Origin of the sequence: Paucibacter sp. KBW04, assembly GCF_003852425.1 — a bacterium.
GTDB lineage: Bacteria > Pseudomonadota > Gammaproteobacteria > Burkholderiales > Burkholderiaceae_C > Paucibacter_A.
This window is the reverse complement of the sequence record NZ_QAJN01000004.1, coordinates 226,929-271,281: the sequence shown is the minus strand read 5'-3', so window position 1 is coordinate 271,281 and position 44,353 is coordinate 226,929. Positions and strand designations below refer to the sequence as shown.

Below are 44,353 nucleotides of genomic sequence, written 5' to 3'. Positions count from 1 at the left end.
CCACTTCGCAGCCGACGCCTCTTCTGCCGCGCAGACTCCTAGCGCCTGATTGCGCTTCGAGACCCCCAGGAAAACGCCCGTGCTTGCACGGGCGTTTCGCTTGTGGCGGCTGGCTACACTGGCCCCAAGCCTATCGGGTCGCAGCGGCGTGAAAGTGGACGCGACCGGAAACCGCGGCTCACAGCGCCCGCTTTGTGGTGAGCCGCCTTCGCTTGGACCTTGCATGGAAAGCTATCTGCTCGACTGGGCCAATCTGCTTCTGCGTTGGCTGCATGTGATCGTGGGCATTGCCTGGATTGGCGCTTCCTTCTACTTTGTCTGGCTGGACAACCATTTGCTCAAGCCCAGCGACCAGGCCCTGCAGGCCAAGGGTGTGGACGGTGAGTTGTGGGCCGTGCATGGCGGCGGCTTTTACAACCCGCAAAAGTACATGGTGGCGCCCAGCCATCTGCCCCAGCATCTGCACTGGTTTTACTGGGAGAGCTACTGGACCTGGATGAGCGGATTCGCGCTCTTCGTCGTGCTCTATCTCTTCAATGCCAGCAGCTTTCTGATCGACAAACGGGTGTTGGACTGGACGCCTGCCGCGGCGATTGCTGCGGCCCTGGGTTTCCTGGCCGCGGGCTGGTTGGTCTATGACCAGATTTGCCGTCGCTTTGGCCGTGACCGCCAGACCGGTGCCATCGGCAATGACGGCCTGGTGCTGGGCTTGATCGCCGTCTTTGTGGCCCTGGCGACCTGGGCCGCTTGCCAGCTGTTTGCCGGGCGTGCGGCCTTCTTGATCATCGGCGCCATGCTGGCCACCATGATGAGCGCCAATGTCTTCTTCTGGATCATCCCGGGCCAGAAGGAGGTGATTGCCGATATGCGGGCCGGCCGCACACCCAGCCCGCTGCACGGCCAACGCGGCAAGCAGCGCAGCGTGCACAACACCTACTTCGGCCTGCCTGTGTTGGTGGCCATGCTCAGCAACCATTACGGCATGCTCTACAGCGCGCGCTGGAACTGGGCCGTTCTGATCACCTTGATGCTGGCTGGCGTGTTGATCCGCAGCTACTTCGTCAAGCGCCACAAAGGCGTCAATGCCTGGGGCCTGGTGCTGGCGGCCTTGATTCTGCTCGGTGCCTTGATCGTGGCCCTGGCGCCCACGGTCTCGGCGGACCGGCAGGGCGCGGGCAAGGAAGTTCCGGCCACTCCAAACATTGCTCAGGTGCAAGCCATCGTCGCCCAGCGCTGCCAGATGTGCCACAACGAGGCGCTCTCACAGAAGAACATCCAGCTCCACACGCCGGCCTTGATCGAGCAGAACGCGCAAGCCCTGTACCAGCAGGCGGTGGTCTTGAAGCTGATGCCGCTTAACAATGCCACGCAGATCACCGAGCAGGAGCGGGCGGTGCTGGGGCGGTGGTTTGAGGCAAAAAACGCTAAGCCATGAGCTGGCTCATTGTTTGAGCTACATCATCAAAAGCGTTGAAGCGCGCGGGAGAGTTAGGGATGGTGAGAGCCTGAGACCGCGGCGTTAAATGGCGCTGCCACGGAAGAATTTTTGACCTTGGCGCTGGCATCGTCATGCCTGGCGGGGTCGCCGGGCTGGGTCGAGTCTGACGGAGACGACGAGAACGGCAGACCCAGCTCTGTGCTCAGTTCAGGTCCTTTTTGCTTGCTTGTTCTCAAAGGATTCGCCATGAAGTTTCTCCCACGCGTGATTTCGAGATTGCTTCAGACACTGGCTGCGGGCGCTGCGCTCAGCTTCACGCTGGCGGCACCTGCCCAGGCGCAGGCCGCTTGGTCTTCGCTGTCGCTGAGTTTCTTGCAGCCCACCGGCACCGTGGGTGCCAATGACTCCATCGATGTCTATTTGCGTTTGGTTAATACGGACGCCACGCAGAGTTTTGTGGTGGACAACAGCCTGCCCTTGGGGGGCATGAATGCTGCTGACTTGCCGCTTGAGGGCTTCGCCGGCAATGATGCCAACGGTCAACCGATCTACATGCCGTTTGCCAACTACAGTAGTTTTTATCTCTCGGTCGGCTTCGGTTGCAGCGGCAACTTCACCGCTGTGGGTGGGTGTCTTGCGGGCCCGCCTTACACATTCAGCTTTGCTGACAATCCCTTCGGGCAACCTTATTCTCTTGCCGCAGGTGCCCATCAGGACTATCTCTTCGGCACGTTCAAACCTACGGCGGGGCCCGTCGCAGCCGGTGACTACTTCTTCTACCGCAGTGTGTTGTGGCTGAATGTGTATGGAGAAAGCGCCGATGGCACGAGCCTGAGCAGCGTGGTCTTTCCGGCCACGACCTGTAATGGCGATAGCCCGGCCGCCTGCCAAGGCCAAAGCTACTTCATGCGCACCGTCACCGCCGTGCCCGAGCCCGCCAGCTACGCCCTGTTCTTGGCTGGCCTGGGCCTGTTTGGTCTTTTGCAGCGGCGCCGTCGGGCCTGATGGGCCAAGCGACTAGCATCGTGGCGATGCTTCCATAATCGCCCGATGAATGCCGCCACGCCCCAATCGCCCCTCGCTTCACTCCCGCCGCCTCGCGACTTGCTGCAGCAGCTCTACGCCGCCGCCGTGGGGCGGGCGCTGCCCAGCCAAGTGATGCCGGCCCTGCTGCCCGAGTTGTTGGCGCTGGCACCCAAGCCGGGTGAGGGCCGCACCCTGGTGTTGGGTGCCGGCAAGGCGGGTGGGGCGATGGCGCAGAGCCTGGAGCAGCTATGGCCGCAAGACCTGACCCTGTCTGGCCTGGTCATCACCCGCTACGGCCATTGCCCGCCGGACTACCGCCCTAAGCGCATCGAGCTGGTGGAGGCGGCTCACCCCGTCCCGGATGCCGCAGGCCAGGCGGCCAGTGCTCGTTTATTGGCGCTGACCGAAGGCTTGGGTCCGCAGGATCTGGTGATTTGCTTGATCAGCGGCGGCGGTTCGGCCCTGCTCAGCTTGCCGGCCCCGGGCCTGAGTTTGGCCGATAAGCAGCAAATCAATCGCGCCCTGCTGCAATGTGGGGCCTCTATCAGCGAGATGAATTGCGTGCGCAAGCATCTCTCGGCCATCAAGGGCGGGCGCCTGGCGGCGGCTTGCGCGCCGGCGCGGGTACATACCTTGCTGATCAGCGATGTGCCGGGCGACGATCCCTCCATCATCGCTTCTGGCCCCACCGTGGCCGATGCCACGAGCTGCGCCGATGCCCTGGCCATCTGCCAGCGCTACCGCATTCAGTTGCCCAGCGCGGCCTTGCAAGGCCTGCGTTCCGGGGCGTTTGAGACGCCAAAGCCCGGTGATGCGTGCTTTGAAAATCAGCAACTCACCCTGCTGGCCACGCCGCAGATGAGCTTGCAGGCCGCGGCCGAGGCCGCGCGCGCCATGGGTTTGCCGGCCCACATCCTCAGCGATGAGATCGAGGGCGAGTCGCGCGATATCGGTCGCATGCATGGTGCCCTGGCCCGCGCGGTGGCTAGGCGCGGCGAGCCTTTTGCCAAGCCCTGCGTGATCCTCTCCGGCGGCGAGACGACCGTGACCGTGGCGCCGGGCAGAAAGCCCGGGCAGGGCGGGCGGGCCACCGAGTTCCTGCTGGGCTGCGCCCTGGCCCTGGCCACCGAGCAAGGGGGCGAGCCCGGCGTCCATGTGCTGGCGGCCGATACCGACGGCATCGACGGCGTGGGTGAGAACGCCGGCGCCCTGCTAACTCCCAGCAGCCTGGCCCGCGCCCGCGCCCTGGGCCTGAGCGCGCAGACGGCGCTGGACGCGCACGATGCGCTGAGCTTTTTCGCGCCTCTGGGGGATCTGGTCAGCCCCGGGCCTACTTTCACGAATGTGAACGACTTCCGCGCGCTGCTGATTCTTTGAGTTTGGTTTGTCGCAAAAAGGGCGTGAAAAGAGCGGGGCGCGGGCGCTGAGGTCGCGCCGCCATTTGACTTCGCTCAAAGACAGTCCCGGGCAAAAGCCTGAAAGTCGCCGCTATGCACCGACTTCCGGACCGCCCTGCCGTGGAAACTACCGCCCTGAACGTCAGCCCCAGCGCTAGCCCCAGCCCACTTCCCGTCCCGCCCGAACCCAAGCTCGCCAGCCGGGCCTTGCTTCGTTCCGGTGAGAGTCTGAGCAGCAGGCGCAGCACGCCTATCGCTGAGCTCAGGGTCAGCGCCGAGCAATGGGCGGCCGTGATGGGCAGCCCCGCACTAAGCCTGAATGAGTTGCAGGCCTTGGAGGCCCTGGGCCGCTGCCGTCGGGTAGCGCCGGGCGAGTTGGTGTTCCAGAAAACGCAGGCGGCCGAGCAATTGGTCGCCGTCTTGGACGGTGTGGTGGGCCTGGGCAGCATGGCTGCGGACCAGCAATTCCATCTGGAGCGCAGCGTGCATGGCCCGGCCTGGCTGGATCTCAGCAGCGCGTGGGTGGGCGCCGGCCACGGACAAGACGCGCAAGCCATGGGCCCGGCCGTCTTGCTGGAGATCCCGCTGAGCGGCCTGCGGCCTTTGTTGCAGCGCTTTCCCGATATGAGCGAGCGCCTGCTGATGGCGCTGGCCCAGACGGTGCAAAAACTCACCGGGGCCACCCATGATTTGATGGCCAAGGACGCGCAAAAGCGCTTGATCACCTGGTTGCTCTCACGGGCCGCCGCGCCCGATGGCGATGTGGCCCTGCGCGAACGCAAGCGCGAGCTGGCGGCCCAGCTGGCCATCACGCCCGAGACCCTGTCCCGGCTTTTGCGCCAGCTGATGAGCGCCGGCCTGATCGAGGTGCGTGGCTACTCCATCAAACTGCTCAATTCGGCGGCACTGCGCGCCCTGGTCCAGGCCTGAGTCGCGAAGCTGCTGCGGCGGGCCGTGATTTGTTGGCGGAGTGCAGGGTGATTCCTTGTTATTTGTGTGCGGCGTTCGCGCACTCTCAAGCGTAGACTGCAGCAGCGCCCAGGCCCTTCGGGCCCGCGCATGCCCCACCGTTTACCGGTCCCAAGGTCTGAGCTGAGGAGTTCTGCTGTGAGTCTTGCCGCCGAGAAATTTTTCCAGAAAAGCACCGCCATCCCCACCATGCCCGAGGTGGCGAATCGCCTGATACGCAGCTTCGATGACGATAACGTCAGCCTGGCCGCGATTGCCGATCTGATCGGCAAGGACTCCGGCCTCTCGGCCAAGGTCTTGCGCCTGGCCAACTCGGCTCGCTACAGCCCCTCGCACCAGATTGCCAGCCTGCAGGACGCCGCCGCCGCCCTGGGCCTGGAGACCTTGCGCAATCTTTCGCTGGCGGCCTGCTTGTCGGGCGCCTTCCCCAATGTCAAGGGCCTGGACCGGGCGGCTTTTTGGCGCCACAGCATCGCCACCGCGGCCTATGCCCGCATCCTGGCCAAGATGGTGCATCTGGACGCCGACACCGCCTACCTCTGTGGCCTGATGCTGCGCACCGGCCAGATCCTGATGGCCTTGAGCGAACCCGATCTGGTGGGCGAGGTGGAGACTCTGGCGGTGGAGCCGGGCAGCCGTTACTCACTGGAGCAGCATCGCTTTGATTGCAGCCATGCGGATGTGACGGCCTCCCTGGCCTCGCACTGGCATTTCCCCAAGCTGATGGTGCAGGCCTTTACCGATGCCAATGCGCCGATGGAGAGCCGACCTTTCTCCCTGATGGCCGCGGTGCTTCACATGGCCGAGGTGCTGGCTGACGCGGCTCAGCAGCACGACCAGCCGGTGGCGGCCTTGAATGCTGCCGTGCCCGAGCTCGTGGAGCATCTGCATCTGGACCTGGCCTTTTTGGAAGCCAAGCTGGTGGCCGCGGGCGATGTGTCCAGTGATGTGGAGCAGCTGCTGCACTGAGGTTTTCAGGCGACAACGCTAGCCCGGCGGGGCTCTCCACTTACCGCACAATCAGCCCCATAGGCTGGGGCTTCGCCCCGCTCTGCGAAGCCAGGGGAGGGCTTGTTGATGCGGCGAACTATTGATTGGCGCAAGACGGTGCTGGCAGCGAGCCTGCCGCTGAGCTTGAGTCTGATGCTGGCAGCAGGCCCCAGCTGGGCGCAAGCCCCGCTCAAGGCGAGCACGCCTGCTGCCAAGGCCCAGCTGGCCGACAAAGCCGCCAGCAAAAACGCCAAAGCCAAGGACAGCCCCTATCCCGCCCCAGTGGCCGGTGCCGGTTATCGCTTTGGCCCAATGCCGGCCTGGGTGAAGCCAGTGCCCGCGCCCTCAGGCGTTGCCGCTGCGGCGGCCTCGGCCAAGGCTGGCACCGCGACGCTGGGGAATATTCCCGGCCTGCCGCAGGCGGCCCCGGCTCCGGCTCTGACCAGCGGACCCGAGGCAACGAGCCCCAGCGGCGCAAGAGCCAGGCGCGATCGTCTGGTGGACGTGCAGATCCATTTGCAGGCCAAGGACAGCCAGAGCTTTTTTCGCCTGCACACCCAGGCCCTGGACAGCTCCACCCTGCGCGAGGTCTCGGAGCCTCAGATCAGCTTCAATCCGGCTTACCAGACCCTGGTGATCCACAGCGCCAGCGTGCTGCGCGAGGGTCAGCGCCTGGACCGGCTCAAGAACGCCCGCATCGAAATCATGCGGCGCGAGCAGCAGCTGGAACAGCAGATGATCGATGGCGTGCGCACCGCCCTGGTCGTGCTGAACGATGTGCGGGTGGGCGATGTGGTGGAGATGGCCTACACGGTGGAGGGCGAGAACCCGATTTACGAGCATCGCTTTTCGACGCTCTTGCAGCTGGCGGCCGACACCCCCATCGATCAGCTGCATCTGCGCGTGGAAGCGCCCCAGGGCCGCAAGTTCTACACCCGCGGCATTGGCGCGCAGCTGCAGCCCGAGCGCCTGGAGGAGGGCGGCCAGCAGGTCTTGCGCGTGCTGCGCGAGCAGGTGGCCCCGGTGCTGGCCGAGGCCGGCACGCCGCCCTGGTTCAAGGTCTACCCGGCCTTGCAGATCACCGAGTACGCCAGCTGGGCCGAGTTGGACCAATGGGCCCAAGGCCTTTTCATGCCCGAGCCCAGCGGCACGCCGGCCACGGCCAAGCTGGCCGAGCAGGTGGCGGCCCTGCGCGCCCTGGGCTTGCCGCCTGAGCAGACGGTGGCGGCCGCCCTGCGCTTTGTGCAGGACGAGGTGCGCTACTTCTCGGCCAGCCTGGGTGAGAGCTCGCATCGCCCCAAGCCCGCCTCGCGCACCCTGAGCGAGCGCCTGGGCGACTGCAAGGACAAGGTCATGCTGCTCAATGCCTTGCTCGGCGGCCTGGGTTTCGAGGCTCGCCCCACCCTGGTCTCGATGGCGCGCAACCGTGGCCTGGCCAATTACCTGCCGGCGCACGATCAGTTCGACCACGTCATCAGCCGGGTGCAAGTGGGCGAGCAGCTGTACTTTTTGGACCCCACCATCGCCAACCAAGGCCTGAGCCTGCAAAAACGCGGCTACTACCCCTATGGCCTGGGCCTGGTGGTGGGCGGAGCCAAGCCGGGCGGCGAGCTCGCCTTGCAAACGGTGATGCCGCCCAGCTTTGCCGAGGACAGCCTGAGTTATCGCCAGGACTGGGATCTGCACGATTTGCAGCAGGCGCCCCAGCTCAAGACGGCCCTGATCGCCCGTGGCCTGGCCGCCGAGCGCTGGCGGGCCGGCTTTGCCAATGCCGGGGTGGATCGCATCGCCCAGGCCATGGCCGGGGCCTATCTGCGCCAGCTGCCCGGCTTGCAGACGGTGGGCCAGCCCGAGTTGCTGGATGACCGTCAGAGCAATCAGTTAGAGCTGCGCATGAGCTTCCAAAACCCCGGCATGGGCGCGTACACGCGCGGCGGCCTGGAGCTGGAACTGCCCGCCGCCGAGATGGCCGATCTATTGCAGCTGCCGCCCGAGGCCAAGCGCCGCATGCCCTTTATGCTGGAGCAGACCTCGGCGGTGGACCGCCAGCTGGTCTTGCTGGCGCCGCGCGCCTTTGTCGGCCAGCCGCCGCCGGTGCAGCAGGTGGGGGACAAGCATTTCAAGCTCTCCACCCGGCTGGAGCTGCAAGACAACAAGATCACCATCGCCAGCAAGTTCGAGCGCCTCAGCGACGAGGTGCTGCCGGCCGATCTGGAGGCTTTTCGTGAGCGCGTGGCCAAGGCGCGGCAGATCACCGGCAATCGCCTGCGCCTGAACCTGCTCGACACCAAGGCCTTGCAAGGCCAGTTTGCCGACAGCGACCGTTGGTTGGCCAAGTTCAGAAAAGGCCAGCCCGATGCCTTGTTTCAGATCCTGCAGCAAAACGAGATCAACCGTGTCGCGGCCACCTCGGTGCTGCCCAAGCTGGACCCCAAGAGCCGCTGGGCCGCCCAGCTGCTGGTGGAGCGCGGCCAGGCCAACAACCTCTTGGGCCATTTCACCGCGGGCTTGAATGATGCTCAGGCCGCCATTGATTCCCCAGCCGCCGGCCCGAATGAATTGGGCGGCGCCTGGGAGGCGCGCGGCGTGGCCCTGGTCGGCCTGGGCCGACCGGCCGAGGCCTTGCAAGCCTTTCAGACCCGCGCCACCTTGCCCGACGCCAGCAGCGCGGGCAATTGGCTGGCCAGCACCCACTATCTGCTGGGCGACTACGCCCAGGCCGAGCAGGCCCTGCGCCAAAGCCTGGGCAATAGCAATGGGGCCGAGCGCGAGTTCAGCCTGCTATGGCTTTACTTCGCTGCCGAACAACAGGGCGGCGGCAAGGGTCGCGCCGCCATCGCGCCTGAGCTGGCTTCGGTGGACGCGGGCAAATGGCCTGGTGCCGTGCTGCACTACCTGAATGGCGGCCTGGACCGGGATGCCTTGTTGCGCCTGGCCCGCGAGCGGCCCGACCAGGAACGCCTGCGTCTGGCCGAGGCCTATTTCTATATCGGCCAGCAACTGGCCGCCCAGGGCAAGCGTGCCGAGGCCAAACCTTGGTTCGAGCGCACGCTGGACACCCAGGCCTTGCCCTACCGCGAGTTCACCCTGGCGCAGTGGGAGCTCAAGCGCGCAGCACGGCCCTGATCACCGCGGGATCCCCCTAGTCCGTTGTGCGAGTAGCGGTGCGTTTTGCCTGTTCATCAGGGGAAACCGGGTTCTTGGCTTGGCGAGCGCTGGCAATACTTCTTGCCGGACCAGTGCCTTGCGGCGCTTTCTCTCATGACTCTTGACCCTGGAGAACTTCGCATGAACAAGCGTTTGAAAACCTTGGCCGCCTTGCTGCTGAGTGCAGCGGCGGGCCTATCGCAAGCGGCGCAGTACGACTTTGCGGGCAGCCTGTCTTTTGACAATAGCGTGGCCAAGATCCAGTTCAGCGTCAGCAGCGCGGTGGGTGATTTCAAGTTCTGGACCGACTCCTTCAACAACGGCAGCAACTTCGACCCGGTGATCCAGCTCTGGTCCATGAGCAGCCCCACCAGCGGCGTGCTGCTGGGTGAAAACGATGACTTCTTTGGCCCCGCCATGGCGGGCCAGAGCAGCGCCGACGCCACGCTGCGCCTGGCCAATCTGACGGCAGGCAACTATCTGCTGACCATCGTGGCCAATCCCAATTACGCCAACACCAGCTCCTACGCCGATGGCTTTGCCCTGGACGGCGCCACGCCCGGTGCCTTGCAAGGCCTGCCGGGCTACACGGCCCATATCAGCGCCGATGGCAATGGCCTCAATGTGACCGCCGTGCCTGAGCCCAGCAGCTGGGCCCTGATGCTGATGGGCGCGGCCGGCCTGGCCCTGAGCCAGCGCAAGCGCAAGGCCTGAGGCGGCTGGCCTCGGGCCCCTTGGCCCCAGGTCTTTTCCCTGAATTTATTTCGCTGTGTTCAGGCCTTGGGGTCTGGATGCGGAGCTTCGCCGCCTGGGCATTTGGCTTTGGTGGTTTTCTGCGAGGAATGAGCGATGAAACAAGACAAAAAGGCAATCAAGAGCCAAGGCAGCCTGCTGGCCACCAGCATCGCGCTGGCGCTGTCCACTTTGGCACTGTCCGCCGTGGCGCAGACCAGCCCCAAGCTGGGTCTGGGTCTGCGTGAGTTGGCGGCTCAGCAGCAGGGCCTGGATGCTGGCGCCAAGGGCCGCACGGCGGTGCTGTCCGCCAAGCAGGCCTTGCGCGCAGGCGGCGACGCCTTGATGTTCGATGCCCAGGAGCGGGTCCGAGTCAAGGTCACCTTGGACGGGCAGCAGCCTCTGCCGGCGGTGCTGGCCGCCACCGAAAGCCTGGGCTCGCGCGTGCTCGCCTCCAGCGATAAATACCGCAAGGGTGTGCTGACGGCCTATGTGCCCATCAGCGCGCTCAACAGCCTGGCCGAGACCTCGGGCGTGCGCTCGGTGGTGCTGGCCTTGGGCCTGGAAACCAATGTGGGCGCGACCACCTCGCAGGGGGCGCCAGCCATGCGCACCGATCAGGTCAATGCCCAGGGCGTCACCGGCGCTGGCATCACCGTGGGCGTGATGTCCGACAGTTTCAACACCAGCACCAATGCCATCAAGGCTGCCAACGATGTGGCCAGCGGCGACCTGCCCGGCACCGGCAACCCGCTGGGCAATAACCAGAACGTGGTGGTGGTGGTGGACCAGCCCGGCGGCAGCGACGAAGGCCGGGCCATGGCCCAGATCGTTCATGATCTGGCCCCCGCCGCCAAGCTCTGCTTTGCCACGGCCTATAGCACCGAGGTGGATTTCGCCAACAATATCCGCGCCCTGGCCGACAAGTCCGGCGCCTGCAAGGCCGATGTGATCGTCGATGACATCATCTATCTGGCCGAGCCCTTCTTCTCCGACGGCATCATTGCCCAGGCGGCCGACGAGGTGGTGGCGGCCGGCGTGCCCTACTTTTCCTCGGCCGGCAATCGCAGTGCCAGCCAGGGCTATCTCGCTGACTTCCGCTCGGTCAGCAAGGCGGCGGCCACGGCGGCCGGCCAGAGCGTCGATCTGAGCTTGATTGCCGACGCCGACAGCAGCGGCGGCTTGCACAACTTCAACAGCGGCGCGGGCACGCCGGATGTGAGTCAAACCATTCAGTTCAGCGGAACGGGCCGGGTGGTGTTCCAGTGGAATGACCCCTTTGATGCGGGCAAGGTCACGACCGACTACGACATCTATCTTTTCAATGCCGCGGGCACGGCCATCGTCTATTCGTCCAAGGATGACAATCTGGCCACCGACCAGCCGCTGGAATACATCTCTGCGGCAGGCGGCACCTACCAGTTGGTGGTGGTGCGCAAGGGCAATGCGCCGCTCACGCCGGTGGCGAGCAAGCTGCGTTATGTGCTCTTCGGCAGCGTAGTGAATGCCGAGTACATCGACTACAACACCCCAGTCACCTATGGCCACAACTCGGCGGCCGGTGCCATCGGCACGGCGGCCATCCCCTGGTTCCAGACCTACCAGCCGGAGTCCTTCAGCTCGCCCGGGGTGGTGCGCATGTATTTCGATCGTGCCGGCAACCGCCTGGCCGAGCCAGAGGTGCGCCTGAAGCCCGATGTGGCCGCCATCGACGGGGTCAACACCACCTTCTTCAGCTCGGATTCGGCCGAGGACGCCGACAGCTTCCCCAATTTCTTCGGCACCAGCGCGGCAGCGCCTCATGCCGCCGCCGTGGCAGCGCTGCTGCTGCAAAAAGCCGGTGGCCCGGGCTCGCTCACGCCGGCCCAGGTGCGCAGCGTGCTGCAGAGCACGGCCCTGCCGCACAGCTTGCAGCCCAATCTGGTGGAGGCCGTGGCCACGGCCGGGGCGGCCAAGGTCACGGTGATGGCGGAAGGCAATGGTGACACGCCCAGCTCCTTCAACCCCAATGCCTTCAAGCTGTCCATGGTGGCCCCGGCCGGCTACACCTTGCAAAACGTGACGCTGGACCTCAGCACGGCCAATGCCGCCCGGGTGCGCCTGGGCGTGCCCGCGCCGGGCATGTTGTTTGACCCGCGTGCGGCCACCACCGGTTACCCCCTGACCCTGGGCGCGCTGAAAAACATCACGGCCGGCCAGATCAGCTTCACCCGCGCCGGTGTCTTGGCCAACACGCAGTTCGACAAGCTGACGCTTAACTTCACGGCCGGTGCCTTCGGCAATAAGAGCAGTGTCGGCTTTGGTGTGGACCGGGACGAGCGCGCCACCGGCGGCGGTGGCAATGCCGCCGATCTGTTGGCCGGTGCCACGGTCAGCGGTGTGGTCGTCGTGCCAGGCGGCAGCACCATTCCCTTCAGCACCACCTTCAAGCCTCGCCTGTTTGCCAAGGGTTTCTCGCCCCTGGATGGCTTCGGCTTGATCGATGCGCTGAGTGCCGTCAACGCGGTGAACCCACCGGCGCCCAAGGTCGCAAAGTAAGGCTTTGAAGTGAACGCCAGCGTGCTGCCGCCTCGCGGCGCAGCACGCTTTTTTCTTTTTAGCCCTGGACTTGGCTGACCGCCTGCAGCACCCGCTCGGCCGTGGCGGGTGCCAGCAGCAGCGGGTCGCAGCCCGCCGGGCCGCAAGCCGCCACCGCATCCTTCAAGGCCAGGAGCACGGCAAAGCCCAAGAGCAGGGGCGGCTCGCCCACGGCCTTGGAGCGGTGGATGCTGTCGGCCGCATTGGGCTGCTGGTAGAGGGCGCTGCGGAAGTCCGGCGGCATGTCATTGGCCGTGGGGATTTTGTAGGTGCTGGGGGCGTGGGTCGTGAGCAGGCCGCTGCTGGGATGCCAAACGAGTTCTTCGGTCGTCAGCCAACCGGCGCCCTGCACGAATGCACCTTCGTCCTGGCCGATGTCCAGCGCCGGGTTGAGCGACTGGCCGGCATCGTGCAGCAGATCGGCCCGCAAGATGCGGTTCTCGCCGGTCAGCGTGTCGATGATGACCTCGGCCACGGCCGCGCCGTAGGCAAAGTAGTAAAAGGGCTTGCCCTGCAGTTTTTCGCGATCCCAATGCAGGCCGGGTGTGGCGTAGAAACCTTCGCTCCAGAGCTGCACCCGCTGCAGATAGGCCTGGGCGACCAGCGTTTGAAAACTCACGCTCTTGCCGCCCCCCTGAACCTGGGCTTGGGCGAAGCGCACTTGGTCTTGCGCACAGCCCAACAGCTTGGCCGCGATGGGCAGCAGGCGCTGCTTGATGCGCCGTGCAGCATCCTGGGCGGCCTTGCCGTTCAGATCGCTGCCGGTGGAGGCGGCGGTGGCCGAGGTGTTGGCGATCTTCTGCGTGTCGGTGGCGCTGCAGCGCACGGCGGCCGCTTCCAGGCCCAGCTCATGGGCGACGACCTGGGCCACCTTGGTGTTGAGCCCTTGGCCCATCTCGGTGCCGCCATGGTTGACCAGGACCGAACCATCGGTGTAGACGTGCACCAAGGCGCCGGCCTGGTTGAGGTGGACCACATTGAAAGAGATGCCGAACTTCACCGGCGTCAGCGCTAGGCCTTTTTTCAGAATAGGGCTGCTGGCGTTGAAGGCTGCGATGGCCTGGCGGCGGGCCGCGTAGTCGCTGCTCTGGGCCACTTGCTCTGTCAGCGCGGCGATCTGGTTATCTTCAACCGTCTGGCCATAGGGCGTGATATTGCGGCCTTCCGTCTCGCGATAGAAATTGCGCTGCCGCACCAGCAAAGGGTCCAGCCGCAAGCGGCGCGCCACCGAGTCCAGAATCATCTCGATGGCCAAAGCCCCTTGCGGCCCACCAAAGCCGCGGAAGGCGGTGTTGCTCTGGGTGTTGGTGCGGGCGCAAAAGCCGTGCATGGCCACATGGGGCAGCCAGTACGCATTGTCGAAATGGCAGAGCGCGCGCGCCATCACCGGGGCGGAGAGATCGGCCGAGTGACCGCAGTTGGCGATCAGCTCGATCTCGGCCGCCAGGATCTGGCCTTCATCGTCAAAGCCCACCTGCCAAAGGTAGTCAAAGCCGTGGCGGCGGCCGGTGATGAGGAAGTCGTCATCGCGGTCCAGGCGCAGCTTGACCGGCCGGGCGAGTTTGTGCGCGGCGATGGCGGCGACGCAGGCGAACAGGGCCGATTGCGACTCCTTGCCGCCAAAGCCGCCGCCCATGCGCCGGCACTGCACCTGCACCGCATGCGCCTGCCAAGCCAAGGCGTGGGCCACCAGCTGCTGCATCTCGCTGGGGTGCTGGGTGGAGCAGTGCAAGAGCAGGGCGTTCTGCTCCTGGGGCAGGGCGTAGCTGATCTGGCCTTCCAGATAAAACTGCTCCTGGCCGCCCACGCGCCACTCGCCTTGCAAGCGATGCGGCGCGGCCTGCAGAGCGGCGCTGGCATCGCCACGGCTCAGATGCATGGGCGGGATCACATACTGGCCTGCGGCATGGGCTTCCAGTGCGGTGAGCACCGCCGGCAAGGCTTCGAATCGAATCGCCTGCTTGGCCAGCGCCGCCGCGCGCCGCGCCAGTTCGCGCGTGCTGGCGATGATGGCGAACACCGGCTGGCCGAGATAACTCAGTGTGTCAGCGGCAAGAATGGGGTCGTCAGGCAGCAGCGGGCCGCAGTTGTTCTCGCCCGGGATGTCGGCCGCCGTCAGCACGGCCACGACGCCGGGCTGGCGGCGCAGCAGATCCAGATCGATGGACAGCAGGCGGCCATGGGCGACCGGTGAGAGGCCCAGGGCCGCGTGCAGCGTGCCTTGCAGTTCGGGCAAATCGTCGCAGTAGCGAGCCTCGCCCGAGACATGCAGGGCAGCGGATTCATGCGGACGGCTGACGCCAACGATAGGGGCGCTCATGCCTGGCTCCCGTTCGTGCTGATGGCTTGCCAGACCCGGCTTTGCGCCGCCAGCAAGGGCTGGTCTGGCCGTGTCTCCAGCCAGAACTTGTGGAGGAGGTTTTGCGCCACCTTGAGCCGGTAGTCGCTGCTGGCCCGCATATCGCTCAGGGGCTTGAAGTCCTGACTCAAGGCCTGAGCGGCACGCGCCGCTGCCTCGGCCGACCAGGCCTGGCCCAGCAAAGCGGCTTCAGCCGTGGCCGCGCGCTTGACGGTGGCAGCCATGCCGCCAAACACCAGGCGGGCCTGACGCACGGTGTGGTCGTCATCCAGCTGCAGGGCGAAGACGGCGCAGAGGGCGGAGATATCGCTATCAAAGCGTTTGCTGATTTTGTAGGCGCGCAGGGGCTGTGTGGCCTCAGGCAGGGGCAGATGCATCGCCTCGACAAACTCGCCGGGCAGCAGCGCATTCTTCATATAGTCCAGATAGAAGTCCTGCAAGGGCAGGCGGCGTTGCACAGTGCCCAAGCGCAGCACGATGTCGGCGCCCAGGGCGATCAGCGCCGGTGCGCCGTCGCCGATGGGCGAGCCATTGGCGATATTGCCGCCCAGGGTGCCGGCCTGGCGCACCGGCGGCGAGGCAAAGCGCAGCCACAGCTCGCGCAGCTCAGGCGCGGCCTCGGTCAAGGCGGCCCAGGCGTCTTCCAGCCTCGCGCCCGCGCCTATCCACAGGCCGGGGCGGCCATCGGGCCAGGCCTGGCTGCGGATCTCGCGCAGCTCGGCGACGGCGCCGAGGTAAATGATGTCGCCCAGATCGCGGAACTGCTTGTTATGCCAGAGGCCGATATCGGTGCTGCCCGCCAGCAGCCGGGCCTGGGGCAGGGCCTGGCGCAGCTCGGCCAAGGCCTCCAGCGTGCGCGGGGCGTGGAAGTGATCGATGCGCCCTGGGTAGGCCGGGTTGGCCGCTGCATAGTGCAGGGGCGGGTCTTGCTGCAGGGCTTGGAGTGCGGCGGCAATGGGGGCGGTGGCGATGCGTTGCTGGGGCCGCTCAAACATGGCCTGGCCGGCATCCAGAATCGGCCGGTAGCCGGTGCAGCGGCAGAGATTGCCGGCCAGATCATCGGCCAGTTCTTGGCGCGTGGGCCGGGTGCCGGCTTCGCAGTGGCGCTCGTAGCAGGCTTGCAAGCTCATCACAAAGCCGGGGGTGCAAAAACCGCATTGGCTGCCGTGGCAGTCCAGCAGGGCTCGCTGAACCGGGTTGAGCGCCGCGCTGCTGCCCAGATCCTCCACCGTCAACAAGGCCTGGCCGTCCAGCGTGGGCAAAAACTGGGTGCAGGCATTGACATTGCGCAGCTGCAGCTGGCCGCCCACCAGTTCGCCCAGCAAGACGGTGCAGGCCCCGCAATCGCCCTCGGCGCAACCCTCCTTCGTGCCCGTGCAGTGCGCGTGCTCGCGGAGCCATTGCAAGACCGTGGTCGTGGGGGCCAGGTCTTGCACGGCCTGGATCTGGCCCCGCTGAAAGAAACGGATGGCGCGTGGCGGGATGTGCGTTTGGGGGCTTGTGCTCATGGGGAAAGGCCAGGGCTGCGGGGCTCAAAGATATAGGATGCCAGGGTATGTCATCTGCTGCCTCCCAATCCCCCCGTGTTTCCCCACTACAAAAGCTGGCATTGCGCGGCGATTTATTGGACTTTGTTGGCGAGCCCGCTTGGGGTGAGCTGGAAACTTCGACCCTGCGCTTTCAGCCCGACACCTGGCTCTTGATCGAGAACGGCCGCGTGCAGGGTACGCAAGTTCAGGCGCCCGATGTGGCCGAGGGCTGGGAGCTGCAGGACTTCAGTGGGCGGCTGATCCTGCCGGGCTTTATCGACACCCATGTGCATTGCCCGCAGCTGGATGTGATCGCCTCTTACGGCGCCGAGTTGCTGGACTGGCTCAATACCTACACCTTCCCGGCCGAGTGCCGCTATGCTGACCCGGCCGTGGCCGAGCGGGGCGCTCAGCGTTTTCTCGACGCCTTGTTGGCGCATGGCACGACGGCGGCGGTGGTCTTCCCCACCGTGCACAAGGTCTCGGCCGAGGCCTTGTTCGAGGCCGGCGCCCAGCGCGGCATGCGCCTGATCACCGGCAAGGTCTTGATGGACCGCAATGCGCCTGCGGCCTTGCTGGACGATGTGGCCAGTGCCGAGCGCGACTGCCTGGACCTGATCTCCCGCTGGCATGGCCGCGAGCGCTTGGCCTATGCGGTGACGCCGCGCTTCGCCCCCACCAGCACGCCCGAACAATTGGCCATGGCCGGCGCTCTGTGCCGCGCCGACGCCTCGCTCTTTATGCAAACCCATGTGGCCGAGAACCGCGAAGAGGTGCGTTGGGTGGCGGAGCTTTTTCCCACGGCGCGCAGCTATCTGGATGTGTATGAGCGGGTCGGGCTCTTGCACCCGCGCGCCTTGCTGGCTCATGGCATCTGGCTGGATGAGACGGACCGCCAAGCGCTGGCCCGCAGCGGGGCGCAGATCTCGTTTTGCCCCTCCTCCAATCTCTTCCTGGGCAGCGGTTTGTTTGACTGGCCGGCGCTTGCCCAAGCCGGCGTGAAGGTCAGTCTGGCCAGCGATGTGGGCGGCGGCACCAGCTTGTCCATGCAGCGCAACCTGCTGGACGCCTACAAGGTCCAGGCGCTGGCGGGGCGGCGGCTGACGGCCTGGTCTGGCCTCTACGCGGCCACCCGCGGCGCGGCCGAAGCCCTGGGTTTAGCGCAAGAGATGGGGCACTTCGGCGTCGGTACACTGGCCGATGTGTGCGTGTGGGATTGGGCGCAAGGCCCGGTGGCAGGGGCGCGGGACGAGGTCGTGCGGGGTCTGCATGAACGCGTGTTCGCCTGGATGTGCTTGTCTGACGAGCGCAATCTGCTGCGCAGCTATGTGTCTGGGAAAATACGCTATTCGCGTGACGAAGGCATGAAGGGCTAAGCCCTTTGTTTTTGCGGTCACCCCCTCCCTTGCTCTCAGCCCTTTCTTTTCGATGAAACCACGCCTGGAACTCACCGGCATCAGCAAGCAGTACCCGGCCGTCAAGGCCAATGATGGGGTGAGCCTCAGCGTTGCGGCGGGGCAGATCCACGCCGTGCTGGGCGAAAACGGCGCCGGCAAATCGACCTTGATGAAGATCATCTACGGCGCGGTACAGCCCGACGCCGGCGAGATCCGCTGGAACGGCCAGGCCTTGTCCCTCAAGAGCCCGGCCGAGGCCAGGGCGCTGGGCATCAGCATGGTCTACCAGCATTTCTCGCTGTTCGACACGCTGACCGCGGCCGAGAACGTCTGGCTGGGGCTGGACAAGACGCTGAGCCTGGCCGAGGTGATCGCCCGCATCCGCGAGGTGGCGCAGAGCTACGGCCTGGAGGTGGATCCGATGCGGCCGGTGCACACCTTGTCGGTGGGCGAGCGCCAGCGGGTCGAGATCGTACGGGCCTTGCTGGGCAAGCCCCAGCTCTTGATTCTGGACGAACCCACCTCGGTCCTAACCCCACAAGCCGTGGACAAGCTGTTTGCCACCCTGCGCTTGTTGGCGGCTCAGGGCTGCTCCATCCTCTACATCAGCCACAAGCTGGATGAGATTCGCGCGCTATGCGATCACTGCACCGTGATGCGGGCGGGCAAGGTCACCGGCGAGGTGGACCCGCGCACGCAGAGCAATGCCGAACTCTCGCGCCTGATGATAGGCAATGAGCCGCCGCCTCTGCGGGCCGCGCCGGCCGCCGCCCTTGCGCACAAGGGTGAGCTGCCCGCACTGGCCTTGCGTCGGCTCAGCCTGGCCAAGTCTCAAGCCTTTGGCACCACCTTGGTGGATCTGGAGTTGGAGCTGCGCAGCGGCGAGATCCTGGGCGTGGCTGGCGTATCCGGCAACGGTCAGCAGGAGTTGATGGCGGCGCTCTCGGGCGAGGATGCGCGGGGTGAGCCGGGGTCGGTCCAACTCTTCGGCCAAGACATTGCCCGCAGCAGCGCACGCAAACGTCGCCATCTGGGCCTGCACTTTGTGCCTGAGGAACGCTTGGGCCGCGGCGCGGTGCCCGATCTGTCGCTGGCGCAAAACACCTTGCTGACGCGGACCGAGAACATCAACCGCTGGGGCTGGGTCAAGGTGGGCCAGGTCCAGCACCTGGCCGAGAGCTTGATCGCCCGCTTCAACGTCCGGGCCGGTGGGGCCGGGGCGGCGGCGCGCAGCCTCTCGGGTGGCAATCTGCAGAAATTTATCGTCGGCCGCGAGATCTCGGCCGCGCCCAAGGTTTTGATCATCGCGCAGCCGACCTGGGGCGTGGATGTGGGCGCGGCGGCGCAGATTCGCGCCGAGTTGCTGAAATTGCGTGACAGCGGCTGCGCCGTCTTGGTGGTGAGTGAGGAGTTGGACGAGTTGTTTGAGATCAGTGATCGCCTGGTGGTGATGGCCCAGGGCCGTCTGTCGCCGGTGCTGCCCATCGCGCAGGCCAATCGCGAGTTGGTGGGCGAGTGGATGAGCGGGCTGTGGAATGTGCGCCAGCAGGGAGTGGCCCAGCATGTTTAAGTTAGAAGCGCGCCCCCAGCCCTCCAAGCTGATGGCCCTGGCCTCACCGCTGCTCGCCCTGGCCGTCACCGTGGCACTGGGCGTGGCGCTGTTTATGCTCTTGGGCAAGGACCCCCTGCGCGGCCTGCAGATGTTCTTCTGGGAGCCCGTGCGCAGCGCCTATGCCTGGAGCGAGTTAGGCCTGAAGGCCACGCCGCTGATCCTGATCGCCCTGGGCCTGGCGCTGTGCTTTCGCTCCAATGTCTGGAATATCGGGGCCGAGGGACAGTTCATCATCGGCGCCCTGGCCGGCGGCTGGGTGGCCATGCAGGCCGATGCGGGCTCCAGCCGCGTCCTGCTGGTAACGACGATTCTGCTGGCCGGCACCCTGGGCGGCATGGCTTGGGCGGCCATCACGGCCGGCCTGCGCTCGCGCTTCAATGCGAATGAGATTTTGGTCAGCCTGATGCTGGTCTATGTGGCCGATCTGCTGCTGAGCTATTTGGTCTACGGGCCCTGGAAAGACCCGGCCGGCTATAACTTTCCCCAGTCCATCAGCTTCCTTGCCGTCAGCAAGATCCCCAAGCTGATCGAGGGAACGCGTCTGCACATCGGTGTGTTGATTGCGGCCGGCGCGGTGCTGGCCATGTGGGTGTTTATGTTCCGCAGCTATGCGGGCTTCGCCCTGCAGGTGGGCGGCTTGGCGCCGGCGGCGGCGCGCTATGCGGGTTTTTCATCGCAGCGGGCGCTGTGGACGGCCTTGCTGGTGTCCGGTGGTTTGGCGGGTTTGGCGGGCGCGCTGGAGGTGGCCGGGCCCCTGGGCCAGCTGACGCCCTATGTGCCGGCGGGCTATGGTTTTGCCGCCATCATCGTGGCCTTTGTGGGGCGTTTGCATCCGGTGGGCATTGTGTTCTCCGGCCTCTTGATGAGCATGTTTTATATCGGCGGCGAGCTGGCGCAGTCGCGCCTGGGCCTGCCCAAATCCATCACAGGGGTGTTCCAGGGCCTGCTGCTGTTCAGCCTGCTGGCCAGTGACACCTTGATCCATTACCGCTTGCGCCGGGCCCATCTGGCCCTGGCCAAGTAAGGAGTTCGCGTGGAGTCTCATGCACTCTTGATCGCCGCCTCCTTGAGTGCCGGCACCTTGCTGGCGCTGGCGGCCCTGGGCCTGCTCATCAACGAGCGGGCCGGCATCGTCAATCTGGGCGCCGAAGGCATGATGTTGGTGGCCGCGATGGTGGGCTTTGCCACCGCTTTTCATACCGGCAGCGACGCCCTGGCCCTGCTCGCCGGCATGGGCGCGGGCGCGCTGATGGCGGCGGTGTTCGGCCTGCTGGTGATCTGGCTCAACACCAATCAGTACGCGGCCGGCCTGGCCTTGAGCTTGTTTGGCGCGGGTTTTTCGGCCTTTGCCGGCATCCGCTACACCCAGGAAAAGCTGGGGCCACGGGCCTCGTTTGAGATCCCTGGCCTGGCCGACATCCCTTTGCTGGGCCCGGCCTTGTTCAAGCAGCATCCGCTGGTTTACGGCGCCATGTTTTTGACGGCGGCCATTGCCTGGTTTCTCTACCGCTCGCGTTCGGGTTTGGTGTTGCGAGCCGTGGGCGAGTCGCCCGAGTCCGCCCATGCCCTGGGCTACCCGGTGCGGCGCATACGCTTGGCGGCGGTGATGGCGGGCGGCGCGCTATGCGGCCTGGCCGGCGCCTACGTCTCGGTGATCTACACACCGCTGTGGGTGGAGGGCATGATTGCCGGCAAGGGTTGGATCGCGCTGGCGCTCACGACCTTCGCCACCTGGCGACCAGCGCGCATCCTGGCCGGCGCCTATCTCTTCGGTTTTGTCACCATGCTGCAGTTCCATCTGCAGGGCCAGGGCGTGGCCATCGCCAGCCAGTTCCTCAGCATGCTGCCTTATCTGGCCACCATCACGGTATTGGTGCTGATCTCCAGCAACGCCAGCTTCATCCGCGCCAATATGCCGGCCTCGCTGGGCAAGCCTTTCTTTCCGGGTTCTTGAGCCCGCTCTTTTCTTATTTCAATTTCATCGTCCTACCGTCCACAGGAGAAGCTATGAATCGACTCAGTACTAGACGCCAACTCTTCAAGCTTGCCGGCTATTCCGGCCTGGCCCTGAGCGCCGCGGCCGCCCTGGTGGCTTGCAGCAAGAAGGAAGATGCTGCGGCAACAGCCCAGCCCGCCTCGGCCGCTTCGGCTGCCCCTGCCAAGGCCGAGCCGCTGAAGATCGCTTTCGCCTATGTCGGCCCGGTGGGCGATGGGGGTTGGACCTTTGCCCACGACAACGCCCGCAAGGCGCTGGAGAAGGAGTTCGGCGACAAGATTTCCACCTCCTTCGTCGAGAAAGTGCCCGAGGCGGCCGATGCCGAGCGGGTCTTCCGCGATATGGTGGGCCAAGGCAATAAGCTGATTTTCGGTACGACTTTTGGCTATATGGAGTCCATGCTCAAGGTCGCGCCGGACGCCAAGGACGTCAAGTTCGAGCATGCCACCGGCTACAAGCAGGCCGACAATCTGCGCAGCTATGACTCGCGCACCTATGAGGGCGCTTATCTGGCGGGCGTGATCGCCGGCAAGATGAGCAAGACCGGCACCCTGGGCGTGGTGGGCTCTATCCCCATCCCCGAGGTGATCCGCAATATCAATAGCTTCACCCTGGGCGCGCAGACCGGCAACCCGAAGATCAAGGTCAAGGTGGTCTGGGTCAATAAGTGGTTTGACCCGCCGCAGGAAACCGAGGCGGCCCAGACCCTGATCAATGGTGGCGCCGATGTGCTGATGCAGAACACCGACTCCAGCGCCGTGCTGCAGACGGCCGAGAAGAACGGCAAGTACGCCTTCGGCTGGGATTCGGACATGACGGCTTACGGCCCCAAGGCTCACCTGGGCTCGGCGGTCATCAACTGGGCGCCCTACTACATCGCCACCGTGCGTGAGGCGCTGGACGGCAAGTGGACGGCCGGCCCGGGCAAGCATTCCTGGTGGGGCGTCAAGGAAGGCGCGATTGATCTGGTATCGATTGCCGACACCGTGCCGGCGGAAGTCAAGGCCGAGGTCGAGAAGATCAAGGCCGGTTTGAAGGACGGTAGCTACACCATCTGGAAGGGTCCTCTGCTGGGCCAGGACGGCAAGGAAGTGCTGAAAAAGGATGAAGTCGCGGACGACAAATTCCTCTCTGGCATCAACTTCTACCTCAAGGGTGTGGACGGCAAGCTGCCCGGCAGCAAGTAAGCAAAAAGCAGCCCCCGTCCTTGGTCGAGGGCTGTCTGCCTCATTGCGGAAATCGTTCTGCGCCCGGCCTCCGATGAAGCCGGGTGGGGCACAAAAAAAGCAGCCTTGCGGCTGCTTTTTGTTTGGGCTGATGAAAGCTGGTGGGCGATCAGTCGGCGCGGCGACGACGAGCCAGGAAACCCAGCGCACCGATACCGGCCAGCAAGAGGCTGTAGGTCGAGGGCTCAGGCACCGCCGTGGTGAAGGTGTTGGAGCCGTCCACCTTGAGCAGCACGTCGTTCTGACCCACCACATAGGTCGGATAGAGGTCCGACCAGTTGTTGGGCGTGTTGTTGTGGAAAGACGTAGCCAACGAAGTTCCGGGAGGCAGACTTTGGTTGGACGTGAAATTGATCCCTGTGATGGCACCCGTGGTGCTGCTCAGGTAGTTGCTGTCGACCATCCCGACGGTTTGGAAATCAAAGGCAGCAGTGCCGATGCCTGTGCCGGGGTTGGGGCTGTAGAAAGCCGATACGCCGCCAGGCAGGACATTGAACATGCCGATCAGGCGGCCATCATCGAAGCCATTGCCCGAGGCCGTGTCTGACTTCATGCCACCTTGGGCGGTGTTGTCAAAGTAGAGGCCAGCATTTCCGGCCACCGCCGAAAAAGTCGCGACAAAGGCTCCGCCACCCAACATGTTCACGCTGGTGACTTTGAGTTGCAGATGCGCGACCAAGGTCAACTCATAGCCACCCGAAGCAAAGCTGTTGTTCAAGCCCGAAGATGAGCTGCCGGTGAAGCCCACCACATTCGATTGATACAACAAGTCTTGAATTTGTCCCACGACTGGTGGTGTGCCCGGGCCACCGCCGATGATGACTCCACTGCCCGCAGAGTTTTCGTCAAATTCGGTGACGCCAGAGGCCAGTGTGCCGCCCACGCCGTCCTTGACCGTGATGGAGGCGAATGCTCCGCTTGACAATGCTGTGGCAAGTCCTGCCGCCAACAAACCCTGAACCAATTTATTGCATCTAATCATGGTTGCATCTCCACTGAAAACGTGACAGAAATCGTCAGCCGTTCGGGGGCGCAGGCATTGCGTCAAACGGCAAGGGCAATTCGAAATCCAAGAACCGCATCACTCGATTGGTGATTGGCAGCGCGAATCGAAATGAGCCGACAAAAGGGCTTGCACCAGCTTGTCTGGACTGATTATGGACCGCAGGTCTGAAAATTTACCCCCCTAGTTCCCCAACAAACGGGGGCGGGAGAAACCCTTGTTTTCAAAACTTTACCCCGATGAACAGGGAGATGCTGGCGGCCAGGCCTCAGGTTCAGGCCGCCTGAGTCGGGCGTTTAGCCTTGGGCGATGCGCTGTGCCAGGTGAGCGAGCGCTTCCTCAACCTGGTCGACCAGGACCAGGCAGAGGTCGCCCGGCTGCAGCTTTTCGAGCGCCCGATCGATGGCGATGAACTCACCGCGAATCTCCTCAATCTGACTGACGCGGCTGGCGCCTTCCAGGCCTTGGCGCAGCAGGGCCAGCACTTCGCCGTCTTCACGACCGCGTTGGCAGGCGTCCTGGAACAGGATGACTTCGTCAAAGGCCTCGCCCAGGATCTGGGTCTGCACGCGGATGTCTTCATCGCGGCGGTCGCCGGCGCCCGAGATCACCACCGAGCGGCGTTTGGCCGGCAAAGCCTCCACGGCGGCCACCAGGGCCGTCATGGCGTCGCCGTTGTGGCCGTAGTCGGCGATCACCGTGGCACCGCGATAGTCCATCACATTGAAGCGGCCGGGGGCGTTGTCAGCGTCATTGGCGAAGCTGGCCACGCCGCGGCGCACCGTGTCCCAGTCCAGACCCACGCCCCAGGCGGCGGCCACCGAGGCCATGGCGTTCTCGACCTGGAAGCCGATGGCGCCGTTGCGGGTGATGGGAATTTCGCGCAGCGGAATGCTTTCGCGCCAGGAGCCCTGGGCCGCGACCAGCATATCGCCGTCGATATAGACGCAGCGCTTGCCCTGGGCGCGATGGGTGGCCATCAGCGGGTGGTGGCGGTCGGCGGCGAAGAAGATGACTTGGCCGGGGCAGGTGGCGGCCATGCTGGCCACATTGGGGTCGGCGGCATTCAGCACGGCAAAGCCGGTGGGCGCGACGTTCTGCACGATGACGCGCTTGACCAGGGCCAGGTCTTCCACGGTATTGAGGAAGTTCATGCCCAGGTGGTCGCCGGCGCCCAGATTGGTCACCACGGCAACCTGGCAGCGGTCAAAGCCCAGGCCTTCACGCAAGACGCCGCCACGCGCGGTCTCGAACACGGCGGCTTCCACATCGGGATGCATCAGCACATTGCGGGCACTCTTGGGGCCGGAGCAATCGCCGCTATCAATCTGGCGGCCGTCCACATAGACGCCGTCGGTATTGGTCATGCCGACCTTGAGCCCGCAGGTGGCAAACAGGTGAGCGATCAGGCGCGAGGTCGTGGTCTTGCCATTGGTGCCGGTGACGGCGACCACGGGGATGCGGCCGTCCTCGCCCTTGTGGCCATGGCCGTACAGATGGGCAATGATGGCCTCACCCACATTGCGGCCCTTGCCATAGCTGGGGCTCAGGTGCATGCGCAAGCCAGGTGCTGCATTGACCTCGACGATGCCGCCGCTTTGCTCTTCCAGCGGGCGCAGCACGCCTTCGGCCACCACGTCAACGCCGCAGACATGCAAGCCCACGACCTGGGCCGCGGCGATGGCGCGCGCGGCCACATCGGGGTGGACGTCATCGGTCACATCGGTGGCGGTGCCGCCGGTGGACAGGTTGGCGTTATTGCGCAGGATGACGCGGCGGCCTTTTTCCGGCACGGACTCAGGCGTCAGGCCTTGCTGGGTCAGGCGCTCGACGGCGATATCGTCAAAGCGGATCTTGGTCAGCGAAGTGGCGTGGCCATCGCCCCGCTTGGGGTCTGAGTTGACCTTGTCCACCAACTGCTTGACGGTCAGCACGCCGTCGCCGATCACATGCGGCGGGTCGCGGCGGGCGGCGGCGACCAGCTTGTCGCCGATCACCAGCAGGCGGTAGTCGCTGCCGGGCAGGAATTTCTCCACCATCACCGTGCCGATGTCCTCGGCCGCCTTGTAGGCGCTTTCCATCTGCTCGCGGGTGACGACATTGACCGTCACGCCCTTGCCCTGGTTGCCGTCTTGCGGCTTGACGACCACCGGCAGGCCCACGTCCAGGGCCACCGCCCAGGCCTCATCCACCGTGTGTACCGGGCTACCGATGGGCACGGGCACACCGGCCGATTGCAGCAGACGTTTCGTCAGGTCTTTGTCCTGCGCGATCGATTCGGACACGGCGCTGGTGGCGTCCACCTCGGCGGCCCAGATGCGGCGCTGCTTGGCGCCCCAGCCGAACTGCACCAAGCTGCCCTGGGTCAGGCGGCGGTAGGGCACGCCGCGTGCCACGGCGGCGTTGACGATGGAGCCGGTCGAGGGCCCCATGCGCACGTCTTCGTCCAGCTCTCGCAACTGAGCCAGGGTGGCGTCGGCGTCAAACGTGCCGCCGTTCATCGCGGCTTCAACCAGCTGACAGGCGCGCTCGAAGGCCAGGCGGCCCACGTCTTCCTCGCTGTACTCCACCACCACTTGATAGCTGCCGGGCTCGGAGGTGATATGGGTGTGGCTGAAGGTCACCGGGCAGCCGGCTTGCGCCTGCAGGGCCAGGGTGGCTTGTTCCAGCACATGGGCCAGGGAGATGGGCGTGCGGCTGGCGCTGGCGGGCCGCAGCGCGCCGATGCTGGGGAAGAGCGCGCGCAGCCGGGCTTCGAAGTCCGGCATCTCGGCCATTGATTGCTCTTGCGGCTGGCAATGCACGACGGCCTCGATGGCCGTATGGCGGCTCCACATATTCGGGCCACGCAGTGCACGGGTGCGAGAGACTTCCATGGTTTGCTGTCTTTCGATTCTTTTGGGGGAGAGAGAGATGAGTTCGGGGCGGCGCTGCTGGATCAGGCCTGGAGTTCGGGCACAAAAGTGTCCAGGCCGGCAGAGATCAGCTCGGGCGGGATGTTCATGGCCCAGGCGGTGGCCACGGCGGCCAAGGCCACCGAGGCGTCGATCTCGGCGCTGGTCGCGGCCGAGCTGGCTGCAAAGCGGCGCAGCAAGGCATCCACGTTGGCGCCTGCGGTCTCAGAAGAACCTTGCGCCAGCATGGCGGCGCCGCCTTGCAAGAAGACGGCACGGCCGCCCTTGGCGCGGTGCTCTACCAAGGCCGGCGAGTTGCCATCCGCGGCGTAGAGAATCACCTCGCCGTCGCTCAGCTCGGCCATGTCCAGCAAACGGGCCACATCCGCGTTCAGCACGGCCGCGCCTTCGCTCAGCACCACGTCCACCTGGGTGCGCAAGACCTTGTAGAGCTGATCTTCGCTGTGCACATCAAACTCGCTCAGGGATGCGATGCCACCCATATCGGTGATCACGCCGACCTGGCAGCGGTCATAGGCCAGGCCATCGCGCAGCACCGATTCGGCGCTGTTCTCGATCACCACGGCGTCCACGCCCCGGTTCATCAAGAGGCGATGTGAAGCATCCCAGCGCGCGCTGTTCTTGCGCTCCACCCGGCGTGGGCCCAGGAACAGGCCGTCGCGGCAGGCCAGGCCGACATGGCGGCCATTGAGGTGCAGCAACCAGGCGACGATGCGAGCCATGGTGTGGGTGCCGCGCGAACCGGCGATGCCCACGATGGGGATGCGTCCGCTTTCGTCTTCGGCAAACAGATGGTCGATGATGGCCTGGCCCACCGGCTGGGGCATGCCCTCGGCCGGCTTCAGGTGCATCAAGAGGCCGGGGCCGGCATTCACTTCCACGATGGCGCCGCCTTGCTCTTGCAAGGGGCGGCCGATGTCGCGGGCCACTACATCGATGCCGGCGATGTCCAGGCCGATGACCCGGGCAGCCAGCGAAACGATGTGGGCCACATCGGGGTGGACCTGGTCGGTGCAGTCGATGGCCACATTGCCGTTGCGCTGGATCAGCACCTGGCGGCCGGCGGCGGGGACGGAGTCAATCTTCAGGCCTTGACGCTCCAGATCCAGCAGGATGACGGCGTCTTCCAGGGCATTGATGCGGTTGAGCGGGAATTCCTCGGTCAGGCCGCGGCGCGGGTCGGTGTTGATTTGAGAATCGATCAGTTCGGCCACGGTTTGGGTGCCGTCGCCGGTGACGGTGGCGATATCGCCGCGCGCGGCCGCCACCACCTTGCCACCCACCACCAGCAGGCGGTGCTCGTTGCCGGGGATATAGCTCTCCACCAGCACTTCGCTGCCATGCTCCTCGGCGAGCTTGAAGGCGGCCATCACGTCCTCGCGCACCCGCAGGTCCAGGGTCACGCCACGGCCATGGTTGCCGTCCGAGGGCTTGACGACCACCGGCAGGCCCAGGTCCTGGGCGGCTTCCCAGGCGGCCTCGGCCGTCTTGACGGCCACGCCTTCGGGCACCGGCACGCCGCAGGACTTCAGCAAGGTCTTGGTCAGATCCTTGTCGCCGGCAATGCCTTCGGCGATGGCGCTGGTCATATCGGTCTCGGCCGTCCAGATGCGGCGCTGGCGTGCACCATGGCCTAGCTGCACCAGATTGCCGTCATTCAGGCGGATATGCGGGATGCGACGGTCGGTGGCGGCGGCCACGATGGCGGCCGTCGAGGGACCGAGGTAGCAGTCGTCCAGCTTGTCGCGCACCCGGGCCACGGCGGCCTGCACATCGAAGGCCTCGTCATTGATGGCAGCCATCAAGAGGGTGTGGCCCTCGGCCAGGGCGCAGCGGGCGACCTGCTCGTCGCGGGCGCGGAAGACCATGCGGTAGACGCCACGCTGGCTGGTGCTGCGGGTCTGGCCAAAGCCGGTGGGCATGCCGGCCAGGTTCAGCAACTCGATGACGATGTGCTCCAGCACATGGCCGCACCAAGTGCCCTCTTGCAAACGTTGCAAAAAGCCGCCGCGTTCGCCCACGCCGCAATGGTGCTCGATCAAGGCGGGCAGGGCGGTGGTCAGTCTTTCGGTGAAGCCGGGCAGCAGATTGCTGGGATAGTCCTCCAGCTCACCCAGGTCCAGCCAGACCTCCAGTACCGGGCGGTAGGTCCACATATTGGGACCGCGCAGGTAATTGATGCGCAACAGCTTGATGTCTTCTTTCTTGCTCATGGATGGCGTGGCCTGGAGGGGATTTGCGAAATCGGCGTTGAGGGGACGCAGCAGGGCGCAATTGTGCGCTCAGTTATGCACTCTCTCGGGAGCGTGCTACGCCCGGTACGGGTCTTGCAAGAGCGTAAGCCCGTTGGTGCAGTTGTTTGCGTTGGTTTTGTGCACGCTTTATGTTAGCCAGCCGTTAGATCCAGCTGTATTCGCTGAGCGCACAAGCGCATGAGTGAAAATCCGGCACCAAACATCGCCAAAACGCTTCTATTTCGCCTTGGCTCAAAAACACAATGCACCATCATCATCCTGTTGAAGCGTCGCCCCAGCATCCGCAATGGACCGCCTTGCAAGCGCGCTTGTCTGGCGAAGAGAACGTTCAAGCCCATCTTGAGGTTGACCTCGACTCACAAATGCGCTTCGCCGCCGGCCTGCTGGCGCTGACGAACAAGCGTTTGCTGGCCTGGGATCCGGCCACGGGCGAATGGCGTGAGTGGGCACTGACACCGACGACTGAGCTGCGCATCAGCGATCACGCCGGCATCGGCAGCCTGGAGCTGCAGAATGAGCAGGGCCGCCTGGCTCTCTGGCGCTTCACCCTGCAGATCAATCTGCAGGCCCAGCGTTTTCAGGAGGCGTTTGAGCGCCGCGCCGAAGCGGGCGCTGGCGAGGGTGAGGACCTGGAGTTCTGCCCCAGCTGCAAAGCCCCTTTGCCCGCCGAGAGCGAGGAATGCCCTACCTGCGCCCGCGAGCTGCACACCCCGCCCTCGACCTGGGTGCTGCTACGCCTGTGGCGCTTTGCCCGGCCTTATCAGGGCCAGCTGCTGCTGGGCTTTTTGCTGATGTTGGGCGCCACGGGCGCCACCCTGGTTGGCCCTTACCTCTACCGGCCGCTGATGGACGAGGTGTTGATCCCCTTCCAGGCCGGACAAAAAATCGACCCCTGGCTGGTTGCCATGTATCTGAGCGGCTTGCTGGGCGCGGGCCTGGTGTCTTGGCTGCTGGGTTGGGCCAAAACTTATATCTTGGCTCTGGTGTCTGAGCGCATCGCGGCCGATTTGCGCACCCATACCTTTGAGCATCTGCTCTCGCTGTCGCTGGAGTATTTCGGCAATAAACGCACCGGGGATCTGATGTCCCGCATCGGCTCGGAGACCGACCGCATCAGCGTGTTTTTGTCTCTGCACGCCTTGGACTTCATCACCGATGTACTGATGCTGACCATGACGGCGGTGATTCTGTTTTCTATCAACCCCTGGCTGGCCCTGGCCACCCTGGTGCCCCTGCCCTTCATCGCCTGGATGATCCACCTGGTGCGTGACCGCCTGCGCACTGGCTTCGAGAAAATTGACCGGGTCTGGGGCGAGGTCACCTCGGTCCTGGCCGACACCATCCCAGGCATCCGCGTGGTCAAGGCTTTTGCCCAGGAAAAGCGCGAGGCGACGCGCTTCAAGGAGGCGAATGACAACAATCTGAAGGTCAATGACAAGCTCAACAAGACCTGGAGCTTGTTCACCCCCACCGTCTCCTTGCTGACCGAAATGGGCTTGCTGGTGGTCTGGGCCTACGGCATCTACCTGATCTCTCATCAAGACATCACCGTCGGCGTGCTGACCTCATTCCTGGCATACATCGGCCGCTTCTACGGTCGTATGGATTCCATGAGCCGCATCGTTTCGGTGACGCAAAAGGCCGCCGCCGGCGCCAAGCGCATCTTTGACATCCTTGACCATCAGTCCAATGTGCCCGAGCCCACCAACCCGGTGGCGCTGAACAAGGTGCAGGGCGGCCTTCAGATCGAGGACATCGGCTTCCGCTACGGCAACCGCGCCGTCATCCGTGGCCTGACGCTGGAGATCAAGCCCGGCGAGATGATTGGTTTGGTGGGCCACAGCGGCTCAGGCAAGAGCACCTTGGTCAATCTGATCTGCCGCTTCTACGATGTGACCGAAGGCGGCATCCGCGTCGACGGGGTGGATCTGCGCCGCATCCGCGTGGCCGACTACCGCCGCCACATCGGCCTGGTGCTGCAAGAGCCCTTCCTCTTCTTCGGCACCATCGCCGAGAACATCGCCTACGGCAAGCCGGACGCCACCCGCGAAGAAATCGTCGCTGCCGCCCGCGCCGCTCACGCGCATGAGTTCATCCTGCGCCTGCCGCAGGGCTATGACTCCCTGGTGGGCGAGCGTGGCCAGGGCCTGAGCGGCGGCGAGCGCCAGCGCATCTCCATCGCCCGCGCCCTGCTGATCGACCCGCGCATCCTGATCCTGGACGAAGCCACCTCCTCGGTGGACACCGAGACCGAGAAGGAAATCCAAAAAGCGCTGGACAACTTGGTGCAAGGCCGCACCACCATCGCCATCGCCCACCGCCTGTCCACCCTGCGCAAGGCCGATCGCCTGGTGGTGATGGACCGCGGCCAGGTGGTGGAAGTCGGACCGCACGACGAGCTGATGGAAAAGCGTGGCCATTACTGGCGTTTGTACGAAGCGCAGGCCCGCCGCATCGATGCCGAGGACGAAGTGCCCCTGCTGCCGCCCAATCTGTCGGCCCATACCGCCAGCGCCTGAATGCCAGAGATCGCGACCATGACCATCACCGCTTATCAAAAACTGGAACGCAACACCTTCGGCCGCCTGGTGCTGACCGACACCGAGGGCCAAGTGCACGAGGGCGTCGTGCCCGTGCGGGCTCACCCCATCTCGGCACCCGACGAGGGCGTGTCCCTGGTCGGCCAGGACGGCCACGAGCTGCTGTGGGTGGCGCGGCTCTCGGCCCTGCCCGCGCCCGAGCGCGAATTGCTGCAGAGCGAGCTGGCCAGCCGCGACTTCATGCCCAGCATCCAGCGCATCAAAAAGGTCTCGACCTTCTCTACCCCCAGCCAGTGGACGGTGGAGACCGACCGCGGCGAGACGCAGTTCATCTTGCGTACCGAGGAAGACATCCGCCGCCTGGGCGAAGGCCGTTTGCTGATCGCCAGCAGCCATGGCCTGCAGATGCTGGTGCCCGATCGCTTCGCCCTGGACAAGGGCTCGAAGAAATTGCTGGAACGATTCCTGTAATTTATCGGGGCAGGCCGCGCCACAGCAGCCAAGCTGCCGCCACCGGGTAGAGCAGGCCCAGCGGCGCCAGCATCAGCAAGTTCGCTTCCTGGCCGACAAAGCCCTGGGCCACGGTGACGATTTGCAGCACGGTGGCGGCCATCACCAAACCCAGCAAGGCTAGTGGCAGGGCGGCGGCACGCGCCAGCAGCACGAAGAACAGCAGCAGGCCCAGGCCGCCAAAAGCCTTGCCCGAGTAGTGGAAGCCGTTGCGCAAGCCCTTCAGCAGATCCGCCGCCGGGGTGTAGGCCTCGGCCAGCTGGGGGTGGGCCAGATAGCTGGCGCTGAGTGTGCGCATGGCCATCAGGGCGCTGCCTTCCACCAGGCAGAGCGCCAGCTCTGCGGCAGACAAGGCCAGGCAGAACAGCGTCAGCAAGGGCTGGCGATCGCCATAGCGCTGGCGCAGCAGCACGCTGATCCACAGGCCTAGCAGGGCCAGGGTCAGATCCATCAGCACCGCCCCGCCAATCGCTGCGCCTTGCGGGGCGGCCGCGGCCAGAAAGCCTGCCTTGCCCCAAGCCAGCGGCTGCAGGGCGAAGTTGGAAAGAATGCCCAGGGCAAAGCTCAGCAGCATCAGGCCGCCGATCAGGCGGTTCGGGGAGTAAGTCCGGCTGGGGTTCATCACGTTTGTCTCACAGGTTTTGGGGTGAGACGAACTGTGCCGTGTCACCCCCGTGAGCGCCATTGCGCCGCGTATCAGACGCGGCTTTGGCGACATGAGCGACGGCCTATTCGACGCCAGTGTCTATTCAATCCGCGCGAAAGTGATGCACAAAGCTGCGGCTGACCGGCAATACCTCGGGCCGGTGCTTGAGATGCAGCTCGGCCGTCTCGTTAGCGCCTCGCACCACCTGGCGCACGGCGGCCAGATTGACGGCGACCGAGCGGTGGATCTGCTGAAACTGCGCCGGGTCCAGCTGGGCGAGCAGCTCCTTCAGCGGCGTCCGCACCACCGCCTCGGCCGGGCCCGCGCCCTCGCCGCGCCAGGCGATCACGGTGTAGCGCTCGTCGGAGCGCAGATAGTCAATGTCCTGCACCGGGATCAGGCGCAGCACCGTGCCCACCGATGCCTTGATCCAGCGCAGGGCTGCGGGTTGGGCGGCCCGGGCGGTCGGGGCAGGGCTGGGTGAATGAGCATGCAGCTGCTGCAGTAGGCGGGCCAACAAGGCGTCGTCCAGGGTCGGGGCTGCCGGGCTCAGGGCCAGGCGTTCGCGCAGGCGGGCCACGCAGCGGGCCAGGCGTTCGGCCTCGACAGGCTTGACCAGATAGTCCAGCGCGCCTCGCTCAAAAGCCTGCAAAGCATATTGGTCGTAGGCGGTGATGAAGACGATGTGCGTGCGGCCGGCCAGCAGGCGGGCCAGCTCGATGCCGCTCAGGCCCGGCATATGAATGTCCAGGAAGCAGACGTCGGGCCGCTGCTGCTCAAACATCTCCTGCGCCTCCAGGCCGTGGCGGGCCAGGGCGCAGATTTGCAGCTCGGGCCAGCAAGTGGCCAGTTGGCGCTGCAGGCGCTCGCGCAGCAGCGGTTCGTCGTCGGCGATCAGGGCGCGGGGTGGGGTGCTCATGGCGCTCATTCTCGGCGGGCCGGCCATTCGAGTTCGACCGCGAAGCCCTTGGGTTGCAACTCGCTGATGCGCAGGGCGATGTCGGGGCCGAACAAGGCCTCCAGGCGTTCGCGCAAGCGGCTGAGGCCCGTGCCCAAGCCCGTGCTGTGGGCCTGTAGGCCCACGCCGCTGTCGCTGACCCTGGCCAGGCAGCGCTCGCCTTGGCGGCGCACTTGCAGCTCGATATGGCCGCCGTCCAGGCTGGGGTCGATGCCGTGTCGGATGGCGTTCTCCACCAGCGTCATCAAGGTCAGCGGTGGGCAGAGCAGAGTGTCGCAATCGGGCGCGACCTCGATGTTGAAGCTCAGCCGATCCGGCATGCGTAGCCGCATCAGGGCCAGGTAGGCGCGCACCATGTCCAATTCCTGGCCGAGGCGGGTCTGGCTCTCATGCAGGCGCGGCACGGCGGCGCGCAGGTAAGCGATCAACTGGCTCAGCACCGGGCCGGCCTGGGGCGAGCCGTCTTCCACCAGGGCCTGCACATTGGCCAGGGTGTTGAACAGAAAATGCGGCTGCACCTGGGCTTGCAGCAACTGCAACTGGGCGCCCAGCACCTGGCGCTCCAACTCACCGCGCCGCTGCTCGGCTTGGCGCATGGCGATGTCGCGCTGGCGCAGCAGGGCGGACATGGCCGCCCAGGGCCCGATCAAAGTGCCCAGAAAGCAAAAGGCGAACACGGCCTCCAGCCGCTTGGGGTCTTGCCAAAAAGGGCCGGCCTCGGCCGGGAAGGCCAGCTGGTAGAACAGCAGCACCGTGAGCGGAATCGCCACGGCCACCGCGCCCACCTGCCAGGCCCAGCGCGCCAACCATTGGGGCAAGCGGCGTGGCCAGCGCTCGGCAATGCAAAAAGCCGCCAGCCCCGCCAAGCTGGGCAGACCGATGCGCAGCAGCAGGGCGGCCCAGCGGTCCAGCCACATCGGCAAGAAGAAGAGATAGACGGGCAAGGCGACCAGCAGCGTGGTGCGCAGCCGCAGCAAGAGAGTCTTGGAGCTTGTTAAGGCCATGCCGCAGTGTCGCAGCCGGCCTGTGAGTCAGGCATGAGCATCCGCCCGAGTGGCGGATTCCGTGTCGCGAGACGCGGACTCAGCTCATCACTCGCTGCGCCACCGCCGTGTAGAGCGGGATGCCCAGCAAGATATTGAAGGGGAAGGTCAGGCCTAGCGACATGCCCAGATACAGCGAGGGGTTGGCCTCGGGGATGGCGTGCCGGATCACCGCCGGCACGGCGATGTACGACGCGCTGGCCGCCAGCACCATCAGCAAGGCGGTGTCGCCCACCGAGAGGTTCAGGGCCGCCGCCATGCCCAAGGCCAGGCCCGCGTGCAGCAGGGGGGAGGCCAGGGCGTAGACGATCAGCCAGGGCGATTGATTGCGCAGGCCGCCCATATTGCGCGCCGCGGCCAAACCCATGTCCAGCAGGAAGAAGGACAACATGCCCTTGAACAGATCGGTGGAGAAGGGCTTGAGCGCCGCCTGGCCCGCATCACCGGTGAGCAGGCCCACGGCCATGGCGCCCAAGAGCAGCAGTTGCGCGCCGTCGGTCAGCGACTCATGCAAGATCTTGCCCAGCGGGGCATCGTTGATTTTTGAGGGTGCCATGCCGGCCTGGCGCTGATTCTTGCGCACCCAGTTGGCCAGCAGCACGGCCATGATGATGGCGGGCGACTCCATCAAGGCCATGGCCGCCGCCATATGGCCACCGTAGGCGATGTCCTGATTGCCCAGGTATTGGGTGGCGGTGATGAAGCTCACCGCACTGACCGAGCCGTAGGTGGCGGCAATCGCCGCGGCGTCAAAGCCACCGATGCGGCGGCGCAGAACGAGATAGCCCAGGGCGGGCACCAGCACGGCCAGCAGCAGGGCCAGGCCCAGGCTCAATACCACTTCCCGCGTCAGGCCAGACTCTGCGAGGGCGAAGCCGCCCTTGAGCCCGAGCGCCATCAGCAGATAGAGCGAGAGAAAGCGCGAGATGGGGGCCGGAATCTCCAGATTCGACTTCAGCGCCCCCGCCAAAATGCCAAAAACAAAAAACAGGATGGCGGGGTCGAGAAAGCTCTGCATGTCTGGGGAGGCTTGGCGTCGCGCGGTTCTTGCTTTTCTTAGTCGTCCGAGCTGCCGAAGCCGAACAGGCTCAGCAAGCTGGTGAACAGATTGAAGATGGAGACGAACAGGCTCACCGTGGCCAGCACATAGTTGGTCTCGCCGCCGTTCACGATGCGGCTGGTCTCAAACATGATCAGGCCAGCGGACAGCAGGGCCACCATGGCCGACACAGCCAGGCTCAGCGCCGGGATCTGCAGGAAGGCAGCGGCCAGGCCGGTCAGCACCGCGATCACCATGCCGGCGAACAGGAAGCCGCCCATAAAGGACAGATCCCGCTTGGAGCTCAGCACCCAGGCGCTCAGGGCCAGGAAGGTGGCACCCGTGGCGGCCAGAGCCAGCATCACGGTCTGCGCGCCGCCGGGCAGGGACAGGGACTTGGCCAGCAAGGGGCCCAGGGAGTAACCCATAAAGCCGGTCAGGGCGAACACCAGGGGCACGGCCACGCCGCTGTTCTGCTTTTTGTGGATGGCGAACAGCAGGCCAAAGTAGGCCACCAGGGTGATGATCAGCCCGGGCGCCGGCAGCTTGAAGGCCACGCCAGCGGCGGCCACGGCCGCGCTGAATAGCAGGGTCATGGACAGCAGGGCATAGGTGTTGCGCAGCACGCGGCTGGCCGACGGAGCCAGGGCTTGGCTGCCACTCTGCGAGGCGTGCATGCCGTATTGCTGCTGGGCCTCGGGCGAAAAAGGCAGGGCCGTGGCTTGGACGGGCTTGGCGTCTTGGCGGGGGTAAGAGTCGTACAGGCTCATAGCGATTCCTTTGACGGTGGACGAAAAGAGATTTCGTGAATGGGGGCAGGATAGGCGAGCAAGCCTGCAAGAAAAAGCAGAGAATGGGTGATAGACGCTTCCGAAAAACATTGGGCATTCCAATCGCGGCGGAGGCCAGCAAGGAGCGGGCATGAGTCTTGATTTCAGCTATCGGCATCTTTATTACTTCTGGGTTGTGGCCAAGGAAGGCGGCTTGTCCAAGGCCGCCGAGCGCTTAGGCATGGCGGTGCAAACGGTCAGCACCCAGGTGCGCGAGCTGGAGCGCTCGCTGGGCTTTGCCCTGCTCAAACCGGCCGGCCGCGGCGTGGCTCTGACCGACGCCGGCGTGGCGGCGCTGCGCCAGGCGGATCAGATCTTTCAGCTGGGTGAACAGCTGCCTGCTGTGCTGCGCGAGGCCGTGGGCTCACCGGTGGTGCGCCTGGCGGTGGGCATCTCGGACGGCCTGCCCAAGCTGGCGGTGCGCCAGCTGATGCAACCCATCGTCGATGCCGAGCCCAATCTGCGCCTGCTCTGCCACGAAGATCAGTTCGAAGGCCTGCTGGCCGAGCTGGCCCTGCACCGCTTGGACGTAGTCTTGTCCGACCGGCCCGCGCCCACCAACCCTAACCTCAAGGTCTACAGCCATTCATTGGGCTTCTCAAGCATGGCCTGGTATGCGCCGGCGGCCTTGTACGAGGCGGCGGCGAGAGACTTCCCCCGTTCCCTGGCCGATGTGCCCCTGCTCTTGCCCACCACCCAGGCAGCGGTGCGCTTGCGCCTGGATCAATGGCTGGAGCGCCAGGGCATACGCGCCCGCATCGTTGGTGAGTTTGAGGACAGTGCCTTGCTGGCCACCTTTGGTTCGGGCGGTTTCGGCGTCTTCCCCGCCGCCGAGTTGATGCATGAAAAACTCACCGCCCGCTACGAGCTGCGCAAGGTGGGGGTCTGCGAAGGGGTGGAGGAGCATTACTTCGCCATCGGCACCAATAAGAAAATCTCGCACCCGCTGGTGCGCCGCTTGCTGCCAGATCGCGAATGAGTCAAGGCCCTAAATGCGACCGACGCGGCTTGGCCCCGGCAGGCTTTGTCGGCTTAGAATCCGACGCCAGTTGACGTTTACGTAAACGTCACATAAAGGTGAGGCGAGCGCCGGGCAAGGGCTTTCCTGTCCTGCGGTCTTGCGCTCACAGGCCTAGGATGGGGCGCCCCAGCGGCCCGCTCGGCTCGCGCTTGCGGGCCAAAAAATTGACTCTGACCCCAATAATTTCACCCCAATAATTTCTGGAGACACGCATGAATCTGCCCGGCTTGAATTTCCAACTTGGTGAAGACATCGACGCGCTGCGCGATGCGGTGCGTGATTTCGCGCAGGCAGAGATTGCGCCCCGTGCGGCGGAGATCGACCACAGCGACCAGTTCCCCATGGACCTGTGGCGCAAGATGGGCGATCTGGGCGTGTTGGGCATCACCGTCGGCGAGGAGTACGGCGGCGCGAATATGGGCTACTTGGCCCACATGATCGCGATGGAAGAAATCAGCCGCGCCAGCGCTTCGGTGGGCCTGTCCTACGGCGCGCACAGCAATTTGTGTGTGAACCAGATCAAGCGCAACGGCAACGAGGCGCAAAAAGCCAAGTACCTGCCCAAGCTGATCAGCGGCGAACATGTCGGTGCGTTGGCCATGAGCGAGCCCGGTGCCGGCTCCGATGTGCTCAGCATGAAGCTGCGCGCGGAAGACAAGGGCGGCTACTACCTGCTCAACGGCAACAAGATGTGGATCACCAACGGCCCCGACGCCGACACCCTGGTGGTCTACGCCAAGAGCGAGCCCGAGCTGGGCGCGCGTGGCGTCACCGCCTTCCTGATCGAGAAGGGCATGAAGGGCTTCTCGATTGCGCAAAAGCTGGACAAGCTGGGCATGCGCGGCAGCCACACCGGCGAGCTGGTCTTCAACAATGTGGAAGTGCCGGCCGAGAACGTGCTGGGCATGGTCAACGGCGGCGCCAAGGTGCTGATGTCGGGCCTGGACTACGAGCGTGCCGTGCTGACCGGCGGCCCGCTGGGCATCATGCAAAGCGTGATGGACAACGTCATTCCCTACATCCACGACCGCAAGCAGTTCGGCCAAAGCATCGGCGAGTTCCAGTTGATCCAGGGCAAGGTCGCGGACATGTACACCGTGCTGCAAGCCGGCCGCTCTTTTGCCTACACCGTGGCCAAGAACCTCGACCTGCTGGGCGCCGAGCATGTGCGCCAGGTCCGCAAAGACTGCGCCTCGGTGATCCTGTGGACGGCCGAAAAAGCCACCTGGATGGCCGGCGAAGGCGTTCAGATCTTCGGCGGCAATGGTTACATCAACGAGTACCCGCTGGGCCGCCTCTGGCGCGATGCCAAGCTGTATGAAATCGGGGCGGGCACCAGCGAAATCCGCCGCATGTTGATTGGCCGTGAACTCTTTGCGGAGACCATGTAATTGACCCAAGCCCCCGCGCCCCTGCACCTCAACACGCTGCTTTTGCGTGCCGCACCCGGCCTGTTTCCGCAGGCCGAGGTCTGGCTCAAGATGGACGCGCTGCAGCCCAGCGGCAGCTTCAAGCTGCGCGGTGTGGGGCGGCTGGTGCAGCAGGCGGCGGCGGAGGGCGCGCGCGAAATCGTCTGCGCCTCGGGCGGCAATGCCGGCTTTGCGGCCGCGCACGCGGCACTCGCCCTGGGCCTGGCCGTCACCATCGTCCTGCCCGAGAGCAGCAGCGCCGCCGTGGCCGAGAAGATCGCCGCTCGCGGTGCCGCCGTGCTGCGGCATGGCGCGGTGTTCGATGAAGCCAATGCCTTCGCCCAAGCCCTGGCGGCCGAGCGCGGGGCTCGCTATGTCCACCCCTTCGACCATCCCTTGCTCTGGGCTGGCCACTCGACCCTGATCGATGAGGTGCGCGCCGAGGGCCTGGACTTTGACGCCGTCATCACCGCCGTCGGCGGCGGTGGCCTGTTCTGCGGCATCGTGCAAGGCCTGCAGCGCCATGGCCTGCATCAGGTGCCGGTGATCGCCGTCGAAACCCTGGGCGCCGACAGCCTGAGTCAAAGCCTGCGCGCCGGGCAAGCCGTCACCCTGCCTGCCATCACCTCAGTCGCCACCTCCCTGGGTGCACGCCGCGTGGCCGACGAGGCCTTGCGCCTGGCGCAACACCATCCCACCCTCAGCCTGACGGTCACCGACGCCCAAGCCACCCAGGCCTGTGCGCGCTTTGCCGATGCCATGCGGGTGATGGTGGAGCCCGCTTGCGGCGCGGCCCTGGCGGCGCTGAGCGTGCACGCCTCGGCCCTGGCCGAGTTCAAGCGCCCGCTGGTCGAGGTTTGCGGCGGCATCGGCGTTTCGCTGGCCTTGTTGCAGTCCTGGGCCGCCGCATGAGCGAGAAGCTGCTCAGCCCACCCGGCTTGCAAGGCCAGCGTTGCCGCCTGCGCGAGCTGCGTCTGGACGATGCGCCCGCTCTGCAGCGCCATGCCGATGACGAGGCCGTCTGGCGCAATCTGTTTGAAGGCTTTCCTCACCCCTACACCTTGGCCGATGCCGAGGCCTGGTGTGGTGGCGGCTGGCGCATGGGCGGCTTCGTTTGGGCCATCGAATCTGCCGACACGCCCGGCGAGCTGATCGGCTGCATCGGCGTGCGGCCCGAGTCAGGCTGGCTGCGTTGCAATGCCGAGGTAGGCTATTGGATAGGCCAGGCCTTCTGGCGGCGCGGCATCTGCAGCGAGGCGCTGCGCCTGGTAAGCGATTGGGCCTGGCGCGAGCAGCCCGAGCTGAGTCGACTCTACGCCCCCATCTTTGCCTGGAACCAAGGCTCGCAGGCGGTGGCGCGCCGCGCGGGCTACATGCTGGAGGCGCGTTTGCCGCAAAGTGCATTCAAAGCGGGCCGCTTGATTGACCGTGTGGTTTGGGCGGCTTACCGCCAAGCCGCAAGCGTGCCGTCATCCGATCCCTCGACAATTCAGACATGAGTACCAATCTTCAAGAGCTGCTGGACAGCAACAAGCAATGGGCCGCCAACACCGAGGCGCGTGAGCCGGGATTTTTCAGCCGTCTGCTGGAGCAGCAGACGCCGCAATACCTGTGGATAGGCTGTGCCGACAGCCGCGTGCCCGCCAATGACCTCGTCAACCTGCTGCCGGGCGAGCTGTTCGTGCATCGCAATGTGGCCAATGTGGTGGTGCACTCCGACCTCAACTGCCTCTCGGTGATGCAGTTCGCTGTCGATGCCTTGAAGGTCAAGCACATCATCGTGGTCGGCCACTCCAACTGCGGCGGCGTCAAGTCCGCTTTGCTGGACTCTCGCGTGGGCCTGGTGGACAACTGGCTGCGCCATGTGCAGGACGTGCGCAACCATCACCAAGAGTGGCTGGACCAGCTGCAGCCCGATCAGCGCGTCAATGCCTTGTGCGAGCTCAATGTGCTGGAGCAGGCCCGCAACGCCTGCCAAACCACCGTCGTGCAAGACGCCTGGGCGCGTGGCCAGGAGGTGGTGGTGCACGGCTGGGTTTACGGCCTGCACAACGGCTTGCTGGAAGACTTGGCCATCACGGCAGCCTCGGCCGAGGAAGTGGCGCCCGCTTTTCAGCATGCCTTGCGCGCCGTCAAACAGCGCTATGAGCAGGCGCGCTTTACTCAACTCAGCTCGGAAGCCTGAGCGCCCATCCCTGACCCGCCCAGCCTGGATTGCCGATGTTCCCGCAGAAGCTGACCGATCCTCGCGCCTTCGAAATCGCCAAAGCGATGCTGGGCGGCTTCAATCGGCACTACCGCTTGTTCCGCGGCACCAGCGCCGAGGCCAAGAAGCGTTTTGAGCAGGCCGACTGGCATGGCCAGCAAACGGCGCAGCGCGAGCGCATCGAGTTCTACGACAAGCGGGTGGACGAGACCGTGGCCAGCCTGGAAGAACGCTTCCAGACCAGCGAGCTGGCGATGGAGATCTGGCAGCAGGTCAAGCTGCACTACATCGGCCTGCTGATAGACCACCACCAGCCCGAGCTGGCCGAGACTTTTTTCAACTCGGTCTGCACCCGCATCCTGCATCACAGCTACTTCAATAACGACTTCATCTTCGTGCGCCCGGCCGTCTCCACCGAGTACATCGAGAACGACGAGCCCGCCGCCAAACCCACCTTCCGCGCCTACTACCCCGCGCCGAATAGCTCGCAGGAGGCCTTGCGCGATTCTTTGCGTGAGACCCTGCGCCGCATCGTCACCAACTTCCAGCTCGACCTTGAGTTTGAAGACCTGGGCCGCGACATCGAGCATGTGATGGCCGCCCTGCAGCAAGAGATGGGCGACTACCGCCGCCGCACCAACTTCCAGATCCAGGTGCTGTCCAGCCTGTTCTTCCGCAACAAGGGCGCCTACCTGGTCGGCAAGATCATCAACGGCTTTCACGAGACTGCCTTTGCCTTAGCCCTCTTGCACGGCGAGACCGGCATGCTCTATATCGACGCGGCGCTCTTCGGCGAAGACGATCTGCTGATGCTGTTCAGCTTTGCGCGCGCCTACTTCATGGTGGACATGGAGGTACCCAGCGCCTATGTGCAATTCCTGCGCTCGCTGATGCCGCGCAAGCCGCGCTCGGAAATCTACGCCGCTCTCGGCCTGCAAAAGCAGGGCAAAAACCTCTTCTACCGCGACTTCCTCTACCACCTGCGCCACTCCAGCGACAAGTTCCGCATCGCGCCCGGCATCAAGGGCATGGTGATGCTGGTGTTCGACCTGCCGTCCTTTCCCTTCGTCTTCAAGGTCATCAAAGACTTTTACCCCGCGCAGAAGGAAACGAGCCGCGAGCTGATCAAGAGCAAATACCTGCTCGTCAAGCAGCACGACCGCGTCGGTCGCATGGCCGACACGCTGGAGTACAGCAACGTCGCCTTCCCGCGCTACCGCTTTGACGAAGAGTTATTGGCCGAGCTGCGCCATTTCTGCCCCAGCCTTTTGGATGAGAGCGGCGACAACCTGGTGCTGCGCCACGTTTACATCGAGCGCCGCATGGTGCCGCTCAACATCTATCTGCAAGAGGCCACGCCCGAGCAGATGGAGCACGCCGTCATCGAGTACGGCAATGCCATCAAGGACCTGGTCTCCGCCAATATCTTCCCCGGCGATATGTTGTGGAAGAACTTTGGCGTCACCCGCCACGGCAAGGTCGTGTTCTACGACTACGACGAGATCGAATACCTCAGCGACTGCAACTTCCGCTACGTGCCCGCGCCGCGCAATGAGGAAGAAGAAATGTCCGGCGAGATTTGGTACAAGGTCGGCCCGCGCGACGTCTTCCCCGAGACCTTCGGCCCCTTTTTGCTGGGCCACCCCGGCGTGCGCGAGTTGTTCATGCGCCACCACGCCGATCTGCTCGACGCCGCCTTTTGGCAGCAGCACAAGGCCCGCATCCAAGCCGGCCATGTACACGATGTGTTTCCCTACGAAGCGCACAAGCGCTTTTACGGCGCCGCCAGAAATGAGGCGAGGAAGTCACCAGTCCCCAGCGTGGATGGCGCGGCGATTGTCAAAGCCAGCCATCACGATTTGTCCGTCCACTAATTGCTACTAAACCCTTGAAGGAGAGTCCCCATGTCCTCTGATTCCATCGTTATCGTTTCCGCCGCACGCACGCCCATCGGCGGCCTGCTGGGCGACTTCGCCGGCCTGCAAGCTTGGGAACTGGCAGCCGTGGCCATCAAGGCGGCGGTTGAGCGCTCGGGCATCCCCGGCGACGCGATTCAAGAAGCCTTCATCGGCAACTGCCTGATGGCCGGCCAAGGCCAAGCTCCTGCCCGCCAAGCCGTGCTCAAGGCCGGCCTGCCGCAATCGGTCGGTGCCGTCACCCTGAGCAAGATGTGCGGCGCCGGCATGCGCGCCACCATGTTCGCCCACGACACGCTCAAGGCCGAAAGCGCCGACGTGCTGATCGCCGGCGGCATGGAGTCCATGACCAACGCGCCCCACCTGATGTTCGCTCGCAAGGGCGTGAAGTACGGCGCCACCGCCATGTACGACCACATGGCCCTGGACGGCCTGGAAGACGCTTACCAGCGCGGCAAGGCCATGGGCGTGTTCGCCGAACAGTGTGTGAGCAAGTACGCCTTCAGCCGCGAAGCGCAAGACGCCTTCGCTGTTGCCTCCACCGAGCGTGCCAAGCGCGCCAATGAAGACGGCTCCTTCGCCTGGGAAATGGCCCCCGTCACGGTCACGAACCGCGGCGTGGACACCATCTTCAGCAAGGACGAACAGCCCTTCAAGGCCAAGCTGGACAAGATCGCTGGCCTGAAGCCCGCCTTCGTCAAAGACGGCACCATCACCGCCGCCACCTCGTCCTCCATCTCCGACGGCGCCGCCGCCCTGGTGCTGATGCGTGAAAGCACCGCCGCCAAGCTGGGCGTCAAGCCCGTGGCCCGTATCGTCGGCCATGCCGTGCACGCCAACGCGCCCGAATGGTTCACCACCGCCCCGGTCGGCGCCATCCAAAAGCTGCTGGCCAAGAACGGCTGGGACGCCAAGAGCGTCGACCTCTGGGAAGTCAACGAAGCCTTCGCCGCCGTCACCATGGCCGCCATGGCCGAATTCAAGCTCCCGCATGAAATCGTCAACGTGAATGGCGGCGCGGTCGCCCTGGGCCACCCCATCGGCGCCTCGGGTGCTCGCATCCTGGTCACGCTGATCGGCGCGTTGAAGCACCGTGGCCTGAAGCGCGGCGTGGCTTCGTTGTGCATCGGCGGTGGCGAAGCGACGGCAATGGGTGTGGAGCTGATCTAAGCAGTTAGTACCGGGCTGAAATAGGCTCGGGTTTAGACGGGAAGAAGAAAAGCCAGCGGCCTTTTGGGGCCACTGGCTTTTCGTTCTTTGGGGGTAGCCCTCGGAAATTCCGGTGGGGTTCGACCGAGTTGTGTTGGAACCTTGCAGAGCTTGCACGCGGTGCTGGACTTTAGAGAGCCCTGACCCCGATCCGCGATTCGCTTACCGACGCATTCGTCTAGCTGTATGGCAATTCCTGGAGAAAACCGTCAGTCCAGTTGAACCTTCAACTTGTCCTTGTAGACACGGAGCCGCACTTCAGCCCTGTCGATGAAGTGCTGGTAAAGCAGCACCTCGGTGTAGATCTCGCCATAGGCTCTACCGGTCGCAAAGTCCCGCAACTGGTCGCTTTTGAAAAAACCCCGGCCGTCGGCGAACTGCGTATACGACGTGTCCATCCGATTGGGATCAATGGTGCAGCCAATCAGATAGCCATAAAATTTTCTGATTCGGCCATT

General features: G+C 64.9%; 33 protein-coding genes (1 of these 33 running past the window's edge). 22 read left to right on the top strand and 11 right to left on the bottom strand.

What is annotated here, in order from left to right:
* Positions 1 to 223: 223 nt before the first annotated feature.
* The 8 genes from DBR47_RS07320 (at position 224) to DBR47_RS07285 (ending at position 12,237) form a co-directional block, all read left to right on the top strand.
* Positions 224 to 1,435 carry a urate hydroxylase PuuD gene (locus tag DBR47_RS07320; RefSeq protein WP_124448444.1) on the top strand — a complete coding sequence of 404 codons (1,212 nt, stop codon included), beginning with the start codon at positions 224 to 226 and terminating at the stop codon, positions 1,433 to 1,435.
* Positions 1,436 to 1,546: 111 nt separating this feature from the next.
* Positions 1,547 to 2,443 carry a PEP-CTERM sorting domain-containing protein gene (locus DBR47_RS07315; protein ID WP_231512174.1) on the top strand — a complete coding sequence of 299 codons (897 nt, stop codon included), beginning with the start codon at positions 1,547 to 1,549 and terminating at the stop codon, positions 2,441 to 2,443.
* Positions 2,444 to 2,488: 45 nt separating this feature from the next.
* Positions 2,489 to 3,841: a glycerate kinase gene (locus tag DBR47_RS07310; RefSeq protein WP_124448442.1), complete on the top strand. Its 1,353-nt coding sequence runs from the start codon at positions 2,489 to 2,491 to the stop codon at positions 3,839 to 3,841.
* A gap of 140 nt (positions 3,842 to 3,981) precedes the next feature.
* Positions 3,982 to 4,791, top strand: a complete 810-nt coding sequence (locus DBR47_RS07305; RefSeq protein WP_197046918.1) for a Crp/Fnr family transcriptional regulator — start codon at positions 3,982 to 3,984, stop codon at positions 4,789 to 4,791.
* A 177-nt stretch (positions 4,792 to 4,968) separates the two neighbouring features.
* The gene (locus DBR47_RS07300; RefSeq protein WP_197046917.1) at positions 4,969 to 5,799 is read left to right on the top strand and encodes an HDOD domain-containing protein; all 831 of its coding nucleotides are present in this window, start codon (positions 4,969 to 4,971) and stop codon (positions 5,797 to 5,799) included.
* Between the two features lie 108 nt (positions 5,800 to 5,907).
* Positions 5,908 to 8,946, top strand: coding sequence for a DUF3857 domain-containing protein (locus tag DBR47_RS07295; protein ID WP_124448436.1), 3,039 nt, complete (start codon positions 5,908 to 5,910; stop codon positions 8,944 to 8,946).
* Between the two features lie 162 nt (positions 8,947 to 9,108).
* Positions 9,109 to 9,681, top strand: a complete 573-nt coding sequence (locus tag DBR47_RS07290; RefSeq protein WP_197046916.1) for a DVUA0089 family protein — start codon at positions 9,109 to 9,111, stop codon at positions 9,679 to 9,681.
* A 135-nt stretch (positions 9,682 to 9,816) separates the two neighbouring features.
* Positions 9,817 to 12,237 (top strand): S8 family serine peptidase, encoded by a 2,421-nt coding sequence (locus tag DBR47_RS07285; protein WP_124448431.1) that lies wholly within the window; start codon positions 9,817 to 9,819, stop codon positions 12,235 to 12,237.
* Between the two features lie 58 nt (positions 12,238 to 12,295).
* Here the strand turns inward: DBR47_RS07285 and xdhB are convergent, their stop codons facing one another.
* The gene (xdhB, locus tag DBR47_RS07280; protein WP_124448429.1) at positions 12,296 to 14,596 is read right to left on the bottom strand and encodes a xanthine dehydrogenase molybdopterin binding subunit; all 2,301 of its coding nucleotides are present in this window, start codon (positions 14,594 to 14,596) and stop codon (positions 12,296 to 12,298) included.
* On the bottom strand, positions 14,593 to 16,143 hold the full coding sequence (gene xdhA, locus DBR47_RS07275; RefSeq protein WP_124448427.1) for a xanthine dehydrogenase small subunit: 1,551 nt from the start codon (positions 16,141 to 16,143) through the stop codon (positions 14,593 to 14,595). Before xdhA ends, xdhB begins: the two co-directional genes overlap by 4 nt.
* A 47-nt stretch (positions 16,144 to 16,190) precedes the next feature.
* Here xdhA and guaD point away from each other — a divergent pair, with 47 nt between their 5' ends.
* Genes guaD through DBR47_RS07250 form a run of 5 tightly spaced genes read left to right on the top strand, consistent with a single transcriptional unit; the run spans position 16,191 to position 22,356 of the window.
* Positions 16,191 to 17,540 (top strand): guanine deaminase, encoded by a 1,350-nt coding sequence (gene guaD / locus DBR47_RS07270; RefSeq protein WP_124448425.1) that lies wholly within the window; start codon positions 16,191 to 16,193, stop codon positions 17,538 to 17,540.
* A gap of 52 nt (positions 17,541 to 17,592) precedes the next feature.
* Complete coding sequence (locus tag DBR47_RS07265) at positions 17,593 to 19,131, top strand: ABC transporter ATP-binding protein (RefSeq protein ID WP_124448423.1); 1,539 nt, start codon at positions 17,593 to 17,595, stop codon at positions 19,129 to 19,131.
* Positions 19,124 to 20,197, top strand: coding sequence for an ABC transporter permease (locus tag DBR47_RS07260; protein ID WP_124448421.1), 1,074 nt, complete (start codon positions 19,124 to 19,126; stop codon positions 20,195 to 20,197). The genes DBR47_RS07265 and DBR47_RS07260 overlap by 8 nt, the downstream gene beginning before the upstream one ends.
* 9 nt (positions 20,198 to 20,206) lie before the next feature.
* Positions 20,207 to 21,127: an ABC transporter permease gene (locus DBR47_RS07255; protein ID WP_124448419.1), complete on the top strand. Its 921-nt coding sequence runs from the start codon at positions 20,207 to 20,209 to the stop codon at positions 21,125 to 21,127.
* Positions 21,128 to 21,180: 53 nt separating this feature from the next.
* Positions 21,181 to 22,356: a BMP family ABC transporter substrate-binding protein gene (locus tag DBR47_RS07250; RefSeq protein ID WP_124448417.1), complete on the top strand. Its 1,176-nt coding sequence runs from the start codon at positions 21,181 to 21,183 to the stop codon at positions 22,354 to 22,356.
* 148 nt (positions 22,357 to 22,504) lie between these two features.
* On the opposite strand, the gene DBR47_RS24940 is transcribed toward DBR47_RS07250, so the two are convergent.
* From DBR47_RS24940 to cphA (DBR47_RS07235), 3 genes are all read right to left on the bottom strand, one after another.
* Positions 22,505 to 23,320 carry a PEP-CTERM sorting domain-containing protein gene (locus tag DBR47_RS24940; protein ID WP_231512173.1) on the bottom strand — a complete coding sequence of 272 codons (816 nt, stop codon included), beginning with the start codon at positions 23,318 to 23,320 and terminating at the stop codon, positions 22,505 to 22,507.
* 374 nt (positions 23,321 to 23,694) lie between these two features.
* Entirely contained in the window at positions 23,695 to 26,274 is a 2,580-nt protein-coding gene (gene cphA, locus DBR47_RS07240) for a cyanophycin synthetase (protein WP_124448415.1), read from the bottom strand.
* A 62-nt stretch (positions 26,275 to 26,336) separates the two neighbouring features.
* A complete protein-coding gene (gene cphA / locus DBR47_RS07235) occupies positions 26,337 to 28,526 on the bottom strand; it encodes a cyanophycin synthetase (protein ID WP_124448413.1) in 2,190 nt (729 codons plus the stop codon).
* A 284-nt stretch (positions 28,527 to 28,810) separates the two neighbouring features.
* Here cphA (DBR47_RS07235) and DBR47_RS07230 point away from each other — a divergent pair, with 284 nt between their 5' ends.
* Together DBR47_RS07230 and DBR47_RS07225 are read left to right on the top strand one after the other, a co-directional pair.
* On the top strand, positions 28,811 to 31,087 hold the full coding sequence (locus tag DBR47_RS07230; protein ID WP_124448411.1) for an ABC transporter ATP-binding protein: 2,277 nt from the start codon (positions 28,811 to 28,813) through the stop codon (positions 31,085 to 31,087).
* Positions 31,088 to 31,105: 18 nt separating this feature from the next.
* Entirely contained in the window at positions 31,106 to 31,579 is a 474-nt protein-coding gene (locus DBR47_RS07225) for a DUF1854 domain-containing protein (RefSeq protein WP_124448505.1), read from the top strand.
* Position 31,580: 1 nt separating this feature from the next.
* Here the strand turns inward: DBR47_RS07225 and DBR47_RS07220 are convergent, their stop codons facing one another.
* From DBR47_RS07220 to DBR47_RS07200, 5 genes are all read right to left on the bottom strand, one after another.
* A complete protein-coding gene (locus tag DBR47_RS07220; protein WP_197046915.1) occupies positions 31,581 to 32,240 on the bottom strand; it encodes a DUF4386 family protein in 660 nt (219 codons plus the stop codon).
* A gap of 127 nt (positions 32,241 to 32,367) precedes the next feature.
* Positions 32,368 to 33,183, bottom strand: coding sequence for a LytTR family DNA-binding domain-containing protein (locus tag DBR47_RS07215; protein ID WP_124448407.1), 816 nt, complete (start codon positions 33,181 to 33,183; stop codon positions 32,368 to 32,370).
* Between the two features lie 5 nt (positions 33,184 to 33,188).
* Positions 33,189 to 34,226 carry a sensor histidine kinase gene (locus DBR47_RS07210; protein WP_124448404.1) on the bottom strand — a complete coding sequence of 346 codons (1,038 nt, stop codon included), beginning with the start codon at positions 34,224 to 34,226 and terminating at the stop codon, positions 33,189 to 33,191.
* 79 nt (positions 34,227 to 34,305) lie between these two features.
* Positions 34,306 to 35,283, bottom strand: coding sequence for a sodium-dependent bicarbonate transport family permease (locus DBR47_RS07205; protein ID WP_124448402.1), 978 nt, complete (start codon positions 35,281 to 35,283; stop codon positions 34,306 to 34,308).
* A gap of 38 nt (positions 35,284 to 35,321) precedes the next feature.
* The gene (locus DBR47_RS07200) at positions 35,322 to 35,981 is read right to left on the bottom strand and encodes a Bax inhibitor-1/YccA family protein (protein ID WP_124448503.1); all 660 of its coding nucleotides are present in this window, start codon (positions 35,979 to 35,981) and stop codon (positions 35,322 to 35,324) included.
* Positions 35,982 to 36,225: 244 nt separating this feature from the next.
* On the opposite strand from DBR47_RS07200, the gene DBR47_RS07195 reads away from it, so the two are divergent.
* From DBR47_RS07195 to DBR47_RS07165, 7 genes are all read left to right on the top strand, one after another.
* Positions 36,226 to 37,113, top strand: a complete 888-nt coding sequence (locus DBR47_RS07195) for a LysR family transcriptional regulator (protein WP_124448400.1) — start codon at positions 36,226 to 36,228, stop codon at positions 37,111 to 37,113.
* A gap of 254 nt (positions 37,114 to 37,367) precedes the next feature.
* Complete coding sequence (locus DBR47_RS07190) at positions 37,368 to 38,546, top strand: isovaleryl-CoA dehydrogenase (protein WP_124448398.1); 1,179 nt, start codon at positions 37,368 to 37,370, stop codon at positions 38,544 to 38,546.
* Entirely contained in the window at positions 38,547 to 39,476 is a 930-nt protein-coding gene (locus DBR47_RS07185) for a pyridoxal-phosphate dependent enzyme (RefSeq protein ID WP_124448396.1), read from the top strand.
* Positions 39,473 to 40,063 (top strand): GNAT family N-acetyltransferase, encoded by a 591-nt coding sequence (locus tag DBR47_RS07180; protein WP_124448394.1) that lies wholly within the window; start codon positions 39,473 to 39,475, stop codon positions 40,061 to 40,063. Before DBR47_RS07185 ends, DBR47_RS07180 begins: the two co-directional genes overlap by 4 nt.
* Positions 40,060 to 40,749 (top strand): carbonate dehydratase, encoded by a 690-nt coding sequence (can, locus tag DBR47_RS07175; RefSeq protein ID WP_124448392.1) that lies wholly within the window; start codon positions 40,060 to 40,062, stop codon positions 40,747 to 40,749. The genes DBR47_RS07180 and can overlap by 4 nt, the downstream gene beginning before the upstream one ends.
* A gap of 35 nt (positions 40,750 to 40,784) precedes the next feature.
* The gene (gene aceK, locus DBR47_RS07170) at positions 40,785 to 42,644 is read left to right on the top strand and encodes a bifunctional isocitrate dehydrogenase kinase/phosphatase (protein WP_124448390.1); all 1,860 of its coding nucleotides are present in this window, start codon (positions 40,785 to 40,787) and stop codon (positions 42,642 to 42,644) included.
* 30 nt (positions 42,645 to 42,674) lie between these two features.
* On the top strand, positions 42,675 to 43,856 hold the full coding sequence (locus DBR47_RS07165) for an acetyl-CoA C-acyltransferase (RefSeq protein ID WP_124448388.1): 1,182 nt from the start codon (positions 42,675 to 42,677) through the stop codon (positions 43,854 to 43,856).
* Between the two features lie 248 nt (positions 43,857 to 44,104).
* Here the strand turns inward: DBR47_RS07165 and DBR47_RS07160 are convergent, their stop codons facing one another.
* A protein-coding gene (locus tag DBR47_RS07160; RefSeq protein WP_124448385.1) for a hypothetical protein crosses the window boundary here: on the bottom strand, positions 44,105 to 44,353 show its 3' portion. The gene runs 1,866 nt beyond the window's last position; only the last 249 of its 2,115 coding nucleotides appear in the window; the start codon falls outside the window, past its right edge; its stop codon occupies positions 44,105 to 44,107.

Excerpts from the sequence above, each read along its gene's own strand:
- DBR47_RS07320 (WP_124448444.1), top strand. The coding sequence starts at position 224 with ATGGAAAGCTATCTGCTCGACTGGGCCAATCTGCTTCTGCGTTGGCTG.
- DBR47_RS07310 (WP_124448442.1), top strand. The coding sequence starts at position 2,489 with ATGAATGCCGCCACGCCCCAATCGCCCCTCGCTTCACTCCCGCCGCCT.
- DBR47_RS07295 (WP_124448436.1), top strand. The coding sequence starts at position 5,908 with ATGCGGCGAACTATTGATTGGCGCAAGACGGTGCTGGCAGCGAGCCTG.
- DBR47_RS07290 (WP_197046916.1), top strand. The coding sequence starts at position 9,109 with ATGAACAAGCGTTTGAAAACCTTGGCCGCCTTGCTGCTGAGTGCAGCG.
- DBR47_RS07285 (WP_124448431.1), top strand. The coding sequence starts at position 9,817 with ATGAAACAAGACAAAAAGGCAATCAAGAGCCAAGGCAGCCTGCTGGCC.
- xdhB (WP_124448429.1), bottom strand. The coding sequence starts at position 14,596 with ATGAGCGCCCCTATCGTTGGCGTCAGCCGTCCGCATGAATCCGCTGCC.
- xdhA (WP_124448427.1), bottom strand. The coding sequence starts at position 16,143 with ATGAGCACAAGCCCCCAAACGCACATCCCGCCACGCGCCATCCGTTTC.
- guaD (WP_124448425.1), top strand. The coding sequence starts at position 16,191 with ATGTCATCTGCTGCCTCCCAATCCCCCCGTGTTTCCCCACTACAAAAG.
- DBR47_RS07265 (WP_124448423.1), top strand. The coding sequence starts at position 17,593 with ATGAAACCACGCCTGGAACTCACCGGCATCAGCAAGCAGTACCCGGCC.
- DBR47_RS07260 (WP_124448421.1), top strand. The coding sequence starts at position 19,124 with ATGTTTAAGTTAGAAGCGCGCCCCCAGCCCTCCAAGCTGATGGCCCTG.
- DBR47_RS07250 (WP_124448417.1), top strand. The coding sequence starts at position 21,181 with ATGAATCGACTCAGTACTAGACGCCAACTCTTCAAGCTTGCCGGCTAT.
- cphA (WP_124448415.1), bottom strand. The coding sequence starts at position 26,274 with ATGGAAGTCTCTCGCACCCGTGCACTGCGTGGCCCGAATATGTGGAGC.
- cphA (WP_124448413.1), bottom strand. The coding sequence starts at position 28,526 with ATGAGCAAGAAAGAAGACATCAAGCTGTTGCGCATCAATTACCTGCGC.
- DBR47_RS07230 (WP_124448411.1), top strand. The coding sequence starts at position 28,811 with ATGCACCATCATCATCCTGTTGAAGCGTCGCCCCAGCATCCGCAATGG.
- DBR47_RS07225 (WP_124448505.1), top strand. The coding sequence starts at position 31,106 with ATGACCATCACCGCTTATCAAAAACTGGAACGCAACACCTTCGGCCGC.
- DBR47_RS07220 (WP_197046915.1), bottom strand. The coding sequence starts at position 32,240 with ATGAACCCCAGCCGGACTTACTCCCCGAACCGCCTGATCGGCGGCCTG.
- DBR47_RS07215 (WP_124448407.1), bottom strand. The coding sequence starts at position 33,183 with ATGAGCACCCCACCCCGCGCCCTGATCGCCGACGACGAACCGCTGCTG.
- DBR47_RS07210 (WP_124448404.1), bottom strand. The coding sequence starts at position 34,226 with ATGGCCTTAACAAGCTCCAAGACTCTCTTGCTGCGGCTGCGCACCACG.
- DBR47_RS07205 (WP_124448402.1), bottom strand. The coding sequence starts at position 35,283 with ATGCAGAGCTTTCTCGACCCCGCCATCCTGTTTTTTGTTTTTGGCATT.
- DBR47_RS07200 (WP_124448503.1), bottom strand. The coding sequence starts at position 35,981 with ATGCACGCCTCGCAGAGTGGCAGCCAAGCCCTGGCTCCGTCGGCCAGC.
- DBR47_RS07195 (WP_124448400.1), top strand. The coding sequence starts at position 36,226 with ATGAGTCTTGATTTCAGCTATCGGCATCTTTATTACTTCTGGGTTGTG.
- DBR47_RS07190 (WP_124448398.1), top strand. The coding sequence starts at position 37,368 with ATGAATCTGCCCGGCTTGAATTTCCAACTTGGTGAAGACATCGACGCG.
- DBR47_RS07180 (WP_124448394.1), top strand. The coding sequence starts at position 39,473 with ATGAGCGAGAAGCTGCTCAGCCCACCCGGCTTGCAAGGCCAGCGTTGC.
- can (WP_124448392.1), top strand. The coding sequence starts at position 40,060 with ATGAGTACCAATCTTCAAGAGCTGCTGGACAGCAACAAGCAATGGGCC.
- aceK (WP_124448390.1), top strand. The coding sequence starts at position 40,785 with ATGTTCCCGCAGAAGCTGACCGATCCTCGCGCCTTCGAAATCGCCAAA.
- DBR47_RS07165 (WP_124448388.1), top strand. The coding sequence starts at position 42,675 with ATGTCCTCTGATTCCATCGTTATCGTTTCCGCCGCACGCACGCCCATC.